Consider the following 56542-nt stretch of genomic DNA (forward strand, 5'->3'; position numbering starts at 1 on the left):
CTGACCGCCACGGGCGACTCGAACTCCGAGGTACGCGACACCATGGCGGCGATGCACGCCCGCATGATCTCGACCGCCGAGTCACTCGATGCCGACGAGGCCGCTGCGGTCGTGGGCTTCCTGCAGCGCATGACGGCCGCGATCGAGATCGACGACCACCACGTCGACGGCGACCCGACGGACGCAGCGGGCACGGCGGGCACGGCGGGCACGGCGAGCGCAGGTCACCCCGCTTCCTAGCCGCTGGGCGAACACCTGGTGAACTGACTAGATCGACTAGTCACCACCGTGGCAGGCTGACCGCACGGCACCGGTTCACGGCGGTGTCGTGACAGTCCGAGCACCACCGTTCCGCCAGGCATCGCAGGGGTGCCGGAGACGAGCAGAACATGACCACGATCGACGTCGCTCGCAGCGACCGCCCCACCTCCGCCGGCAGCGCCTTCTCCGAGGTGCGCGACACCGCCCGGCAGCGCACGCTGGCCGTCATCGCGACGGCCGCCACCGGCGCGAGCGTCAGCCTCGTCGCCGCCCTGCTGCTCGCCCTCGGCGTCGTCCGATGACCGGCTCGTCGGGCTTCTCCACCCAGCAGATGCAGGGCCTCACCCACGAGCAACTCGTGTCGTTCGTCCGCGGTTCGGTGACGACGGCCGTCTCGGCCCTCGACCTGCACTCCGTCAGACCGACTCGACCCGCGCCGACGGGAGCCGTCTGCGCATGACGGCCACCGCCTCCTCGTTGCTGTCGACGAGCAGGTAACGCCGGCCGAGGGCGTCCGCCACGGCACCGGTGGTTCCGCTGCCGGCGAAGAAGTCGAGCACCCAGTCGCCCTCTCGACTCGAGGCCTGCACGATGCGGCGCAGCACGCCCTCGGGCTTCTGCGTCGGGTAGCCGGTCTTCTCGCGACCCGTCGGCGACACGATCGTGTGCCACCACACGTCGGTCGGCAGCTTGCCCCGGGCGACCTTCTCGGGCGTGACGAGACCCGGTGCCATGTACGGCTCGCGGTCGACGCTCGTCGAGTCGAAGTGGTACCGCTTGGGGTCCTTCACGTAGACGAGGATCGTGTCGTGCTTGGTCGGCCACCGGTTGCGGCTCTTCGCGCCGTAGTCGTAGGCCCAGATGATCTCGTTCAAGAAGCAGTCCCGACCGAACAGGGCGTCGAGCAGCACCTTCGCGTAGTGCGCCTCGCGGTAGTCGAGGTGCAGGTAGAGCGTGCCGTCGGGGGCGAGCAGCCGCCAGGCTTCGGCCAGGCGCGGCTCGAGGAACGACCAGTAGTCCTCGAAGCGGTCGTCGTAGCCCATCAGGTCGCCGCGGATGCGTTCGTACTGCACGCCCTTGAAGCCCGTCACCGAGGTGATCGAGTCCTCGGCGCTGCGCACCGACGTCGTCGACCGGCGCCGCTGCTGGCGCCCCGTGTTGAACGGCGGGTCGAGGTAGACGATCGTGAATCCGCCGTCGGGCAGCTGGACCGTGACGTCGAGGTTGTCGCCCTGGACCACGAGGCTCGGGGAGGCGGTGGTCCAGTCGAGGGGCATCCGACCATTCTGCTGCCTGCCGGGCACCGACACGCGCCCGACTCCCGGCCGGGGGCGCGTAGCGTGTCGGGATGACCACCGAGGTAGAGAACCGCCCCACGCAGAACCAGTACGCCCTCGTCGAGGACGGCGAGACGATCGGCTTCGCGGCCTACGACGTCGTCGGCCACGAGATCCGCTTCACCCACACCGAGATCGAGCCCAGCCGACGTTCCGCCGGCCTCGGGGCCCGGCTCGTCCAGGGCGCCCTCGACGACGTGCGGGCGAACACCGACCTGCGCGTCGTGCCCCTCTGCCCGTTCGTGGTCGACTTCGTCGACGACCACGTCGACTACCGCGAGCTGCTCGACCGCTGACCGCGGCGCGGTCGCCGAGGCGGACGCCGGGCAGGAGGCGCGGGTCGCCTCGTCGGCGTCCGTCGCGTGCTCAGGGCACGCGCGCCAGCCACTCGGGCGTCGCGAACTTCGAGGTGACGAGGTGCTCGGCCTTCTCGAGTTCGGCCTCGGTGACGTGGCCTTCGGTCGCCCCGTAGAGACCGGTGAAGGTCTGCTTGAGGCGCTCGATGATCTCGGCGCGGGGCAGGCCCGTCTGGCTGCGCAGCGGGTCGACGCGCTTGGCGGCGCTGGTCGTGCCCTTGTCGCTCATCTTCTCGCGTCCGATGCGCAGGACCTGCACCATCTTGTCGCCGTCCATGTCGTACGACATCGTGGCGTGGTGCAGCAGGGCGCCGTTGCCCAGGCGCTTCTGCGCGGCCCCGCCGATCTTGCCCTTGGCGCTCGTGATGTCGTTCAGCGGCTGGTAGAAGGCGTCGATGCCGAGCGACTTGAGCGCCGTGATCACCCATTCGTCGAGGTACGCGTACGAGTCGGCGAAGCTCATGCCCTGCACGAGCTCGCCCGGGGCGTAGAGCGAGTAGGTGACGATCGACTGCGCGTCCATGAACATGGCGCCGCCGCCGCTGATGCGGCGCACCACCTCGAACCCGTGGGTCGATGCGGCGTCGAGGTCGACCTCGTTCTTCAGCGACTGGAAGCTGCCGATCACGACGGCGGGCTGGTCCCACTCCCAGAAGCGCAGGGTAGGGCCGCGGCGACCCGCGCCCACCTCTTCGGTGAGCACCTGGTCGAGGGCGAGGTGGACGTTGGGCGACACCGGGGCGTCGTGGATGATCTGCCAGTCGTAGTCGCGCCAGTCCGTCGCCTTCGAGAGGCTGCGCCGGATCGCCACGGCGATCGCCTCGGGCGAGAAGCCCAGCAGCACCGCGTCGTCCGGCAGCCCCTGCTTGATCGTCGCCGCGATCGTCGCGGCGTCCGACTCGACCGGCAGGCCGTTCACCGCCCGGTCGACGGCGTCGAGCGCCGTGTCGGGCTCGAGGAAGAAGTCACCGGCGAGACGGAACCCGGCGATGCGCCCCTCTCTGACGTCGAGGTCGACGACCACGAGCTTTCCGCCTGGGACCTTGTACTCACCGTGCATGGACGCAGCCTATGCCTGGTGCCCCACGCGGTCGTCGAGCCAGCGCACCAGGTCGGCCACGACCTCGTCGCGGTTGGTCTCGCGGAACACCTCGTGCCGGGCACCCTGGTAGACCACGAGCTCGACGTCGCTGAGCCGGCTGCGGTTGACGTACGCGTCGGCGAGCTTGCGGGCGCTGGCCTCGCCGCCGAGCGGGTCGTCGTCGCCGACGAGGACGAGGACGGGCAGGTCGCTCGCGAGCCGGGTCGACGGGCGACCCATCAGGCGCAGCGTGTCGGCCGTGCCGAACAGCTGCCGGGCCGTCGCCTGCACCGACAGGGGGTCGGCGGCCATGGCGTCGACCACGGCCTGATCACGGCTGAGCCACTCGTAGCCCGTGTCGCCGAGGTGGGCGTGCCGGGCGTTCAGGTCGCCCGCGTTCATGCTGCCGGGCATGCGGTACGCCGTGCCGCTCAGCACGACGGCGTCGAACCGGTCGGACCCCTCGTCGACGAGCTTCTGCGCCATCAACGAGCCCCAGGAGTGCCCGAGCAGCACGAGGGGCGAACCGGGGTTCTCGGAGCGCGCGATGCCCGTCAACCGGACCACCGCCTCCATCGCCCCGCGCAGCCCCGACGGGCCGAGGCGGCCGAGCTTCGAGCGGTCGCCGCCCCACTGCCCGAGGCCGGTCTCGCCGTGGCCGAGGTGGTCGTTCGCGTAGACCGTGTAGCCGGCTCGCACGAGGTCCTGAGCGAGGTCGTCGTAGCGCAGGGCGTACTCGCCGAGGCCGTGCGCGATCTGCACCACGGCCTTGGGCGCCGCGGCCTTCCAGACGTAGTAGTGCACGGTCACGCCGTGGGCGTCGGTGAACTCGTAGTCGCCTCGGGCGGCGGAGAAGATGGGCACGGCCTCAGTCTCCCATCACGGGCCCGCCCCCGGGGCAGGGACTCGTGGTCAGCGGCGGGCGTCGACGTCGGTGCGCACGACGCCGAACGCCTGGTCGAGGTCGACGTCGACCTCGGTGCCGTCGTCGAGGCGCACGTCGACCTCGTAGGCCACGCCGGCGTCGTCGCCGCGGTCGGCGTCGGTCACCGTGCCCCCACCGGCGGCGGCGAGGGCGGCGGCCGCGGCCTGGTCGTAGTCGGCGCCGGTCAGGTCGTCGTCGCGGGTCGAGTCGTCGCGGCCCGAACCCGCGACGGGCGTCGGGGTGGCGTCCGACCCGAGCGAGTCGTCGTCGTCGTCGTCACGGTCGTCGCCCGCGAGGGGCGTCGGGGTGGCACCGGACCCGCGCGAGTCGTCGTCGACTCGACTCGAGGTGACGGCGTAGTCGCCGTCGAGCAACACCTTCGCCTCGCGCCCGTCGGGCAGGACGACCTCGACCTCGTAACCGACGAGCCCGTCGTCCAGGGTGTCCACCTCGGTCACGGTCCCGCCACCGGTCTCGGCGAGCGCCGCCGCCCGGGCCCGGTCACGGGTCTGCCCGGACACGCCGTCGTCGAGGCCCGAGGCGAGGGCCACGCCGCCGCCGCCCAGCACGAGGACGCCGGCGATGCCGCCGGCGATCAGCAGGGACTTCTTCTTGGTGAGGCTGTTCTTCAGCATGGTTCGCTCCGTTCGTGGGGCCGCCGAGCGGCCGGGTCTGTCGCTCTCTCGAGCTGATGACCCCACTCTCGCGAGGGGGCACTGAAGCAGTGCTGAAGTCCGCTGAAGAACCGTTCAGGAGGCGCGGGTCGCGTCACCGGGGCAGGGCGGGCAGCGCTCGGGTCAGGCCGGCCCGGCGGGGAGGTCGACCACGAACCGGGCACCACCGAGCGGCGACGTGGTGATCGACACCGAGCCCCCGTGCACCCGGACGATCTCGCGGACGATCGCGAGCCCCAACCCGCTGCCGCCCGAGTCGCGGGCGCGGGCCTCGTCCAGGCGCACGAACCGCTCGAACACCCGCTCTCGGTCGGCCTCGGCGACTCCGGTCCCGTCGTCGTCGACGGTGAGGACGGCTCGGCCGTCGCGCTCGTCGAGGGCGACGGCGACGCGGGTGTCGGCGTGCCGGGCCGCGTTCGCCACGAGGTTGTGCACGACCTGGCCGAGCAGTCCCTCGTCGCCGTCGACGCGGGCCGGGCCGACGGCCGTGGCGTCGACGGAGAGCGGCCCCCGACCGTCGGAGGGGGCGACGCCGCGCAGGCGGGCGGACTCGGCAACGACGAGATCGTCGAGGTCGACCGGGCGACGCGTCACCCCGAGGGCCCCCTCGTCCGCCCTGGCGAGGACCAACAGGCCCTGCACGAGTGCCGTCAGCCGCGCCTCCTCGCCGAGGACGGTGCCGGCCAGGGCCGCACCGTCGATGCTGCCGGGGTGCAGCAGCGCGACCTCGGCGTGCTGTCTGATCGTGGCGAGCGGCGTCTTGAGCTCGTGCGAGGCGTCGCCGACGAAGCGCCGCTGGGCCGTCGCCGACGAGTCGAGTCGGTCGAGCATGCCGTTCAGCGTTCGGGCGAGACGGGCGATCTCGTCGCTGCCGCCGGGGTCCGGCAGCCGGTGCGACAGGCTCTGCGCCGTGACCGTGTCGACCTCGCGTCGCATCGACTCGACCGGGCGCAGCGCACGGCCCACCACGAGCCAGGTCGTGACGCCGAGCACGAGCAGCGCCACGGGGATCGCGACGCCGAGCGTCACGAGGCTCGCCGAGGAGGCGGCGCTCGCCTCGTCGAGGGACCGCGCCGCCACGACGCCGTACTCGGTCGTCACGGTCGGGGCGGGTTCGGGGGTGGCCTCGGGCGTCGGGGTCGAGTCGTCGGCGTCGTCCACGGAGTCGTCGGCGTCGTCGCCGGACCGCGCAGACGGGGAGGACGCGGTCGGAGTCGGTGTCAGCGTCGGTTCCGCGCTCAACGTCGGCGTCGGCGTGGTCTCGACCCCCACGTCGTCCCGTTCGACGACGAACTCGTCGCCGTCGAGGGTCACGCGGTCACCCGACCCGGCCTCCGTGAGCGACGAGGCGGATTCGACGAGGTCGTCCTCTCCCCCGGCGGCGAGCACTCGCCCCGAGGAGTCGGTCACGACGACGAGGGCCCCCTCCGCCTCGCCCGCGACCGCGACGTCGGGCGTCGAACCGATCGCCAGGGCCGACACGGCGCGGTCAACGTCGGCCGCGGCGGACTGGCGCGGGCCGTCGGCGAGCACGGCCTGTTGCACGAGCGCGAAGACGAGCGTGAACACGCCGAGGGTCAGGGCGACGGCGAGCACGGCGGCCGCGGTGATGCGGGACCGCAGCGACGCCCGTCGGGGGCGACCCGGCCCGTTGCCGCCGGACGGCCCGATCGCGGCGGACGGCCCGGGCGTCGGGACGCGAGGGGCGCGCTCAGCCACCCCGCGCCTCCAGACGGTAGCCCGCCCCGCGCAGCGTGACGATGGCCTCGCGGCCGAACGGCCGGTCGACCTTGTTGCGCAGGTGGCGCACGTACACCTCGACGATGTTGGGGTCGCCCTCGAAGTCGTCGTTCCAGACGCCGTCGAGCACCTCGCGCTTGGTCACGACGCTGCCGGCGTGGCGCATGAGGAACTCGAGCACCGCGAACTCGCGGCTGGTGAGCTCGACCTCGACGTCGCCGCGGCGGACGCTGCGGGAGGCGGGGTCGAGGCGCAGGTCGCCGGCCTCGAGCACGACCGGTCGTTCGCGGGCACCACGGCGGACCAGGGCGCGCAGCCGGGCGAGCAGCACGGCGAAGGAGAACGGCTTGGTGAGGTAGTCGTCCGCGCCGGTGTCGAGGGCCTCGACCTGGTCCCACTCGCCGTCCTTGGCGGTGAGCATGATGACGGGGGTCCAGTCGCCGCCCTCGCGCATGGCCCGGCAGACGGCGTAGCCGCTCATGCCGGGCAGCATGATGTCGAGGACGACCACGTCGTACGTGCCCTCGCGGGTGCGCCAGAGGCCGTCGGTGCCGGTCGGGGCGACGTCGACCGCGATGCCCTCGGCCTCGAGACCGAGTCGCAGGCCCTCGGCCAGGGTCGCCTGGTCCTCGACGACGAGCACGCGCACGGGGCCTCCCTCGGTCGCGCCGGGTGCGCGTCGTGCCCATCATGGCGGCCCGGCGCTGAAGCGCGGCTGAAGCGGGCCACGCCGCCGGCCGGCTGGGCGCGATGCCACGACTGGCCGCTCACGTTCGGAGCTGAGCGGCGAGTCGTGACATCTCGACGGGCCGAGGAGGCGCGGGTCAGTGCGCCGAGTAGCCGCCGTCGACGAGGTGGTAGCTGCCCGTGACGAACGACGCCTCGTCGCTCAGCAGGAACAGGACGAGCGCCGAGACCTCGGCGTCGGTGCCCAGGCGGCCGGTGGCGTGCTGCGACTCGAGGTACGAGAGCGCGTCGCCGTCGAGAGACGCGCGCACGAGGGGAGTGTCGATGAAGCCGGGGCCGACCGCGTTCGTGCGGACGCCACGCTTCGAGTACTCGAGCGCCGCGACCTTGGTCAGGCCGACCAGGGCGTGCTTGCTGGCGACGTAGGCCGCGTTCTGGGCGATGCCGACCGAACCGAGCACCGAGCTCATGTTGACGATCGAGCCGCCTCCGGCCTCCACCATGGCGGGCAGCTGGTAACGCAGGCCGTAGAAGACGCCGTCGAGGTCGACCGAGCGGACGCGGTCCCAGGCGGCGATGTCGTACTCGCCGATGTCGGCGGCCGGGGCACCGATGCCGGCGTTGTTCACCGCGAGGTGCAGGGCACCGTAGGTGGTCTTCGCGAACTCGACGGCCGCCTCGGACTGCTCGGGCTTCGCGGTGTTCTGCTCGAAGGCGACGGCCGTGCCGCCGGCGGCGACGATCTGGTCGACGACGCCCTGGGCCGCCTCGAGCTTGATGTCGGTGACGACCACCGATGCGCCCTCGGCCGCCAGGGAGCGCGAGATCGCGGCGCCGATGCCGCTGCCTCCACCGGTGACGAGTGCCGTCTTGTCGCTGAACCGTGCCATGGTCTGTGCCTCTCTCCGTTCGTGGGCCGGCCGTCGGGGCCGGTCGGGCTCGTCGACGAGCCCGTCTGCGAACATACGCTCGCATGGAACTGTGGGCAACAGGTGTCGCCTTGCTCTCGGCGAAATCCCTGCAGTCCGTGCAGCTTCGCTCGTTCGGGGGCAGGGTGGCGGGATGACCTCCCCCGCGTCCGACGACGCCTCCTCACCCTCCACCGCCGTCCTCTTCGACATCGACGGCACCCTGGTCGACTCGAACTTCGCCCACGTCGACGCCTGGTCGCGCGCCTTCACCGAGGTCGGCCACCCCGTCGACAGCTGGCGCATCCACCGGTCGATCGGCAAGGACTCGTCCCTGCTGGTCGAGGGCCTGGTCGGGAAGGACGCCGCCGCGCGCCTCCTCGACGACGCGAAGGACGCCCATTCGCGCCACTACGCCGAGCACCTCGGCGACGAAGGCGACCTGCACGTCTTCGAGCGGGCGACCGACCTGCTCGCCGAGCTGGCGCGTCGGGGGCACGGCGTCGTGCTCGCCACGAGCGCGCCCGAGGACGAGCTGAAGGCGCTGCGCGGACTGCTCGACGTCGAGGACGCCCTCTGGGCCGTCACGTCGAGCGAGGACGTCGAGACCGCCAAACCCGACCCCGGCATCGTCGAGGTCGCCCTCGCGAAGGCGGACGTGCCGGCCGAGCGCGCGGTGATGGTCGGCGACGCCGTCTGGGACGTCGAGGCGGCGCACCGGGCGGGCGTGACCTGCGTCGGGGTGCTGAGCGGCGGCTTCTCCCGGGCCGAGCTGGTCGAGGCCGGGGCCGAGGAGGTCTACGACGACGTGTCCGACCTGCTCGCCCGGCTCGACGACAGCGTGATCGGTCGGCTCGGGCGCGACTGAGGCCCGCACGACGGGGCGCGGTCGGCTGGGGCGGAGCGTCTTCGGCGACCGCCACCGCGCCTCCTGGTCCGTCAGCGGAGTGGCCCGACCTCGGGTCACGGCGCCGGTCGGCGTCGAGCCCAGGGTGGCACCGCCCGGGCCGGCGCACCAGCCCCCGGTCGGCTGCAGGAGGCGCGGGTCGCGTCGCCGGGCTCGGGTCGCCCGGGCCGGGTCGCCGGGTGCCGCCTCGCCCCGTGGGTCAGGTCGCCGGGGTGCCGCCCCGCGACGACGCCCACACCTGCACGGCCAGACCGACCGCGATGAACCCGAGCATCAACGCGCCCATCACGACGGCCGTGCCGCCGAGTGCCCCGGCGAGCGGGGTCGCGGCGCCGCCGAGCCCGAACTGCAGGCCGCCCGCGAGCGCGGCGGCCGTGCCGGGCGCGCGGTGTCCGAGCGCCTGCGTCAGCGTGATCGACCCGGGGATGACCCAGCCCCAGCCCGCCGTGACGAGGGCCAGTGCCGGCCAGATCAGCGCCGGCCCGACACCGGTCAGCGCACCCGCGAGCACGAGGGCCGACCCCACGGTGCAGGTGACGAGCCCCACGGTGAAGAGGTGGTCCTCGGCGAAGCGTCCGACGAGGCGGCGGAACACCAGGGTCGACGCGATCATGCACGACGCGTTCGACGCGAAGACGAGCGTGTAGAGGCCCGCTCCGAAGCCGTACTGCTCCTGGAAGACGAACGACGACGTGGCGATGTACGAGAAGAAGCCGATCGTCGCGGCGCAGCCCGTCACGAGGTACCAGCGGAAGCGGGGCAGGGCGAGCAGCGCGCCCATCCGTCGCAGGGACGCGAGCAGCGAGCCCGCACCCGGCTCGGGGTCGACGAGCGTCTCGGGCAGGCGCCGTGCGGCCACCCAGGTCAACGCGGCCCCGAGCACCGCCAGCACGACGAACGTCGCCCGCCAGCTCGACACCGAGAGCACCACGCCGCCCACGAGCGGCGCCACGACCGGGCCGACGGCGTTGATCGCGGCGAGCGTCGCGAAGAGCCTGCTGCGCACGAGGCCCGTGGTCGAGTCCCCCACCATGGCCCGGGCGGCCACCGAGCCCGCCGCGCCGCCGAGGCCCTGCGCGACGCGCGCGACGACGAGGGTGGCCGCGTCGGGAGCCACGGCGCAGGCGATCGAGGCGAGGGCGAACAGGACGGTCCCGCCCAGCAGGATGCGCCTCCTGCCCCGACCGTCGCTGATCGGCCCGATGACGATCTGGCCGACCGCGAACGCGACGAGGAACGCCGTCAGGCTGAGCTGCACCTCGGCCGTCGTCGCCCCGAGGTCGCGCGCGATGGCCGGCAGCGCGGGGATGTACATGTCGGTCGCGAACGGCGAGATGCCCACGATCAGTGCCACCGTCAACACGGCCCCCCGCCCGGACAGCCAGGAGGGGCGACTCGGCTCGGTCGGGACGTCGTCGTCGCTCATCGGTCCGAGCCTAGGCGCATGTCGTCCGGGCCAGACGTTTACTTAGCCGAACTAAACGAGTATCGTGGCCCGGCGATGACCGACTCCGCGCCTCCTGCCCCCTCCGCTCCCCGGGCCGTGCCGCACGCGCACCTCGCGACCGACGTCCGCGGGGCCGTGCTGCGACTCGCCCGCCGCCTGCGGCAGCAGAAGGCCGACGCCGACGTGACCGACGCCCAGATGGCCGCCCTCGGCTACGTCGTGCAGAACCAGCCGCTGACGATCGGGGCCCTCACGGCGCACGAGGGCGTCACTCCCCCGTCGATGAACCGGACCGTCGGCAAGCTCGTCGACGCCGGGTTGCTGCGTCGCACGGTCGACGACGACGACAAGCGCCGCGTGCTGCTCGAGACGACCGAGGCCGGCACCGCCTTCGTGTTCGAGACGCGTCGACGCCGTGACGAGTGGCTCGTGCCCCGCCTCTCGGCCCTGACCGCCGACGAGCGTCGCACCCTGGCCGACGCGACCGAGATCCTGCGGAAGCTGACCCGCTCGTGACGGCCATGTTCCGCAGCCTGTCGCTGTTCAACTACCGCCTCTGGTTCGCCGGCGCGCTCGTGTCCAACGTCGGCACCTGGATGCAGCGGACGGCGCAGGACTGGCTCGTCCTCACCGACCTGACCGACAACGACGCCACGGCGCTCGGCATCACCATGGCGCTGCAGTTCGCGCCGCCGATCCTGATGGTGCCGATCACGGGGCTGATCGCCGACCGGTTCGACCGGCGGCGACTGCTGATGGTGACGCAGCTGAGCATGGGGCTGCTCGGGCTCGGCCTGGGCGTGCTCGTCCTGACCGACAGCGTGCAGCTCTGGATGGTGTACCTCTTCGCCCTGCTGCTCGGCGTCGCGGCCGCGATCGACGCCCCGGTGCGGCAGAGCTTCGTGTCCGAGCTCGTGCCCCCCGGGCACCTGACGAACGCCGTCAGCCTGAACTCGGCCTCGTTCAACGGTGCACGCCTGATCGGCCCCGCGGTCGCCGGCGTGCTCATCGCGACGATCGGCACGGGCTGGGTGTTCCTGATCAACGCCGGCTCGTTCGCCGCCGTGCTGCTGTCGCTGCGGTTCATCCGCGTCGCGCAGCTCGAGCTGAAACCGGCTGTGTCGCGGGCCAAGGGCCAGATCCGCGAGGGGTTCCGGTACGTGCGCGAGCGACCCGACCTGGTCGTCGTGTTCGTCATGGTGTTCGTCATCGGCACCTTCGGCCTGAACTTCGCCATCTTCACCTCGACCATGGCCAGCGTCGAGTTCGGCGTCGACGCCAGCGGGTTCGGCCTGCTGTCGTCCGCGATCGCGGTGGGATCGCTGGTCGGCGCCCTGCTGTCGGCCCGTCGCGAGAAGCCCCGCTGGCGCGTGCTCGTCACGGCGGCCCTGGCCTTCGGGGTCACCTGCCTGGTCGCCGCCGTCATGCCGACCTACTGGAGCTTCGCCGCCGTCCTCGTCACCGTGGGGCTCGCGTCGATCACCCTGATGACGACGGCGAACGCCACCGTGCAGCTGACCACGGCACCCCGCATGCGCGGCCGCGTCATGGCGCTCTACATGGCCGTCTTCACCGGCGGTACGCCGCTGGGCGCACCGATGGTCGGTTGGGTCGCGAACGTGGCCGGACCGCGCTGGGCCATCGGCGTCGCGGCGGCGTCGGGCTTCGTCGCAGCCGGGGTCGCGGTCGTCTGGCTCGTCCGTGGGCAGCACCTGCGGGTGCATCGCGTCCGCGGGGGTGAGCCCGACCCCGTGACCGGGGCACTGCCCGTGGTCGGCGCCGGGCGGTTCCACTACCGGCTGCAGCACGACGGCGACGCGGCCGCCGGGCGGGCACGTGACGAGGCCGCGGCCGAGCTCGCCGTCGACGAGGGCACGGCGACGCGACCGTCCTGACCCGATGGGCGCGAGCACGATCGACCGTCCACCACGACCACGCCCGCCTTCGGCACGTCAGGAGGCGCGGTGCCGGTCCGCCACGCCCGTCACCGGCACCGACGCCGGCGTCGACGCGGACGCCGTCCCTGGCGCCGGCTGCGGGGTCAGAGGCGCGAGTAGACGATCAGCGACGCGAGCAGCACGACGAACGGGGCGATCAGCAGCACGTTGAGCCACTTGTGTTCGACCATCACGGCCACCCACTCGCGGAGGAACGCGCTGGGCACGTAGTACGCGGCGGTGGGCGACCCGACGACGTCGGCGCTGCTCCCGGTGTCGCGCGCCAGCAGGGCGGCGCGCAGCACGTGGTAGTTGTTCGTCACGACGAGGGTCGACCCGGTCCGACCGGCGTCGGCGAGCACCCGACCCGACAGCACGAGGTTCTCGCGGGTCGAGCGCGACTCGGTCTCGGGCAGCACGTCGGCGGGGTCGGCCCCCTGGGCGATCAGGTACTCCGCCATCGCCTCGCCTTCGGGCCGGGGCTCGTCCGAACCCTGCCCGCCGGACGGGACGAGCACCGGCCGCCGCACGCCCTCGGGGGTCGAACGGTAGATCGCCAGTGCCCGGTCGAGGCGGCTGCGCAGCAGCGGCGGCACCTCGCCACGGATCAGCCCCGAGCCGAGCACGATCAGGGCGTCGGTCTGCTCGCGCACCCGGGGACGTGCGTAGACGAGCGACCACAGGGTGAACGCCCCGAACGTGAGCGCGGCGTACACGGCGACGAAGACGATCACGAAGCCGAGCCCGAGGGAGACGTCCTGCGCCACGGGCAGGCTCGAGCGGCGACCCGCCTCGACCAGCACGACGGCGAGGAAGGGGACGCCGATCAACGCGAGACCGGCGAGCAGCGAGAGCAGGTTGCCCAGGCTGCGCCCCTCGGACCGCAGCATGGTGACGCCGTTCGCGATCGCGAAGACGGCGAGCGCGAGCACGAGCACGGGGACGAGCACCGCCGCCAGGACGAACACGAAGACGAGCGGCGGGAACGCCGCGACGACCGCGACCGAGAGGGCGACGGCCCCGAAGCCCACGGCCATCAGCAGGAACACCCCGTTGCGGAACCGTCGGGCGTCCTGTCGGCGCGACACGACGAAGAGCAGGAGGAAGACGGCGGCGATGCCGGCCGAGATCGCGGTCATGCTCCGAGGCTACCGACTGGAGACCCCAGGACGTCGCTCGGACCCCCGCTCGCGCGAGATGGTCCGGGCGAGATCCGGGGGTCTCGGCAGCGAGCCGTGGTCAGCGATCGAAGAGGTTGCCCAGGCCGGGGATCTGGAACCCCTCGCCGAGGTTGCCGAGCTGGTCGCCCAACCCGCCCACCTGGTCGCCGAGGCCGCCGACCTGCTCGCCCAGGCCGCCGAGGTACTCCTCGCCGCCCGCGGTCAGGCCGTCGAGCCCCTCGAAGCCGAACCCGTTCGTCAGCTGGTCGAAGTCGATGCCCGACGTCACGGCGTCGGACAGCAGGGGCAGGGCGACGCTGCTGACGGCGGCGGCGCCGGCCACGGCGACCGCGAGGCCCGCGACCCCGGCCACGCCGGCGCCGACCGCGGCACCCGCCGCGACCTTGCCGCCCGTGCTGCCGAGCACGCGCTTCATCAGTCCGGGGTGCGCGGTCTCGCCGCGGGTCGCCGCCCGGGCGAGGTCGGCGGGTGAGCTCGAGGCGGGGCGTTCGCCCTGGGGCACCTCGGCGCTCAGGCGAGCGAGCACCTGTTGGCGCTGCTCGGGGGTGAGCCGCTCGAACGCGTCGCGGTGCACCTGTTCGAGCTGCTGCGGCGGGGCGGTCTGCAGCAGGTAGTCGTACTTGGCGAGGGCCGCACGGTCGGCGGCGGAGCCCTGCGGGGCGTGCCCACCGGTCGCCGGACGCCCGACGCCCTGCTGCGGTGCGCCGTACCCGCCACGCTGCGGCTGCTGCCCGCCCTGCTGCGGCTGCCCGTTCTGGCGGTCGTCGCCGGTGACCTTGTCGGAGACCTTGCGCACCATGTCGCGCCAGTCGGTGGAACCGCCGGACGCACCACCGCGCCCGGTCGAGGAAGAAGAGGAAGAGTTACCGAGCGCACGTGCGGCGGCACCCAGGAGACGGTCGAAGTTGGCCATGACCCCGATCCTCTCGACCCCACATCCGAGAAGCCCCCTCAGAAGCCGAGCATCGCCCGGGAACGGCGCGTCCGCCGCTGCGGGTTACGGTTGAGCCCTCGTCCGGGTTACATTCGCAGGGGACGTCCGCGCGGGCCCGACTCGCGGCGTGCGCCCCACGGACGAGGAGGTGTCGCATGGGCAAGGCAGCAGTCACGGGCTGGGTCGCTCTCGCGATGCTGGTCTCGGGCGCCGCGCTCGTCATGGCCGCCACCTTCCGCCTCGCGAGCGTGGGCCTCTTCGCCGGCGGCTTCCTGCCGATCGGCGACCTCGACTTCGTCACCATCGCGATCTGGCTGCTGGGCGCCGCCCTCGCCGTCGGCGGCGTCGCCCTCGCCCTCGTCGGGCTGACCGACCGGGTGCTCGGCGCCCTGCCGCGCGACGAGCCCGACCGCGGCATCGAGCACGAGGCCGTCCGCGAGACGGCACCGGCCACCGCCCGTCCGGCGGCCGAGGAGGCGCGGGTCCTGCCCGCAGGACGACCGACGGCCGCCGCCGTGCTCGCGTCCGCCCCCGTGGTCGCCGCCGCACCGCCCACGCCGGTCGCCACCGCCCCGAGCTCGCCCGGCGAGACCGAGTCGACTCCCCTTGCCGCGCCTGCTCCCCAGGCCGCGCCCGAACCGACTCCCGCCGGGCCGACCCTCGCCGAACGCCTGCGTCCCGTCCTCTCGTCCGCCGCCACCCGGGTCGCGACCGCTGCGCGCGCCACCGGCGACGCCCTGTCCCGTGCCGGTCGGGCCACGGCCCGGGGCACCCGACGCGCCTCGCAGGCCGTGGTCGCCTGGGTCCGACGCACCACCCCCGTCGTCGTCGCCTGGTTCCGCACGACCGGCAGCACCGTCGCGACGCGGACCCGACCGGCCGCCCGCTCGACCTGGGACGGCGTGCGTCACGGCAGCCGGGCCACCGCGGCCGGTGCCGTCGTGGCCGCCCGGGCCACCGGAGCGACCGCACGCCGCGCCTCCTCCGCCGCCGCCACCCTCGCCCGCGACAACGCGCGCTCGCTCGCGGCCACCCGCGCCGCGTCCCGGGCCGCGGCCCGCCAGGCCGAGCTCGACCGCGAGTCGGCCCGACAGGCCGCTCGTCTCGACTTCCTGGCCTCGCGCCGCACCCCGGCGACGCCGCCCACGGCGGTCGACACCGCGGTCGACGCCGCGGCCGAGCGCGAGTCCGCCCCGCTCTCGCACACGGCCTGACGCCCACACCCGACGACACCGCCGAGCGGACGCGGGACCGAGGCCTGCGGCGGTGTGGCGTCCCCTCGGCGGTGCCGCCGGGCGGTCTCCCCTAGGCTCGCCGCATGCGCGTACCCCTCGGATTCGTCGGCCTGGTCGCCGTGGCCCTCGCCGTGACGGGTTGCACGGCCGTCGGGGCCGGGGCCGGTGAGCGACCCGAGCGCGCCTCCTCGTCCGCGGTCGTGGCGTCGGGGGCCGCGACGGCCGACGGCGTCGCGCTGCCGCCCGAGGGTGCCCGCTTCGACTACCAACTGGGAGGCGCGTCGCCCGTCCCCGACGGAGCCACCGTCGTCGCCCGCGACAGCACCGATGACCCCTCCGAGGGCGCCTACGGCATCTGCTACGTGAACGGGTTCCAGACGCAGCCCGGCGTCGAGTGGCCGGACGAGCTGCTCGTGCGCACGGCCGACGGCGAACCGCTCGTCGACCCGGGTTGGCCGGACGAGCACCTGTTCGACCTGTCCACCGAGGCGAACCGGCAGGCCGTGGCCGAGCGTCAGGCCTCGACGATCGACGGCTGCGCCTCCTCGGGCTACCAGGCGGTCGAGTTCGACAACCTCGACTCGTGGACGCGCTCGGACGGCGCCTTCGGCGAGGACGACGCGGTCGCCTTCGCGACCCTGCTCGTCGCCCGGGCCCACGCGGCCGGGCTGGCGACCGCGCAGAAGAACACCGCCGACCTCGGCGCCAGGGGCCGCGACGAGGTCGGCTACGACTTCGCCGTCACCGAGGAGTGCGACCGCTACGACGAGTGCGACGCCTTCACGGACGTGTACGGCGGCCTCGTGTTCGACGTCGAGTACACCGACGACCTCCGCGGCTCGGTCGCCGAGGTCTGTGCCCGGGTCGGAGAGCTCGACCCGGCTCCCTCGACCATCGTGCGCGACCACGACCTGGTGCCGGCCGACGACCCGGCCCACGTCTACACGGCCTGCTGACCCGCGCGTCCTGACCCTCGGCCTAGGCCTCGCGGGTGATCTCGACGGTGACGAAGAGCTCGCTGTTCGACGAGCCCGCGTAGACGCCGCGCAGCGGCGGCACGTCGCGGTAGTCGCGGCCCTGGCCGACGACCACGTGCCGTTCGCCGATGTCGATCAGGTTGGTGGGGTCGAAGCCGTGCCACGTGCCGCAGAAGAACTCGACCCAGGCGTGCGACTCGCCCGTGACGGTCTCGCGAAGCTCGGCCGAGGGCTTCGGGTGCAGGTAGCCGCTGACGTAGCGCGCCGGGATGCCCGCCGCCCTCAGGGCGCCGACCGTCACGTGGGCGATGTCCTGGCAGACGCCGGCCCGGGCGGCCCACGACTCGGCAGCCGTGGTCTTCACGTTGGTGACGCCCGGCAGGTACCGCACCGCGCCTCCGACCGTCTCGCAGATCGCCATCGCGGCGGCGCACGGGTCGGCGTGCGACGCTCGCGCCTCGGTGCCGACCTCGGCCAGGTCGGCAGGAGGCGCGGTGAGGGGCGTCTGCTCGAGGTGCTCGACGAACGACGTGCTGGCCCCCACGACCGCCGCCAGGTCGGCCCACGAGATCGTCTCGGACGGATGCGCCTGCGGCCGCACCTCGACGAGCGAGGTCGCGGTCAGCGAGAGCTCCCGGTGCGGCAGCAGCACCTCGAACGACGACACCCGCGTGCCCCAGTAGTCGACGTACTCGTGCGACGCGGCGACGGGTTCGATGCGCAGGTGCGACGAGAGCACGAACTGTCCCTCGGTGTGCGCCGGCAGCATGCGCGCCTCGTTGTAGCTCGCCACCGCCTCGCCCTGGTACGAGAAGCCCGTCAGGTGCCGGATGCGCAGCCGGCTCACGACCGCTCCCCCACCCAGGTCGGTGCCGCGCTCGTCGGGAAGTACCGCTGCCGGATCGCCTCGGACGCGGCGCTCGTCGCGGCCTGCACGGTGTCCATCTGGCCGGGCAGGTCGTCGAGGATCTCACCGATCGGCCGGTACTCGAGCTCGCTGCGCATCTGACCCAGGATGCGCACCCCGCTGTCGGACGCCGCCACCCGGTGGTTCGTCGGCTCGACGTCGCGCAGGCAGGCCTCGGCCCGGCTGATCGCGAACAGCACGCTACGCGGGAAAAGCCGGTCGAGCAGCAGGAACTCGGCGGCGTTGCGGGCACTCGGCACGCCCCGGTAGGTGCGCAGGTACGCCTCGTACGCACCGCACGACCGCAGGATCGTCGTCCACGACGGCCCGGACGCCTCGGTCAGGGTGCGGGTCGCGAGCAGGCGCGCGGTCATGTCGGCCCGCTCGATGGACCGGCCGAGGGTGAAGAACTGCCACACCTCGTCGCGGCTCGTGGCGCTCTCGATGATCCCGACGGCGAGCGCGCTGCGCTCCCGCACCCAGGCGAAGAACTCGTGCACCTTGTCGTCGGCGACCTTGCGCGGCATGCGGGCGCGCGTCGTGTTGAGGCACTCCCACAGCTCGGTCGAGACGATCTCGCGGGCCCGGCGCGCGTTCTCGCGGGCGGCGCCGAGCGAGTAGGCGATGGAGGCCGGGTTGTGCCGGTCGACCGCGAGCATCGACAGCACGTCGCCCCGGGCCAGGTCGCCATCGGGGGCGTCGCTGCCCATCACGGCGAGCAGGCTGCGGCAGGCGACGTCCTCCTCGATCCAGGGGTCCTCGAGCAGCAGCTGCAGGTGCACGTCGAGAATGCGCGCCGTGCCGTCCGACCGCTCGATGTAGCGGCCGATCCAGAACAGGCTCTCGGCGATGCGGCTCAGCATGATGGCCTTTCGGTCGGGGTGGCTCCGTGGTCGGGAACGCGGGACGCAGGAGGCGCGGGTCGGCCTCGTGACCCGGCCCGCACCTCCTTCGTCTGTTGCTGTTGCGCCTGCTGGTCGTTGCGGGGGTCGTCCTGGGGCGCGTGGTCGGGGCTGTGGTCGGCCGCGGCGGCCGCGGCCTCGGCGAGCTGCTCAGGCGTGACGACCGGGATCGACTGGGTCGGGGTCGTCTGCTCGGCGATGAGAGCGCTGACGTCGTGGCCGGCCCAGGCGTTGACGTCGCCGCCGACGATCCAGGTGTCCTTCGAGCCGCCGCCCTGGCTGCTGTTGACGACCAGCTGCCCCTCGGGCAGGGCGACCCGGGTGAGGCCGCCGGGCAGCACCCACACGTCGTCGCCGTCGTGCACGGCGAACGGCCGGAGGTCGGCATGGCGGGGGCGGAGGCCGTCGTCGACCAGGGTCGGGATCGTGCTGAGCTGCACGACGGGCTGCGCGATCCAGCCGCGAGGGTCGCGTTGCAGCTGCGTGCGCAACTCGTCGAGCTCGCGTCGGCTCGCGGCCGGACCGACGACGAGGCCCTTGCCGCCCGAGCCGTCGACCGGCTTGACGACGAGTTCGTCGAGGCGGTCGAGCACCTCGTCGAGGGCACCGGGGTCCTCGAGCCGCCAGGTGTGCACGTTCGGCAGCAGCGCCTCCTCGCCCAGGTAGTAGCGGATCAGCTCGGGCAGGTAGGTGTAGACGAGCTTGTCGTCGGCGACGCCGTTGCCCACCGCGTTCGCGATCGTGACCGTGCCGAGACGAGCGGCCATCAGCAGGCCGGGCGACCCGAGCACCGAGTCGGCGCGGAACTGCAGCGGGTCGAGGAACTCGTCGTCGACGCGGCGGTAGATCACGTCGACGCGTTCGGGTCCGCCGGTGGTCCGCATGAAGACGCGGCCGCCCGAGCAGTAGAGGTCGCGCCCCTCGACCAGTTCGACGCCCATGAGGCGCGCCAGCAGCGTGTGCTCGTAGTAGGCGGAGTTGAACACCCCGGGTGTCAGCACGACGACGGTCGGCTCGTCGACGCCCGACGGAGCGCTCTTCTTCAGCGCGGCGAGCAGCCGGTTGGGGTAGTCGCCCACCGGACGCACCCGCATCGAGACGAACAGCTCGGGCAGCGTCTGCGCCATGACGCGGCGGTTCGAGATGACGTAGCTGACGCCGCTCGGCACCCGGACGTTGTCCTCGAGCACGCGCCAGGCACCCGCCTCGTCGCGGATCAGGTCGATGCCGCTCACCTGGATGCGCACGCCGTTCGCCGGGTCGATGCCACTCGCCTGCCGGTGGAAGTGGCTCGAGCTCGTGATCAGGCTGGCCGGGATGACCCCGTCGGCGATGGCGGTCTGCGGGCCGTAGACGTCGGCGAGGAACGCCTCGAGGGCCTTGACCCGCTGCTTGATGCCGCGCTCCACGGTCGTCCACTCGGCGTGCTCGACGACCCGCGGCACGGCGTCGAGCGGGAACGGCCGCTCTTCGCCGGCGAAGTCGAAGGTGACGCCCTGCGCCAGGTACGAGTCGGCCAGCGCCGCGGTGCGGCCCCGCAGGTCGTCCTGCGTCATGCCCTCGAGCGTCGCGTGGATCTCGTGGTACGCCCGACGGGGCGTGCCGTCGGGCTCGAACATCTCGTCCCACGCGGCCGCCGGCGGACGGGCGCCGGCCGGCCGGGCCGCGGCACCCGTGGTGGTCGCGTATCCCTCGAAGAGCTCACCCATGACTCGACGCTAGCCAGGGGGTGTTGCCGGGGTGTTTCGGCCGTGCGGCGGGGGTGTGTCGGGGCCCGTCGTGCAGCTGCGCGACACCTGTCGCCCAGGTCTCGACCCGGCTCGGCTCGCCCGCAGGGGAGGACAAAAGCGAACAGGAGGGCCTTCCCGCCAATCCGATTTGTAACAGAGAACTCCCAGGAGGAATAGCGTCACCCACGAACGACAAGAACGTCCCACTGGGAGGACCCCCACATGCGCTTCAAGTACCTCGTCATCGCCCTCATCGCGTTCCTCGCGTACACCTACGGCGCCAAGGCCGGAAAGGGTCGTTACAAGGAGATCAGCAACTTCTTCGACTCGTTCTGGAACGACCCCAAGGTGAAGAAGGCGCGTGTCCAGGCCAAGAAGGACGTCGCCAAGGCCCGCAAGGCCGCGGTGAAGAAGGCCCGCAAGGCCTCGCACTAGTCCTCTCAGCCGCAGGGGCCCGAGAGGACGACCTTCTCACGGGCCTCTTCGCATGCGGCCGTCCCACAGACCCCCGCTGGCACGCACCCGACCCCGACCGTCTCAGCAGCACCAGCGCAACCCGCGCACCAAACGAAAAGGAACACATCATGGGCTTCCTCGCCTTCATCCTCCTCGGCCTCATCGCCGGCGCCATCGCCAAGCTCATCCTCCCCGGCCGTCAGGGCGGCGGCTGGATCGCCACCCTGATCCTCGGTGTCATCGGCGCCCTCATCGGCGGCTGGATCGGCGGAGCCGTCTTCAACGTCGGCTACGACGGCTTCTTCAGCATCCAGAGCTGGATCATCGCGATCCTCGGTGCGCTCGTCGTCCTCGTCATCTGGGGCTTCATCACCGGCCGCAAGGGCAGCCGCGCGTAAGCAGCTCCCCCGCACCACGACAGAGCGGGCCGTCCCTCACGGGGCGGCCCGCTCCGTCGTTCCCGGGGGCCGGGGGTCGTGTCGTTCCGGGTGTGCGAATCCCGACTCGCGCCTCCGCACCCGGCGTACCGAACCCGACCCGCGCCTCCCCGTCCCGCGTGCCGAACCCGACAACCGCCGCGCGCCACGCCGCTCATCTCCGCCCCACGGCCCTGATCCCCTGCCGACTGTCGCGAATTGCACGCCGCCGCCCGCCGGCTTCCCGACCTGCGCCTCCGCGTCCGGCGTGCCGAACCCGACCTGCGCCTCCGCGTCCGGCGTGCCGAACCCGACCTGCGGGTCCGCGTCCGGCGTGCCGAACCCGACAACCGCCGCGTCCGGCGTGCCGAACCCGACCTGCGCCTCCGCGTCCGGCGTGCCGAACCCGACAACCGCCGCGCGCCACGCCGCTCATCTCCGGCCCACGGCCCTGATCCCCTGCCGACGGTCGCGAATTGCACGCATCGGCCGGGCCGCAGCGGCAGGAGGGGCGGGGCAGGGGCGCGGGACGGGTGCGAGACTCGGGGCATGTGGACGCAGAACCGGCCCGACCCCGACGTCGAGGTCCCGGAGGCGGTGGTCGCGACCGCGGGCGGCGACACGATCACCGCGGTCTGGCGAAACGAGGCCGGCGGAACGACCTACCGCCTCGGCGACGGCCCGACCCGGCGCTTCGCGAAGTGGGCCCCACACGGCAGCGGCCTCGACCTGCATGCCGAGGAGATGCGGCTGCGCTGGGTCGTCGACTTCACCCCCGCCCCCCGAGTGCTCGAGATCGGCGGCGACGACGACGGCGAGTACCTGGTGACGGCGGGCGTGCCGGGGCGCAGCGCCGTCGACCCGCTCGGGGCCGCCGATCCGGTGACCGCCGCGCGCGAGGCGGGACGAGGGCTGAGGCGACTGCACGACGCGTTGCCGGTCGACGAGTGCCCTTTCAGCTGGTCGGTCGACGACCGGATCGCGACCAGCGGGAAGGCGCGCACCGCGCCTCCTGAACTCGGCGACCCACCGGCGATCGACCGCCTCGTCGTCTGCCACGGTGACCCGTGCGTGCCCAACACGCTGATCGGCGACGACGGACTCTGGTCGGGGCACGTCGACTTCGACGCCCTCGGCGTCGCCGACCGCTGGGCCGACCTCGCGGTCGCGACGATGAGCCTCGGGTGGAACTACGGGCCCGGCTTCGACCAGACCTTCCTCGACGCGTACGGCGTCGCCGACGACCCCGTCCGCACGGCGTACTACCGGGCGCTCTGGGCCGCGACGTGACCCCCGGCCCGGCCGCACCGCGGCCCACGACGCCAGGAAGTGGGCACCGCGCCACGAGAAAACCTGGCGGTGTGACCAGAACGTGGCGTCATACATCGCCCGGGTCGTCCAAGATGGTGCGGTGACCGACATCGAGACCACACGACGACACGACGGCAGCCGTGACGACATCAGCGGCGCCGTCGACGGCAGCCTGCGGCAGGACGTCAGCTACCTCGGCAGCCTGCTCGGCCGGGTGCTGCGCGAATCCGGCGGCGACGAACTCTTCCAGGCCGTCGAGGACGTCAGGGCGGCCGTCATCGCCGCCTACGAGGGAGCCGACGGTGCGAGCCTCGACGACGCCCAACGCCTCGTCGACGCCCTCGACCAGGGGCTCGCCGAGCAGGTCGCCCGCGCCTTCACCTGCTACTTCCACCTCAGCAACCTCGCGGAGGAGCACCACCGCGTCCGGGTGCTGCGGCGCCGCGGCAGCGAGGCGAGCGCCGCGGGCGACTCGGTCTCGGCCACGCTGCGTCAGCTGACCGACGAGGTCGGCGCCGACGAGGCCTCGAAGCGGCTCGACGCCCTGCGCTTCCACCCCGTGCTCACCGCGCACCCGACCGAGGCCCGCCGCCGTGCGGTCGCGTCGAGCATCCGTCGCATCAGCGACCTGATGATCGACCGCGACCGACTCGAGAACGACGTCGCCGTGGCCGAGGCCGAACGCCGCCTGCTCGAAGAGGTCGACACGCTCTGGCGCACCTCGCCGATCCGCACCACGCGCCCGACCCCGCTCGACGAGGTCCGCACGGCCATGAGCATCTTCGACCAGACGCTCTTCGAGATCGTGCCGCAGGTCTACCGTCTGCTCGACGACCGGCTGCTCGGCGACGCCGCCGGCCGCGAGCCCGCCGTCGCCCCCGCCTTCATGCGCCTCGGCACCTGGATCGGCGGCGACCGCGACGGCAACCCGCACGTCACGGCCGAGGTCACCCGGGCCGCCGCCGACATCGCCGCCGAACACGTCCTGCTCGGCCTGCACCGCGCGACCACCCGCATCGGCGGCACCCTGACCCTCGACGAGGCCGAGACCCCGGCCTCCGCCGAACTGGTGGCCCTCGCGGAGGCGCAGCGCGCGATGGACGCGGACGTCGCGTCCCGCATCGGCGTGCGCTCACCCCACGAACTCCACCGCCGCGTGCTGATGTTCGTCGCGGCCCGCATCGACGCGACCCGCCGCGAGGGAGCACCGCTCACCTACGGCCACCCCGACGAGCTGCTCGCCGACCTGCGGGTCGTGCAGCAGTCGCTGCGCGCGGCCGGCGCGCACCGCAGCGCCAACGGCGACCTGCAGGGACTCGTCTGGCAGGTCGAGACGTTCGGCTTCCACCTCGCCGAGCTCGAGGTGCGCCAGCACTCGCAGGTGCACCGCACGGCCCTCGCCGAGCTCCGCGCGGCCGACCCGGTGGCGGGCGGGGAGCAGTCGACCGGCGGCGACGCCGGGACCGACGCCGCGCCTCCTGCACGGAGCGAGATGACCGACGAGGTCCTCGCGGTGTTCCGCACGATCGCCGACCTGCAGAAGCGCTACGGCGTGCGGGCCGCGTCGCGCTACATCGTGTCGTTCACGCAGTCGTCGGCCGACCTGGCCAACGTCTACGAGCTCGCCGAGCGCGCGATGGGCGACGAACCCGCGCCCGTGCTCGACGTGATCCCGCTGTTCGAGACGTTCGCCGACCTCGAGGCCAGCACGCGCATCCTCGACGAGGCCCTGCAGACCGAGGCGGTGCAGAAGCGCCTCGCGGCGACCGGCCGCCGCCTCGAGGTCATGTTGGGCTACTCGGACTCGTCGAAGGACGTCGGGCCCGTCTCGGCCACCTTCGCCCTCTACGCCGCCCAGGCCCGCATCGCCGACTGGGCCGCCGAGAACGACATCGAGCTGACGCTGTTCCACGGTCGCGGCGGCGCCCTCGGCCGTGGTGGCGGACCGGCGAACGAAGCCGTGCTGGCACAGCCTCCGGCCTCGGTCGACGGCCGCTTCAAGATCACCGAGCAGGGCGAGGTCATCTTCGCGCAGTACGGCAACAAGACGATCGCCGCCCGACACGTCGAGCAGATGGCTGCGGCCACGCTGCTGGCGTCGAGCCCGTCGAACGAGCAGGCCAACGCGACCGCCGCCACCCGGTTCGCCGAGGTCGCCTCGACGATGGACGTCGCCTCGCGTGAGGCGTTCTTCGGCCTGGTCAAGGCCGACGGCTTCGCCTCGTGGTTCGCCGCCGTCACACCGATGGAAGAGGTGGGCCTGCTCGCGCTCGGCTCACGTCCCGCCCGTCGGGGGCTCTCGGTCGAGTCCCTCGAAGACCTCCGGGCGATCCCGTGGGTCTTCGCCTGGACCCAGGCCCGCATCAACCTCGCCGGCTGGTACGGCCTCGGCTCGGCCCTCGAGGCCGTGGGCGACCTCGACCTGCTGCGTGAGGCCTACACGACCTGGCCGCTCTTCTCGGCGATGATCAAGAACGTCGAGATGTCGCTCGCCAAGACCGACGAGCACATCGCCCGCGAGTACCTGGCGCTGGCCGACCGCGACGACCTCGCCGGACGCGTGCTCGACGAGATGGCCCGCACGCGCACGTGGGTGCTCGCGGTCAGCGGCCACGGCGAGGTCCTCGACGGTCGCCCGGTGCTGAGCCGCGCCGTGCGGCTGCGCTCGCCCTACGTCGACGCGCTCTCGCTGCTGCAGCTGCGCGCCCTGCGGGCGATCCGCGTCGCGGGCGGTGGTGACCCGGCGGACGCCGACCACCGCCTCCTGCTGCTCAGCGTCAACGGCATCGCCGCCGGGTTGCAGAACACCGGCTGAGTCGCCGACGCAGGAGGCGCGGGCAGGGTCGTCGACCCGGCCAGCGCCTCCTGCGTCCTCTGCCCGTCAGCCGGGCGAGCGCGTCAGCTCGCCAGCGCGTCAGCCGACCAGCTGCTCGCTGAGCGCCCAGAGGCGATCGGACTGCTCGGGGTCGAGGGCGTAGTCCTTGACGCCGCGACCGCGGGCGTCCTCACAGAACGGCTCGGCCTCGGCGACGTCCTCGAAGTAGCGGGCGCCGACGCCCTCGACGAGCGGGTGGACGGCCACGAAGACCGACGTCGCGGCGCCCTGCTGGGTGGACTTGAAGGCCGGGTTGGGGGTGCCGTCCTCGTCGATCCAGCCGCGGTCGAGCATCTCCTGCTTGGGCAGGTGGCGCTGCAGCGGCGTCAGGATGCCACCCGGGTGCACGGCGTTCGCCAGCACGCCGTCGTCGGCCCAGCGCTGCGTGACGCCCACCGCGAAGAGCGAGTTCGCCGTCTTGGACTGGCCGTAGGCCGACCACGGGTCGTACTCGCGACGCTCGAACATCACGTCGTCGAACACGACGGGCGAGAAGTGGTGGCCGGTCGAGCTGAGCGACACGAGGCGCGACGGGGTGCCCGACGCCTGTGCTCCCTCGACGAGGGCGCCGCGGAGCGCGTTCGCCAGGGCGAAGTGGCCGAGGTGGTTGTTGCTGAACTGCAGCTCCCAGCCCTCGGGGGTGCGGGTCTCGGGCGTGGCCATGATGCCGGCGTTGTCGATCAGCACGTCGAGCGGGCCCTGCCACGCGTCGGCGAAGGCCTGCAGGGTGTCGCGCTTCTCGAGGTCGAGGATCGCGGCACGGACGGTGCCGCTGCCGTCGCGGGTGCTCTCGCGGATGTCGGCGACGGCCTGCTCGCCCTGCTCGGGACGGCGGACGGCGAGGGTCACGTCGGCCCCGGCAGCGACGAGGGAGCGGGCGGTCTCGATGCCGATGCCGGACGCGGCCCCGGTCACGACGATGCGTCGGCCGGTCAGGTCGAGGCCGTCGACGACCTCGTTCGCGGTGGTGGCGGCACTGAAGGGGGTGGTGATGCGAGTCATGGGGTCGACGCTACGCCCGCTTCGACGCGCCCCTCTCGGCGGACGGGATGCGCTTGCCCGACACGACCGGCACCGCGCCTCCCGGGTGTGCAATTCCCGACCGGCACCGCGCCTCCCGGGTGTACCGAACCCGACACGCGCCGTCCGACATGCCGCTCAGGTTGCCACTCGACCGGGTTCGACGGGCGCAGCTGTCGCGAATTGCACACCCGGGCAGGACATCGGCGACAAAGCCGTCGGGGGCGCGGGTCAGGCGGTGCGGCGCGCTCGGCGCATCCGGACGAGCGCGGCGGCGTAGAGGGCCGCCGCGACCCAGTGACCGACGAGGCCGACCCAGAGCACCACGAGGCCGATCGTCCGGCCTGCGGCTCCGGCGTCGGCGAGCGGGGCCGACGCCGTGCCTCCGGACCCGCTGAACTGGTCCACGAACGCCGCCGCGACCAGCACGAGCAACAGTCCGACGAAGATCAGGGCCGTGCGGATCTTGCCGACCCAGGTCACCGGGAACGACGCCCCCCGCAGCACGGACAACGCGTAGGCGCTCAGCAGCAGGTCCGGCACCAGCAGCAGCGGCAGCACGGGCCAGGGCACGAGCCCTCCGGCGACGAACGCGATGACGACGACGATCACCGTGATGCGGTCGGCCACCGGGTCGAGCCACTTGCCGAGCTCGGACGTCGTGTTCGTGCGACGGGCGATGAACCCGTCGAGGAAGTCCGTCACGAAGACGACCGCGATGACGACCATCGCCGACCAGTAGTGCTGCCCCACGATCAACACGAGGAACACCGGCAGCAGCAGCAGCCGGGCCGCCGAGATGGCGTTGGGCACGGTGCGCCACTCGTCCTGACGGAACAGCTTGTCGACGAGCGTCACGAGGCCCCCTCTGCGCGATCGCGCGGACTGTCGGTGCGGTCGCACCGATCACACCCGAGGAGGCGCGGGTCGCGCCCCCGAGATCGCTCCGAGTCTACGGGTGCCCCGGTCAGGCGGCGCCGTAGAGCGCGTCGGGCAGCTCGCGCGTGAAGATCTCGGCGGTCTTCGGCCCGACACCCTTGAGGTCGGTGAGGCGACGGGTCAGTTCGGCCCGGTCCGCCGACGACCGCACGAGGTGGCTCACCGAGCCCCAGTCGGAGTCGACGCGTCCCATGACCTCGTGCAGCTCGTCGCTCATCACGTGGTCGATGCGGGCGTAGCCGGCCTCGTCGAGCAACCGGCGCAACCCCTCGTGGTCGTGCTCGGCGAAGCGGGCGGGGCTGGTCAGCCCGTGGTCGATCAGCACCTGGTAGGTGTCGGCGGCGACGCCCTGCTGCACGGGCCGGCCGAACAGCACGCTCGCGAGCAGCCAGCGGTACAGCTGCTGTGGCGAGCCCTCGCTCACGTCGATCCCGAGGTCGGACGGGTGCTTCACGTCGCTCATGCCGTCCTGTCTACGCCCGGTGCGCGGCGCGGGTGACGCGCCCCGCGCCTCCTCGGCTCGCCGCGGGCGCCGGACGGCGCGCGGACCGCGCGGACGGGCCTCACGACGACGAATCCCGTTCCGTGCGATGAACCACGAAGGAACGTGGTTCGTCGCACGGAACGGGGTTCACGGTGCAGGCGACCGACTAGCGGTCGGCGTGCTGCAGCGTCGGGTAGTCGGTGTAGCCCTCGGCACCGTCGGCGTAGAACGTGGCGGGGTTCGGCCCGTTGACCTCGTGGTCGCCCTGCCAACGCTCGACCAGGTCGGGGTTGGCGATGGCGAAGCGGCCCACGGCGACGGCGTCGGCCTGGCCGTCCGCGACCTCGGCGATGGCCTCGTCGCGCGTGGTGATCTGGCCGAAGCCGCTGTTGGCGATGAAGGCGCCGCCGAAGCGGGTCCGCAGGTCCTGCACGAGCTCGCCGCGCAGGTCGGCCTGCAGCACGCTGAGGTAGGCGAGGCCGAGCGGGGCGAGGCCTTCGACGAGCGCGCGGTAGACGGCGGTCACGTCGGCGACGTCGGTCTCGACGACGTCCTGGATGTTGTGCATGGGCGACAGGCGGATGCCGACGCGGCCGGCACCGATCGCCTCGGCCACGGCCGTCGCGGTCTCGATCGCGAGGCGGGCACGGTTCTCGGGGGTTCCGCCGTACTCGTCGGTGCGGACGTTCGAGACGGGCGAGAGGAACTCGTGCAGCAGGTAGCCGTTGGCGCTGTGGATCTCGACGCCGTCGAGCCCGGCCTCGAGCACGGCGCGCTTCGACGCGGCGACGATGTCGGCCGTGACCTGGTGCACCTCGTCGGTGGTGAGGGCGTGCGGCACGGGGAAGTCGACCTTGCCGGCCGAGGTGTGCACCTGGCCGTCGATGGCGATCGCGCTGGGGCCGACGATGCGGTCGGTGCGGGTGATGTCGGTGTGCGAGACGCGGCCGCCGTGCATGACCTGCATGACGATCTGGCCACCCTCGGCGTGGACGGCGTCGGCGACGCGCTTCCAGCCGGCGACCTGCTCGTCGGTGACGATGCCGGGCTGGCCGTCGTAGGCCTTCGACTCCTGCGAGGGGTAGGTGCCCTCCGTCGTGATCAGACCGAAGGAGGCGCGCTGACGGTAGTGCTCCACCACGACGTCGCCGGGAACGCCGGCGTCGCCGGAGCGAAGACGGGTGAGGGGCGCCATGACGACGCGGTTGCGCAGCTCGAGCTGGCCGAAGGTGGCGGGAGAGAAGAGGTCCAAGGGTGGTCCTTCCGAACGATGGGTCGCCCTCGGGCGGGGGCGCTCGTGAGGCAACCCGACGGTTGCACGCTGCATTCCCCGACGGGCGCATCGACACCCCGGGAAGTCACCGAGACCCCTGTGCGCGGACCGGGGTGTCGGCCACTTCCTGGGGTCTCAGGCGGCCGAGGCCCGCCGCGACGAGGGCCGCGAGCGCGGCCAGGACGAACGCCGTGCCGTAGCCGGCGGTTCCGACGAGCGCACCCAGGACGACGGCCCCCGCGGCCTGGCCCAGCACCAGCAGCACGAAGAGCAGCGCCGTCCCGCTCGCGGCCCGCTCGGCGTCGATCTCGGCGGTCCAGGCGATCAGCGCACCCGTCGCCGCCGTGTAGGCCCAGCCGAACGCCGCGCAGGCCGCGAACGCCACCGGCACGACTCCGGGGAGGGCCGCCGTCCCGGCCGTGCCCGCCGCCAGCACGGCCAGCGTGAGAGTCCAGACCGTCCCGGGGGCCAGGCGTGCCAGCGGTCGGGCGGTGACGATGACGGCCGTGCCTCCGGCGCCGAGGCAGACCCAGGCCCCGACCGACAGCTCGGCCGCCACCCCGGCGTCGACGAGCAGGGTGCGTCCGTAGTTCCAGACCGCGGCCGAGGCGGCACCGGCGAGCAGCGCCGCGAGCAGCACCCACCGGTGGGCGACGAACCACGACCGCGGCGGCAGGAGGCCGCGGGGACCGGTCGGGCCGAGGCCCGTCGCGCCGCTCGGGCGGGCGGCGTCGGCGCGTGCGTGAGCGGCGGTGCCGTCCGCGACGAGGGATCGAGCGGAGGAGGCGCGGCGGTCGAGCACGAGGACGGCCCCCGCCGCCGCGACGGCTCCCCCGGCGGCCACCAGCCAGGCGAGCCGCCAGTCGGGCAGCAGCACGAACGCCAGGAGCCCCGCCGCCACCAGCCCCGGCCCGGTGCCCGCGTTGACGACTGTCTGGGCGCCCGCCTGCCGCCCGTCGTCGAGACCGCGCTGCAGAACGCGCACCAACGCGGGCGAGGCGAGCCCGGCGCCCGCCGAGCCCAGCACGGCCGCGAGCGCGAACGGGACCACGTCGGGGGCGAGGGCCATGCCTGCAGCCCCGACCCCGGCCGTGGCACCCGCCGCGACGACGAGGGCCCGCGGGTGGCGACCGGCCGCGGCGAACCCCGCCACCGCGCCGACGACGTAGGCCAGCGACCCGCCCGAGGAGACCGTCCCCGCGACGCCCGCGTCGAACCCGAGGTCCGCCTGCATCTCGGGCAGGTACAACCCGTAGGCGAGGCGGACCAAGCCATAGGTCACCGCGATCAGGGCCGTGCCGGCGGCGACGAGCCCGACGCCCGCCGACCCCGACGTGGTCGCCGTCGGTCGTGACGTCGTGGTCGAAATCGAAAACGTACGTTTCATTTCGACAGCCTAAGCTGTCCGCATGCCCCTGCGCCCGGCCAGCGAGAAGAAGATCCTCGACGCCGCCGACGAGCTGTTCTTCACGAACGGCATCGCGGCGACGCCCGTCGACGCCGTCCTCGCCCGCGCGGGCGTCTCGGCGGCGACGATGTACCGCGGCTATCGCAGCAAGGAGGCGCTGGTCGCCGCAGCGCTGACCCGTCGCCACCACGACTGGCTCGCCACCTGGGACGCCGCCGTCGCCCGGCACGACGAGGCCGGCCCGCGCCTCCTCGCGGTCTTCGACGCGCTGGACGAGTTCCGGTCACGCCCGACGGGGGCCCGCTGGTGCGCCTTCCTCGCCTCGGCGGCGGAGTACGTCGATCCGCCCGCCGACGTCGCCGAGGCCGTGCGGCTCGACACCGAGACGCTGCGCACCCGACTCACCGACCTCGCCCGCCCGCTCGTCGGGGGGCAGGCCGAGGCGCTGGCCGAACACCTGTTGCTGGTCGTGACGGGCGACCTCGCCATGCGTCTGCGCGAGCCCGCGCGTGACACCACGACCGCCCGTGCAGTCGCCACCGCCCTGCTGGCCGCCGCGGGCCGTCAGGGACGCTGACACCCCAGGAACGCGCCGAGACCCTTCCGCGCGTCGGAGGGTCTCGGCGGTTTCACGGGGTCTCGGGCGAACCGTTCCGGTCGAAGCCGGTGCGGACGGCGGCGATGTCGTCGTCGCCGTGGCCCTGCTCGGCAGCCGAGGCGTACACACCGGACAGCGCCTCGAGCAGGCCGGTGTCGAAGCGCGTGCCCTGGGCCGCCTCGCGCATCAGGCCGAGGTCCTTGCGGATGCCGTCGAGCGCGAACTGGGCCGGGTACTCGCCGGCGATCATCGTCGCGCCCTTGAGGTGCGCGTACGGGGTGTCGGACTGGCCGCCGTCGATCGCGTCGAGGAAGAGCTGCGGATCGAGGCCGAGAGCCTCCGTCAGCGCGAGCGACTGGGCCGTGGCGGCGGTGATCGTGGCGATCCAGGCGTTGGCGGCGAGCTTCAACGCCGTCCCCTGCCCGACCGTGTCGCCCGCGACGATCGTCTTCGAGCCCATGGCGTCGAGCACCGGACGCACGGCCTCGAGCAGGGCGCCGTCGCCGGCGGCCAGCATGACGAGCTTCCCCGTCGCGGCCGGCTTCTTCGTGCCGAGCATCATCGCCTCGACGAGCCGGAGCCCGTGCCCGTCGGCCGTCCGGACGACGCGGGCCGTGTCGGCCTCGCCGATGGTGCTGGCCTGCACCCAGACGGCGTCGGGACGGCTCGCGTCGGACGCGTCGTCGAGGACCTCGAGCACGGCGTCGCCGTCGAAGAGCACGGTGACGATCACGTCGACGCCCTCGACCGCCTGACGCGCCGTGTCGGCGACCACGGCGCCGTCGGCGGCCAGCGGCTCGGCCTTCGACCTCGTGCGGTTCCAGACCGTGACGTCGAACCCCTCGCGCAGCAGTGTTCCCGCCACGCCCTGACCCATGATGCCCGTCCCGAGCACTGCGACCTTCATGGCTCCGACGCTACGCCCGGCGCGGGCGAGCAGCGCGGCTCAGTCGAGCGGATCGGGCCCCACGGGGTCGGGCCGCATCGCGCGGCGCACCCGCGCGACGACCGACGGGGCGGGCGGATCGTTGTACGAACCCGCCTCGACCTGGCCGCTGAGCCGTCGGATCGCCGCCATCACCTCGTCGGTCGCGTGCCGACGAGCCCGACCCGACTTCGCCTCGCCGTGGCGCGAGAGGTCGATGGGCTCGCCGAACTCGACGGTGACCTTCCGGAGGCGCGGGAGGCGCGCGCCCGCCGGTTGCAGTTCCTGGGTCCCCGTCAGGGCGACCGGCACGACCGGCGCCCCGCTCGTCAGAGCGAGCCAGGCGACGCCCGTCCGGCCGCGGTACAGCCGCCCGTCGAGGGAGCGCGTCCCCTCGGGGTAGATCGCGAACGCGTCGCCGTCCGTCAGCTTGCCGAGGCCCAGGTCGAGGGCGTGCTGCGCGGCGGACCCGGCCCCTCGCTCGACACCGATCGCGCCGATGCCCGTGAAGAAGGCGCGCGACGCACGACCTTTGAGACCAGGGCCGGTGAAGTAGGCGTTCTTCGCGAGGAACGAGACCTGACGGGGTGCCATGAGGGTGATCACGACGCTGTCCATGAACGAGAGATGGTTGCTGGCGAGGATGACGGCACCACGCCGCGGGACGTTGCGACGCCCGATCACCCGGGGACGCCAGACCACGCGCACGAGGGGTGACAGGACCGAACGGCTGAGGGTTGTGAGCACGCTCCACTGTGCCCGACGCCACATTCCCGGAGGGGCATGGCTCGCCCCCGCGCCTCACCCGGGGCCCGTCGGCACCCACCCGCACCACCCGATTCGGGGAACAACGGGTGTCCCCCTCAGGGAGGATTGCCGCAGACGGACCCGCGGCCTATCGTCGGAGGTCGATCGAAACAGGACGCTCGTCCGGTTCACGACCCCTCGAGCGAGTCCTCGTCGGGGGATCGACCCGAGACCCGGAACGAGCGCCGCGACGCACCGCCGAACCCCGTGGGCGGTGGTCCGGCCGTGCGAGCGGACGGTCCTGCGCGTCTCCGACTCCGACAGCCGGGGACGACCCGGAACGACCCGGGGCGCCCGGCACCATCCCCGACGACAGCCACGACGACCCGACGACCCGAGAGGACCGCCATGGACGACGAGACCGTGACCACCCGCCCCTCGCGCCTGCCGTTCGTCTTCGGCGCCACCGCGCTGATCTCCACCTACTTCGCCGTCACCAGCATCGTCGGTGCCGGCACCTCGGTCGGCGTCGGTCTCACCGCGACGGTCGTGGCGACCGGCCTCTACGTGCTGTCGACGATCGTCTGGCTCGCGCTCGTCGTCGTGGCCGTCTCGTCGGTCCGCCGGACGCGACGAGGCGCTGACCTCGACCGGACGAGCATGCGCTTCGTCGGACTGGCACCCCCGGCGGGCGGCGCACTGCTGCTCGCCGCGGCCTACGTCGCCCGCATGAACGGACAGCCCTTCCTCGGCGGGTTCGAGGCCATGGTGATCACGACGGTCGCACTGGTCGTCCTGTCGCAGGCGTTCCCGTTGCTCGGCTTCGGCCCGTCGGCCCCGGGTCACCGCCAGTCGTCGGGCGGCGGCGGCGCGTCGTCGTAGGGGTCGAACGGAGCGTCGGACGGCAGGTCGTACAGGTCGTCGGCCGGCACCTCGGGCACCTCGTCGACCGCGGGCGGTGCGGCACGACGGGCACCACGGCCGGCGGCCGGGGCCGTCGAGGTCGTGCGGGGCGAGCGGACCGTGGCGCCGCCCGTCGCGGACACGGACGCCGTCGCGGTGGACCCGGCGGCTGCCGCCTCGGCCGGGGCGGTGCCGCCCACGACCGCGAGGACCTGCTGACCGTAGGTGTCGAGCTTCTTCTGACCGACGCCGCTGATGCCCGCGAGCTGGTCGAGCGAGGTGGGCCGTTCGGACGCGATGCCCCGCAGGGTGACGTCGCCGAACACGACGTAAGCAGGGACGCCCTGCGCCCGGGCGACCCCGGCGCGCCACTCGCGCAGGGTCTCGAACAGGGCGGCGTCAACGCCGGTCAACTCGGCGGCACCCCGTGACGAGCCGCGGCTCGACGACCCCGAACCACCCCGCGCGCGGGCCGAGCGCACCGGGCGCTCGGGCTCGCGCCGCAGCCGGACGGTGCGGGTGCCCGAGAGCACCTCGCCCGCGGCGTCGGTGAGCAGCAGCGTGCCGTACCCGTCGGGCGAGACCGCCAACAGCCCCTGGGCGAGCAGCTGTCGGACGACGCCCCGCCACTCGACGTCGCTCAGCTCGGTGCCGATGCCGAAGGTGGACAACTGCTCGTGGCGGTTCTGGAGGACCTTGGGGGTCGACTTGCCGACGAGGATGTCGACGATCTGGCCCGCGCCGAACTGCTGGTTGCGCTCACGCTTCAGCCGGACGACCGTCGAGAGCAGCTTCTGGGCGGGCACCGTGCCGTCGAGCGACTCGGGCGGCGAGAGGCAGGTGTCGCAGTTGCCGCAGGCGGTGCTCGCCTGGCCGAAGTAGCCGAGCAGCTGCACGCGTCGACACTCGACCGTCTCGCACAGGGCGAGCATGGCGTCGAGGTGGGCGCCGAGCTTGCGGCGGTGCTCGGCGTCGCCCTCGGACTGGTCGATCATGCGTCGCTGCTGCACGACGTCTTGCAGGCCGTAGGCCAGCCACGCCGTCGAGGGCAGGCCGTCGCGACCGGCACGGCCGGTCTCTTGGTAGTAGCCCTCGACCGACTTGGGCAGGTCGAGGTGCGCGACGAAGCGGACGTCGGGCTTGTCGATGCCCATGCCGAAGGCGATGGTGGCGACCATCACGATGCCCTCGTCGCGCAGGAACCGCGCCTGGTTGCGTGCCCGGGTCTGCGCCTCGAGGCCCGCGTGGTACGGCAGCGCCGGGATGCCCTGCTTCACGAGGAACTCGGCCGTGCTCTCGACCGACTTGCGGGACAGGCAGTACACGATGCCCGCGTCGCCGTCGTGCTCGGTGCGGATGAACCGCAGCAGCTGCTGCTGCGGGCCGTCTTTCGCCTCGATGCGGTACTGGATGTTGGGCCGGTCGAAGTCGGCGACGAAGTGCTTCGCGTCGTCGAGCTCGAGGCGCCGCGAGATCTCGCGGTGGGTGGTCTCGGTGGCCGTCGCCGTCAGGGCGATGCGCGGCACGTCGGGCCAGCGCTCGTGCAACACGGAGAGTTCGAGGTAGTCGGGGCGGAAGTCGTGGCCCCACTGCGCCACGCAGTGAGCCTCGTCGATGGCGAAGAGCGAGACGTGGCCCCGGTCGAGCAACGACTTGGTGGACTCGAGCTTGAGCCGCTCGGGCGCGAGGTAGAGCATGTCGAGCTCGCCCTCGACGAACGCCTGCTCGACCGCACGACGACGGTCGGGGTCTTGCGTCGAGTTGAGGAACGCCGCGCGGACGCCGACGGCCTCGAGGGCGTCGACCTGGTCTTGCATCAGGGCGATGAGCGGCGAGACGACGATGCCCGTGCCCTCGCGGACGAGGGCGGGCACCTGGTAGCAGAGCGACTTGCCGCCGCCCGTGGGCATGAGCACGAGGGCGTCGCCGCCCTGGACCACCTGGTCGATGATCTGCGCCTGCTGGCCACGGAACTCGTCGTAGCCGAACACCCGATGCAGCACGTCGAGGGCTGCGGTGGGGGCGTCGGGGGCCAGGGCGGGCGAGGCGGTGGTGGTCACGCGACGAGTCTACGAGCGGCCACCGACGCGGTCAGCCGACCCGCGCCTCCTGGGGACGGTCGTCGGCGGGAGGCGCGCTGGGGACGAGAGGAGCGCTGCGGACCGTCACGAGACCGGTTCGTCGAGCCGCCCTGAGCACGAGCCACACGTAGAGCGGCGTCGAGACCACCGTCACGGCGAGGGCGAGGGGGCTGCCGTCGCTCGACTCGACACCCGCGAACGGTGCCGACAGCAGGAACAACACGGTGTTGTTGAGCACGTGCGCGACGATCGCCGCCTCGAGTCCGCCGGTGCGCCAGGTCAGGTAGGCCGCGGCCACGCCGAACACGGCGACGTCGAGCATGCCCCAGGGGTTGTAGTCGTGCGCGAACGCGAAGGCGACCGTCGGCAGCACGACGGCCACGACCGGGAACGCCACCCACGACCCCAGGGTCTGCATCGCCAGGCCGCGGAAGGCGTACTCCTCGGCGGTCGCCTGGAACGGCGTCACGACGAGGATCACCGCGACGGCCCAGACGAGCGTCTCGCCCGGCGTCGTGACCGGCCCCGTCCCGAGCGACTCGCCCACGACGAGCGGTGCCACGACGTAGCTCAGCCCGACGGTGACCGCCATGAAGGCGAGCCCGGGCACGACGCACCGCGCGAGCCACCGCCACCGCAGCCGCCCGGCGACGCTCCAGAGCCCGCCGACTGCCCCCGGCCCGACGATCAGGGCGCCCAGCATGATGGCCGGCAGCATGACCGCGATCGAGGCGAGCGTCGTGAAGAGCACGAGCGGGTCGGCCGCGGCCAGAGCGTCACCCTCGATGCCGCGCTGCAGTCGTTCGCCGGCCGCCGTCCCGCCGACGGCCGTGGTCACCCCGAGGACGCCCACGTAGACCACGACCGAGGCGAGCAGATAGGTGACGACCGCCACGACGGCCGCGAGCAGCGGTTTCCACCACCGGTACGAGGGCAGCGACCGGAACAGGCGGTGGTAGGCGAACGTCGTCACGCGACGAGCGTACGGGAGGCGCGGTGCCCGTCCCCGGGAACCCCACGAGGAGGCGCGGTGCCGGCCGGTCGCGCCGCCGCGCCATCACCACCGCGCGAGGGTCGCACCACGAACTGAACGTCGCACCGCCGGTTTCGGCGGTGCGACGTTCAGTCGGTGGTGCGATGCCGGGTGGCGTCAGCCCTCGGTGGGCGTCACCGTCGCGTGGGTGCGGCGTCGGCGGGCGACGACCAACGCCGAGCCACCGGCCAGCATCAGGGCGAGCGCGGCGAGGGCCGCGAGACCCAGGCCGTCCTGACCGGTGAAGGCCAGCGAGCCGTCGGCGTTGCGGACCGTGCCGGCGGGCGTGGTGCCCGAGCCCGAGCCGGGGGTGGTGCCGGGCACCGTGCCACCGGGGGTCGTGACCGGGGGCGTGGTGCCCGGGTCGGTCGGCGGGACGACCACGGGAGCGGCCGCTGCGGCGAAGACGAGCGGGACGGAAGCCGTCGTGCCGGTCCCGTCGACCGTGAGCACGACCGATCGGGTGACGGGCCCGGCCGCAGGAGCGGTGATGCCCTCGGGGACCACGAAGCTCAGCGTGGCGCGACCCTGTTCGTCCGAGTTGTCGAGGATCGTCTCGTCGATCGGCGCCGAGGCGAGCTCGACACCGTCGAGGGTCGCGGTCACGGTGCCCGACGCGTCCGCGGCGGCCTGCTGCAGGACGAGCGACGACAGGGTCATCGACACCGTGTCACCGGCGACGAATCCGCCGACTGGCGCGGCGGTCAGCCCCGAGACACCGACCGAACGCGATGCGAAGTCGGGGTCGGAGGGGTCGCCGGCCTGGGCGTCGAAGTACTCGAGCTGGCTCTGCAGGTCGACCTTGCCGCTGTCGGCGTGGGCGCGACCGTTCGCGAACGCGGCGAAGCCGTCGCCGCCCGAGGCGAGGAAGGAGTTGACGGTCACCTTGTAGATCGTCGCGTCGTCCATCGGCGCGCCGTCGAGCGAGACGGCGGCGATGCGCGACCCCGCCACCGCCGCGGGGTCGTAGGTGTAGGTCAGACCCTCGGACGTGCCGAGCTTCAGGGTGCTGGTGCGTGCGGCGGTCGGCCACTGCTGCTCGAGCACCTGGCGGATCTCGGCACCGGTCATGTCGACCACGACCAGCGTGTTGGCGAAGGGCTGCACGGCCGCGGCGGCCTTGTAGGTCACGTCACCGTTCGGCGCCACGAAGGGCAGGTCGTCCCGCAGGCCGCCGGGGTTCATGAAGGCGAGCTGGGCACCGCTCGCGGTGGTCGACGACAGCTGGATGTCGGCGACGAAGTTGCCGAGGGTCGACTCACCCGCACGGTTCGACACGGGCAGCCCGTTGGCGTCGGGGTTGGCGTTGTAGGCCCGGTTGAAGGAGTCGCTGATCGAGCCGATCACCTCGGCCCCCCGGTCGGCAGCCTCCGCGACGGCGGCCGCGACGATGTCGGCGACGGCGGGGTCGGGCGTGAAGGCGCCGTAGAGCGGCACCAGGCGGTGCGAGGCGATGGTCACCCGGTCGCGGAAGGCGGTGGCAGCGGGGTCGACCGTCATGGTCACCCGGGCAAGGTTCGTCCCGTAGCTGCCCGTCTGCACGACGGCGCGCTGCGGGCCGCCGTCGGAGGGCGACACGAGGTAGTCGTACCCCTGGTGCGTGTGCCCGGAGAAGATCGCGGACACGTCGCCCGAGACGCCGCGGGCGATCTCGCCGAACGCGTTGTCACCGGTGACGGAGTCCAGGCTGCCGGTCTCGGCGCCTTCGTGCAGCAGCAGGACGATCGCGTCGGCGGCGTCGGTCTCGACGATGTCGTCCGCGACCGCGTTGACCGAGTCGACGACGGGCGCGAAGGTGAGCCCCTCGATGCCGGCCGGGCTGACGAGCGTCGGCATGGTCTCGGTCAGGGCGCCGATGAAGGCGACGCGGACGCCCCCGATCTCCTCGACGACGTAGGGGTTGTAGGCGGGCGTCCCGTCGCTCTTCAGGATGTTCGCATTGACGTAGGGGAAGTCGCTGTTCGTCTGGACGCGACCGTTGAAGTCTGCCTGGCCCTTGTCGAACTCGTGGTTGCCCGGCGTGCTGACGTCGAGGCCCATGGCGTTGAGGGCGTCGAGGGTCGGCTCGTCGTCCTGGATGAACGAGGTGAACGTCGAGGCGCCGATGTTGTCACCCGCCGAGACGAAGAGCGTGTTCGGGTTCTGCCGCTCGACCGACTTGACCGCACCGGCGAGGACCGCCGCGCCGGCGATGGACGCGCGAGCACCCGGGGCGTCGGCCTCGAGCCGGCCGTGGAAGTCGTTGATGCCGACGAGGTCGATCGTGACCGGCACGGCCTGGGCGGGTGCGGCGGCGACGAGGCCGAGCAGCAGGGTTCCGGCGGCGACGGACGCGAGGGCGGCACCGCGGACGCGCCGCCGGCCTCCCGTCGGGACGGACTCGGATGACGGGGGGCTGATGCGCATGGGCGTCGGTGCTCCTGGAGAAGACGGTTCGGGTGGGACGGCACCCCCCGACAGGGGGCACAGCACACGACCATAAGTTCTCGCTGGGTGACCGACAAGAGTCGGCCGAAGATCGTCACATGTTGTTCATCCGACGAGCGACGATCGACCGACGAGCAGGCCGCCGGGCGCCCGCCGCGTCGGCACGACCGCAGCGCCTCAGTCGGCGATCAGCCGCTTCCCCATGCCGAACGCGTCGTCGACCGAGTACCCCAGGTGCTCGTAGAACGCCCGCACCCGCTCGTTGCCGGTGCGCACCTGGAAGTTCGCCTTCGGGCACCCCATCGCCTCGAGCAACCGCTCCACCTCGGCCATTAGTTGTCGCCCGAAGCCCTCCCCCTGGCGATCGGGCTCGACCGCGACGTAGTAGACCCAACCCCGATGACCGTCGTAACCGGCCATGGCGGTCGCGACCAGCGCCTCCTCGTGGTCGACGCCGACCAGGAACAGCTCGCGCTGCACCGTCAGCTTGCGTTCGATGTCGCGTCGCGGGTCGTTCCACGGGCGGGTCAGCCCGCAGCGCTCCCAGAGCGCCACGACGGTCTCGGTGTCGGCTTCGTCGAAGGGTCGGATCTGCATGCACCGACCCTGCCAGACCCGACGAGCCGAGGAGGCGCGGTGCCGGTCACCACCGCCCCGCACCCCCTCAGGGCCCTCGCGTTAGGGTGGGTCGTCGTCCGAGCCGCGGGCGCAGGGAGGGGCCCACCCGTGACCGATGCTCGCCGACGTCTCGCCGTCCTGGGGTCGCCGATCGAGCATTCGCTGTCGCCGGTGCTGCACCGCACGGCGTACGCGCACCTCGGGTTGCCCTTCGACTACGACCGCGTCGAGGTGGCTTCGGGCGGTCTCGCCGACTTCGTCGGGGGCCTCGACGCGAGCTGGCGCGGGCTGAGCCTGACGATGCCACTCAAGCGCGAGGTGCTGCCCCTGCTCGACACGGTCTCGCCCCTCGCCCGGCGCCTCGGCGTCGCGAACACCGTGGTCCTCGACGACGACGGCCGACGCCACGGGCACAACACCGACGTCGACGGCATCGTCCGCAGCGTCGAGGGGTTCCACGACGCACGGCCCGCCGCGGCCACCATCCTCGGCGGGGGCGCGACCGCCCTGTCCGCCATGGCCGCCGCCTGGGACCTCGGCGCCCGGTCGTTCTCGATCCACCTGCGCAACCCGATGCGGGCCGGCGAGCTGACGTCGCTGGCCGCCGAGCTGGGTGCCGACGTGATGGTCGCCCCGCTCACCGAACTGCCCTCGCTCGGCCCGCTGGACTTCGTCATCAGCACGCTGCCCGGCGGGGCCGCGGACGACCTCCACCTGCGTCCGACCAGCAGCTCGTCGGTCCTCTTCGACGTCGCGTACGAGCCCTGGCCGACCCGCCTCGCGTCTCGCTGGTCGGCCGACGGCGGCATCGTCTTCAACGGTCTCGACATGCTCGTCGAGCAGGCGCTCGGCCAGGTGCGGCTCTTCTCCGGGCGGGCACAGGACGAGCCGGTGGCCGACGAGAGCGTCCTGCGAGACGCGATGCGCGCCTCCGTGGGCTTGCCGATCCGCGGCCGGTCGACGACCGACAGCGTGGCGGGCTGACGGTGGCTACTCCTCTGCCGGTCTCGATCGGCCGGGTCGCGCTCGGGACCGGGCGGCCCGCGGTCTGCGTCCCGCTCGTGGCCCGCACCGCCGACGCACTGGTCGACGCCGCCTCGGCGCTCGACGCGCGGACGGCCGACCTGGTCGAACTGCGCATCGACTTCGTCGACGCCGCCTTCGCCGCGGCACCGGACCCCGACGGGCCCGTGCGCGCCGGTGCCCCGGCGACGGGCCCGGCCGACCTCGACCTGGTGGCCGACGTCGTCCGACGGGTCCGCGGCGCGCTCGACGCGGATCTGCCGCTGATCTTCACCCTGCGCACCGAACCCGAGGGGGGCGAGCGTGACGTCGCCCCGGCGACCTACGACTCCGTGCTGCGCTCGGCGATGGCCACCGGACTGCTGGACGCCGTCGACGTCGAGATGTACACCGACCCCGACCTGCTCGGCGGACTCGTCGACACCGCGCACGACGCCGGTCTGGTCGTCGTGATGTCGTCGCACGACTTCAGCGGCACGCCCACGCAGGGCGAGATCGTGTCGCGACTGCTCGAGCAACAGGAGAACGGCGCCGACGTGGCGAAGTTCGCCGCCATGCCGTCCGGCACGGACGACGTCCTGACGCTGATGCGGGCCACGGCCGAGTTCCGGGCGGGGGCCGGCATCGTGCCCGCGATCACCATGTCGATGGGGCCGCTCGGCGTCGTGTCCCGACTCGCGGGCGAGACGTTCGGCTCGTGCGTCACGTTCGGGTCGGTGGGGGCGTCCAGCGCACCGGGCCAGGTGCCGGCGGTCGGGCTGCGGGCGGCGCTCGAGCTGGTGCACGCGGCACAACAGGGCTGACGGCGTCGTACGGGGCCTCGCACGGGGCCTCGAGCGTCAGGGCTCCGGCGACCCGACCCTCGCAGCGTCCACCACCGGGAAACGAGCGACGGACGTCGCTCAACAGGACCACCGCGGCGGTCGGGTCCACCGGAGTGCGAACAGGTTAGCGGTCGGTGACGCGGCCCCGGAACCCCCTGACGAACGGTCGGTGGCCTTACCCTCAGGCATGGACGAAGCAGAGATCGACGACCACGCCCACCGATTCGTCACGGCCTTCGCGCTGCCGAGCAAGGTCGGACGCCTGAACAGCCTGCGCTCGACCGACGAGAAGCGGACGAAGTTCCGGGCGGGTCTCGGCCTGATGCCGTTCCGATCGGACCGCACCACCCGGCTCAGCCACGCGGACTCGTCACCGGCCGCCGTGCTGACGCGGTTGCGCGACCTCGGCGCGGGCGAACGCTGCGTGGTGTTCGAAGAGAGCAGGGAGTGGGCCGGCACCCTCGACGACGCCGTCGCGGCCGTGGTCGGGCAGGGCTACGGCGCCGTCATCTCGTGCCTGCCCGGCCGCCTCGGCTACGCCGAGTCCGAGTCGGGCGAGCGGCTCGTCCTGTCCCTCGACGAGTGATGCGGAGGCGGACCCGGCTCACACCGGGACCGCCTCCTGTGACCTACAGCAACCGGACGGTCGCGGTCACGAGCGCGACCAAGGCGGTCAGCAAACCGACCACCCCGGCACACGACTCGTACGCGTCGCTCCGGCTGCCACGACGACGGTGTCTTGCCATCGCGGGCCTCCTTGTCCCCAGGGCAGGAGGCTTGCGGTCTGCGCTCCCCCAGCCAGGTGGCCCGGGGATCGCATATACTTGAACGCGTAGCGATCCGAGTGTCAACGCCGCTCAGACCACTGGCCTCACACGAGGCGAGATCAGCCCCTGTTACCGCAGGGGCTTTTCTCTTGCTCATCGAGTCCGGCGCAGGCTTGCCTGGGTTCCCGCGCCGAGACGTCCATTCTGCCTGACCGACATGTCAATGTCGCCCCGAGACGCAACCGGTCAGGCCGGCCCCGGGTACTGCCGCTCACCGCCGGTGTCGAACCGCTCGCCCGAGGCGCGCGAGGGCAGCAGCGACATGACCAGCAAGGTCAGCCAGCCGAGCACCGGCAGCAGGTAGAAGAGCACGTACCAGGCGGTGAAGCCCCCGTCGTGCAGGCGCCGCGACTGCAGCGCGACGGTCGGCAGGAAGCTCACGACCGACCACAGCACGACGACGACGCCCTGGGGATCGATGTAGGTCCAATCGCCGTTGTCGCCCCCGGCCCAGGTCGACGTCCCGCCGCTGCCTGTGGCCCAGGCCTGCAACGCCCCCTGGAACACGAGCGCGATGACGAACCACCACCAGTACTCGCTGCGGCTCGCGCGCCCGTGGAACGTGGCGTACTTCCGCCAGAACCGGACGACCGCGACCTTGGGCGAGGCACGGTGGTACGGCTGGTCGAGGGGCACGGGGCCGGCGGCTCCGGTCATGGGATCTCCTGCGGTGTCGGGTGACGGGCTGCCCCATCCTCTCAGCGCCGTCGACGCGTCGTGGCCGCTCGACGCGGCCCGTCGGTACTGTGGGGCCCGCCGACCCTCGCGTCGGCGCCGTCGCCCACCCCGGGCGGCGCCAGACGAAGGAGACCCCATGAGCATCGGCGGCGGAATCGCCTTGATCGTGATCGGCGCGGTCCTCGCGTTCGCTCTCGACTTCCAGGTCGCGGGCATCGACATCAAGCTGATCGGCTACATCCTCATCGCGGCCGGCGTGGTCGTGACCATCATCGGCATCGCCTTCGCGTCGCGTCGTCGCTCGACGGTGTCCACGACCCGCAGCGCGGTCGACCCGGCCACGGGCGAGCGCGTCGAGCGTCGCTCGACCGACAGCGACCCGCTGGTCTGACCCGAGGGTCCGACGCGACCCGAGAACGCAGGAGGCGCGGTGCCGGCTGGCACCGCGCCTCCCGTGTGTCGGGGCCGGGGCGGCTAGAGCTGCACGCCGTCCTGCAGGGACGCCGCTCGGTGGCGACGGCGCAGCACGAGGGCGGCACCGGTGCCGGCGAGCATCAGCGCGAGCAGCAGGGCGGGCAGGGCGTCGGCGCCGGTGAACGCCAGGGGTCCGCTTCCGTTGCCGGCCGTACCCGCGCCTCCTGCGCTCGTGCCGTCACCGGGGACCGCCGCGGGCGGGGTCGTCGGCGCCGGGGTCACGGCGCCCACGACGACCGCGACCGTCGCGGCCAACGTCGTGCCGCTCTGCGTGCCGGTCAGCGTGATCGTGTAGTCGCCGGGAGCGGTGGGGGCCGTGACCGTGTAGGTCGCGACGCCGTCGATCACGTCGGCGATGCCGAGATCGGTCACCGTGCCGTCGACGTCGAGCGTGCCCGTGACCTGGCGGTCACCCGCGAGGCCGGCGGTGCTGACCGGGAAGTCGGCGCCGGGGGCGACCTCGGTCGGAGCCGAGATCGTCGCGCCGGTGCTGAGGCCGTCGAGGTCGCGGTCGAGCTGCAACGCGTTCACGATGGTGAAGAAGTTGTCGGTCTGGTCGATCAGGCCGACGACGTTCGCGGCGCCCGGGCCGTAGCCCGCGACGCGCAGCTGCGTGCCGGTGTGCTGCTGCGAGCCACCGGCCGCGGCCGTGCCGTAGGCGATCTTCATCGTGGTGCCGTCGACCGTCGTCAGCGCGGTGCTGAGCGTGGCGGGCGGCGTCGAGTCGACGATCTGGCTGGTGTGGGCGTGGTCCGCCGTGACGATGACCATCGTGTTCCCGTCGGCCTTCGCGAAGGCGAGGGCGGACTGGACGGCCTCGTCGAGGTCGAGCACCTCACCGATCTGACCGCAGGCGTCGGCGCTGTGGTCGCGCTTGTCGATCGAGGCACCCTCGACCTGCAGGAAGAAGCCCTGGTCACCCGTGTCGAGCAGGTCGATCGACTTCTCGGTCAGCGACTGCAACGAGAGGTCGGTGCCCAGGCGGGCCGGGTTCGGCTGGCAGGTCTGCGGGGCCAGGTCGGCTCCGCCGACGGTCGCCGTGGTGGCGGCGTACCGGGTCGGGAAGTTGCCGTCGGTGAAGGTGCCGAGCACGGGCTGCGCCTGGTCGGCGGTCGTCAGCGCATCGAGGCCTGCCGCGTCACGCACGACCTGGTAGCCGCGGTCCTGCGCCTGGGCGAACAGGGTGTCGCCCTGCCACTGACCGGCGCGGGCCGACTGACCGAACGAGGTCGCGCCTCCTCCGAGGGTGAGGTCGGCGCGGGTGCCGATGATCTGCTCGCTGATCGAACCGAGGCCGCCCTGGTCGAGGGCGTCGGCACCGCACTGGGTGACGGAGTCGGGGCCGTAGCAGCTGCGGGCGGCGACGTGCGCGGCCTGGACGGCCGGGGTGGCGTCCTGCAGCTCGGCGGTCGAGACGTTGCCGGTCTTCTTGCCGTTGGCCTTGGCGATCTCGAGCAGGGTGTCCTGCGGAACGCCGTCGACGTCGACCGAGATGGCGTTGTCGTAGGTCTTGGTGCCGGTGGCCCAGGCGGAGCCGGTCGCGGCGGAGTCGGGCACGTAGTCGGGCTTGCCCTTGTTCGCGCCGTCCTTGTAGACCGAGTACGTCGTGTACTGGCCGGTCAGGGGCAGGGCGTCGATGCCGGGCAGCGTTCCGCCGGCGCCGTAGGCGTAGTTGCGCGCCGAGGTGATCTCGCTGTCGCCCATGCCGTCGCCGATCAGCAGGATGACGTTCTTGGCGGGCCCGGCCTTCACCGAGTCGAGCAGCAGCTGCGTGCTGTCGTCGATGCTGCGCGCGGCGCCGCCGTTCTGGGCGACGTTCGCGGGGGTGGCCGCGAAGGCGGCGACGGGGCTGAGGGCGAGGGCGGCGACGGCGGCCGTCGCGACGACCCCCGTCGTCAGGGCCGCACGCCGGCGGTTCGGGGTGTTCTTCGACACGGTTCTGCTCCTGTGATCGTGATCGTGATCCGGTCGCCCCGCGACGGAGTCGTCGCGGGGCGGGGATCAGCAGACTCCTGCCGGGTGGCCGCCACGTGAACGAGGCCGTGCGCGCGGGTGAACACCCTCGGATGAGGGCCACCGCCGGCCGGCGAGGGCCGGCGAGGGCCGACGAGCCGACGAGGTCAGCCGACCGTCGAGCGCAGCACCGACGATCCGTCGGGCCGGCGGCGCACCTCGACCCGGTCGGCGATGCGCTGCTTGAGCTCGTCGACGTGGCTGACGATGCCGATCACCCGCCCCGAGGCACTCAGGCGACCGAGCTCGCTCATGACGGCGTCGAGGGTGTCGGGGTCGAGCGAGCCGAACCCTTCGTCGACGAACAGGGTGCCGAGCTCGAGTCCGCCGGCCTCGGCCTGCACGACGTCGGCGAGGCCGAGGGCGAGGCTGAGCGAGGCGTAGAAGGTCTCGCCGCCCGAGAAGCTGCCGGGGTCGCGGGTGGTGTCGGTGGTCGCGTCGCGGATGACGAGCGAGAGCCCGGTCTTGCGCGAGCGCGACCCGACCTCGCGTTCGTCCGACGACGCGAGCTCGTACCGCCCGCTGGACATGACCGACAAGCGCACGTTCGCCGCCGCCACGACCTCGTCGAACCGGCGCAGCAGCACGTAGGTGCCGAGCGTCACGCCCTTGACGTTCTCGCCGGTCGAGGCGCTGGCGAGGTTCGCCATGCGCACCACCGCCCGGGCGTGCTCGACGGCGTCGTCGGCCGCGGCCGCCACGGCCTCGAGGGCGGCCAGGGCCTGCCTCGTCCGCTCGGCCCGGTCGCCGGCGCGTGTCGCCCGGTCGGTGGCCTCGTCGAGCTCGGTCTCGACCAGGCCGAGGGCCTCGACGGCCGATTCGACGTCCGCCGTCTCGTCGCCGGTCAGCACGGCGACCTCGGGCTCGGCCAGCCCGGCCGCGACGATCGCCCGTTCGCGATCGTGGGCCGACACCCGCGTCTCGAGGGCCGCCAGGTCGCCTGCTTCGAGGGCGGCGGCGGCGACCTGGTCGACGTCGTCGAATCCGCTGCGCTCGAGGGCGGCGGCGAGCTCGGCGCGACGGACGGCCGCCGCGCCGGCGGCCACGTCGGCGGCGTCGAGGAGGGTCAGGAGGCGCGTGTCGCGTTCGACGCCGTCACCGACCCATGCGGTGAGTTCGGCGATCGTCGGGGCGTGACCGTCGAGCAGTCGCGCCATCTCGGCCTCGTCGTCGAGCAGGGCGCGCCGGTCGGCGGCGACGCGCTCCCGGCCGGTGGCGGCCCGCTCGCGGAGGTCGTCGAGCTCGTCCCGCAGCCGGTCGACCTCGCGGTCGTGGGCCACGAGGGCCGCGTCGGCCGCCGCGAGGGCGGTGCGAGCCCGGGTGGCCTCGGACACGCGCAGGGCCAGCCGGGCCAGCTCGGACTCGACGTCGTCGCGGGTCAGGTCGCCCAGGGCGCGGCGGGCCTCGGCGACCCGCCCCTCGGCGGTCGCGTGCCGGGCGGCGGACTCGCGCTGACGCGCCTCGGCCGCGCGTGCCGTCAGCGACGCGGCCTCGACCTGCTCGTCGGTGGGGTGCTCGGCGCCGGGAGACGCGGGGGCCGGATGCTCTCGCGAGCCGCACACGGGGCACGGGTCGCCGACGACCAGGCTCGCGGCCAGGTGGCCCGCCATGCCCTCGATCTGCCGACGGCGGAGGCCGGCCTCGTCGTCGAGGGCCCTCAAGGCCGCCGCCGAGTCGTCGGCCAGTCGTCCGGACGCCACGTCCACGGCCCGACCGAGGGCGTCGAGGTCGTCGAGGTCGCGCAGGCGGACCCGTGCCTCGGCCGTCGCCTGCTCGGCGGCGGCGAGGTCGGTCGACGTGTCGGCCAGGGCCTCCCGCTCGACGACGAGCGAGGACCGGACGGCGGGGGCCGCGACGAGGCGGTCGTCCAGCTCTCGGCGCCGCTCGTCGGCGTCGACGAGGGACTGCTCGGCCGCCTCGAGGGCTGCACGACGCCCGGGCAACCCTCTCTCGGTGCGGGCCGCCTCGGCCAGGAGCGCGAGTTCGGAGAGCCGGGCGTCGCGACGCGCGGCGACGTCGGCTCGGACCGGGGCCCCGTCGACGGCGGCGGACCCGGTGCCTTCGCCGTCCGTGACGCGCCGGGTGGCCTCGGCCAGACGGGACGCGGCGTCACGCTCGGCCTCCGCAGCCCGCGTGACCGCGGCGAGGGCGTCGGTCACGGTCGCGGCTCGGGTCGCTGCGGCGACGCGCAGCCGGATCGTGGCGATCTCGGCATCGCCCTCGTCGAGACGCGTCTGCCGGACCATCAGGTCGGTCCGCCGGTCGAGCGCAGCCTTCAGCGCTCGCACGCGATCGAGCGACCGTCGCGCCGCGTCTCGGACCTCGAGCACTCGCGACCGCCGGGCCGCCGCGTCGGAGGCCTCGGTCTCGAGGGCCCCGAGCACAGCCGCCGCGCCGTCGGCGGCCAGGGCCTCGTCGAGGGCGTCGGCGTCGAGTCCGCTCGCCTCGAGCAGTCTCGCGCGGGCCAGCTCGATGTCTCGGTCGGCGGCGGCCACGGCGGCGTTGGCGACCTTGCGCCGTTCGACGAGCTCGGCCGTGGTCCGCTCGTAGATCTCGGTGCCGAAGAGCGACTGCAGGACCTCTTTGCGTTTCTCGCCGGTCGAGCGGAGGAAGGCGGCGAACTCGCCCTGGGGCAGGACGACGGTCTGCACGAACTGCTGGCGCGTGAGCCCGAGGATGCGCGTCACCTCGGCGCCGGCCTCTTGGGTGCTGATCGAGACGATCTCGCCGTCGACGGCGTCGGGCGACGAGAGGCGCCAGAGCTTCGCGGTCGCGTTCGCGGGCGTCGTGCCCGTGCCCCGCGCCTTCGGACGACGGTACGCGGGCGTCCGGCGGATGCGGTGGACGCCCGCACCGTTCTCGAAGACGAGCTCGACGAAGGGCTCGACGTCGGGGGCGGCGTGGTGGCTGCGCAGGCGGTCGGGCGTCGAGGCCGAGCCGGCGAGCCCGCCGTAGAGGGCGAAGACGATCGCGTCGATGATGGTCGACTTGCCCGACCCGGTGGGGCCTTCGAGCAGGAAGGTGCCCGAGGCGCCGAGCGCGGCGAAGTCGATGCTGTGCTCACCCGCGAAGGGACCGATGGCCCGGAGCGTCAGCCGGTGGAGGTTCATTCGCTCGTCTCGCTCGCCCGCGCGGCCTCGTAGGCGCCGCGCACCACGGCCAGCTCGGTCTCGCTCGCGGCCCCGCCGGAGGCGAAGGCGACGAAGTCGGCCGCGACCTCGATCGGGTCGGACTCGGCCGTGACGGCGGCGAGCGCCGGGGCATCGACTGCTCCGACGGGCGTGTGGTGGATCGCGAGGGCGTGCGGGAAGTGCTCGGCCACGCGCGTGTAGAGCCGCTCGGGGTGCACGGGATCGGTGACGAAGACCCGCAGCCAGGCGTCGCGCAGGTCGTCGTGCCGGCCGTCGAGCAGGGCGTCGAGGGTGTCGGTCACCTCGGCGAGTCGACGCGGCACGGGGGCCGGGACGAGGTCGATCGAGACCGAGCCGTCGGCGGCCAGCTCGACGATCGTGGACGACTTGACCTGGTTCCGCTCGCCGAACGAGAAGGCCAGGGGCGAACCCGAGTAGCGCAGGCGACCGGACGAGCCGACGCGTTGGGCGCCGTGCAGGTGACCGAGGGCGACGTAGTCGACACCGTCGAACGCGGTGGCGGGCACCGAGTCGACGCCGCCCACCCGGATGTCGCGCTCGCTCTCGCTGCGCTCGGGTGACGTCCCGTCCTCGACGTCGACACCGCCGCCGCCCGGGATCTCGGCCTCGCGGTCGGCTGCGGGCCCGGCCACGACGAACGCGTGCGCCACCACGACCGACCGGGTGCCGGGCCGCCCGGCGAGGTCGTCGCGCACCCGCTGCATCGCGGCACCCACGACGGCCGCGTGCGACCGGGCCAGCGGCTCGTCGGCGCCCCCGGGCGCGAGCGACCGCCGGACGCTGTCGGGGTCGAGGTAGGGCAACCCGTAGAAGGCGACCGGCCCGTCCGGGTCGTCGACGACCACGGGCTCGTCGAGCAGGTCGACCGACGCCCGCAGGTGCAGCCCGGGTCGCATCAGCTCGGCCGCGAACCCCAGTCGCACCGCCGAGTCGTGGTTGCCCGGCGTGACGATCACGGTGGCGTGCTCGGTCAGCCCCGCGAGGGCCCGGCCGAGGAGGCGCACGCTGGGCACCGCGGGGACGGCCCGGTCGTACACGTCGCCCGCGACCACCACGACGTCGATCGAGCGGTCGGCCACGATCCGCACCAGGTGGTCGACGAAGGCCTGCTGGTGCTCGTGCAGGTCGACCCCGTGCAGCGTGCGCCCCAGGTGCCAGTCGCTGGTGTGCAGGATGCGCACGGCGCCCCTCTCGTGGATGTCGCGGTCGGTGCGGCAACGGGTGCCGGAGTCGGTGCCCCCGACTGTATCGGGGGCCCCCGACAGAGCCGGGTGCGCCTCCTCGGGACCGGCACCGCGCCTCCTCGGGTCCGGCACCGCGCCTCCGGCCGGTCGCCGCCCCGCCCACGGGAGTGAGATGGTCAGATGCCCGCACACCACGGCGGGCCCGACGAGAGCGAGACCGTGAGCAACGACCCCCTGCAGCCCGACCAGGTCACCGCCCTGCGCCGCGAGGTCGAGGCACGCCTCGACGCGATGGTGGCCGACCTGACGACCTACGCGAGCCTCGAGACGCCGTCCGACGACGTCGACCTGCTCGAGGCGGGGCTCCGCTGGATCGAGACCTGGCTCGGCGAGACCGTCGGCCCGCCGGCCGACCGCCGGGTGCACGTCGTCGAGGGGTACGGCGACACGGTGACGCTCGACTACCCGTCGCCGTCGGGGTCGACCGAGTGGGTGTCGGCCCTGTGCCACTACGACACGGTGTGGTCCGAGGGCACGCTGGCCGGGTGGCCCGTCACGGTCGAGGGCGACCGCATGACCGGTCCCGGGGTCTTCGACATGAAGTCCGGGCTGATCCAGCTCGGCAACGCCCTCGCGATCGGCGACCGCCTGGGGCTGCCGCGTCCGAACGTGCGCCTGCTGTTGAACGGCGACGAGGAGGTCGGCAGCATCGCCTCGCGTGAGGCGATCGAGCGCGAGGTCGGACGAGGAGGCGCGGTGTTCGTCTTCGAGTCCGCCGCCGACGGCGCCGTCAAGACCGCCCGCAAGGGCGTCGGCATCTTCGAGGTCGAGGCCTTCGGGGTCGAGGTCCACGCCGGCCTGCACCCGCGCTCGGGTGCGAGCGCCGTCGACGAGATCGCCCGCGTCGTCCTGACGCTGCACGCGGCCGCCGACGTCGAGGCGGGCACCTCGCTCAACGTGGGAGTGCTGCAGGGCGGCACCCGCACCAACGTCAAGGCCGGCTACGCCCGGGCGATGGTCGACGTCCGCGTCACCTCGTCGACCGAGGCCGAGCGCATCGAGCGGGTCTTCGCGGGGCTCGCGGCGCACGACCCGGCCGCGACGCTGAAGGTCACCGGCGGCTGGAACCGTCCACCGATGGAGCGCTCGGCCGCGACCGGTGCCCTCTACGAACGCGCCGCCCGGGTCGCCGCCTCGCTCGGCTTCGAGTTGCGCGAGGTGTCGGTCGGCGGCGCCAGCGACGGCAACTTCGCCGCCGCGCTCGGCCTGGCCGTGCTCGACGGGGTCGGCGGCGTCGGCGGTGGAGCCCACGCCCGCCACGAGTGGATCAGCGTGCACGGCATGGTCGAGCGCACCGAGTTCGTCACCGCCCTGCTCGCCGACCTCGCCTGACCGCCGCCCTCCCCGGCGACCGACGCCGCGCCTCCGCCCGGACCCCAGGAAGTCGCCGAGACCCCGGTGCGCGCGCAGGGGTCTCGGCGACTTCCTGGGGTCTCGGGCCTCAGGCCTCGAGCGTGAAGTCGTAGACGCCGGCGTCGAAGCGGGCGTAGCCGGGGTAGTCGATCAGCTCGTAGAGCTCGGCACGGGTCTGCATCGACGGCACCTGCGACTCGAGCGACCCGTCGGCCGCGAGTGCGTCCAGGGCGCGGGACGCCGCGCCCATCGCGGCGCGCATCAGCGACACCGGGTGGATGACCATGCTGACGCCCACGTCGTGCAGCTGCTGTCGGGTGAAGAGGGCGCTCTTGCCGAACTCGGTCATGTTGGCGAGCACCGGCACGTCGAGTGCCGAGCAGATCGCCTCGAACTCGCCGAGGTCGGCCATCGCCTCGGCGAAGATCGCGTCGGCGCCGGCGTCCACGAGCGCACGGGCCCGGTCGATCGCCGCCTCGAGGCCGTCGAGGGCCCGGACGTCGGTGCGGGCCATGATCACGAGCGCGGGGTCGCGTCGCGCGTCGACCGCGGCCCGGATGCGACCGGTCGCCGTCGCCGAGTCGACGACCTGCTTGCCGTCGAGGTGGCCGCAGCGCTTGGGGTTGACCTGGTCCTCGATGTGCAGACCGGCCACGCCAGCGGCCTCGAGCGCCTGGACGGTGCGGGCGACGTTCATCGGCTCGCCGAACCCGGTGTCGGCGTCGACGAGCACGGGCAGGTCGGTCATCGACGCGATCTGCCCCGCCCGCGTGGCGACCTCGGTGAGCGTGGTGAGGCCGATGTCGGGCAGCCCGAGTTCGTTGGCCATCACGGCACCCGACACGTAGACGCCGTCGAAGCCCTTCTGCTCGATCAGGCGGGCGGTCAGCGGCGTGAACGCCCCCGGGAACGTCAGGGTGCGCTCGTCGGCCAGGCCCGCCCGGAACGCCGCACGCTTGTCGGCCGGCGACACCGTCGAGTACAGCATCAGAACAGCCCGCCCGGCTGGGCGACGGCACCGGCGAGCGCGTCGGGAGCGACGATGCCCAGCTGCCGCACCTCGGCCGCCGTCAAGGAAGGGAGGCGCGTGGCCAGGTCGACGAACCGCTCGACCTCGGCGTCGGGCAGCACGCCCTCGGTCAGCGTGCGGAACTTCCGCACGTAGTCCTCGCGTCCGAAGGGCCGCGCCCCCAGCGGGTGGGCGTCGGCGACGGCGATCTCGTCGACGAGGGTCGTGCCGTCGACGAACTCGACCTCGATGCGGCCGCCGAACGCCTTCTCGGCGGGGTCGGTCGAGTGGTAGCGGGCCGTCCAGGCGGGGTCCTCGGCCGTGGTGATGCGTTGCCACAGCTCGACTGTGTCCGGACGCTGTGCCCGGGCGGGGGCGTAGCTGCGCTCGTGGTGCCACTCGCCGTCCTGCAGGGCGACGGCCACGATGTAGGGGATGGAGTGGTCGAGCGTCTCTCGGCTGGCGGTGGGGTCGTACTTCTGAGGGTCGCCCGCCCCCGAGCCGATGACGACGTGCGTGTGGTGGCTGGTGTGCAGCACGATGCGGCGCACTTGCGCCGGGTCCCGCAGGGCGGGGTGCGAGCGACCGAGCCGACGGGCGAGGTCGATCCACGCCTGGGCCTGGTACTCGGCCGAGTGCTCCTTCGTGTAGGTGTCGAGGATGCCCCGCTTCGACGCCCCCGTCGCCGGCAGGGGCACGTCGTACGACGCCCCGGGCCCGTCGAGCAGCCAGGCGATCACGCCGTCCTCGCCCTCGTAGATCGGGGCGGGGCTGCCCTGGCCGCGCATCGCGCGGTCGACGGCCTCGATCGCGGCCTTGCCCGCGTACGCCGGTGCGTAGGCCTTCCACGACGAGATCGCCCCCTTACGCGACTGTCGCGTGGCCGTCGTCGTGTGCAGCGCCTGACCGATGGCCTGGTGCACCACCTCGGTCGACAGCCCGAGCATCGTGCCGAGGCCGGCGGCGACCGACGGGCCGAGGTGGGCGACGTGGTCGATCTTGTGGGCGTGCAGGCTGATCGCCCGGACGAGGTCGACCTGCACCTCGTAGCCGGTGACGATGCCGCGCAGCAGGGCCGCGCCGTCGAGTCCGCGGTGCTGTGCGACGGCGACAAGCGCCGGGATGTTGTCGCCGGGGTGCGAGTACTCCGCCGCGAGGAACGTGTCGTGGAAGTCGAGCTCGCGCACGGCGACCCCGTTCGACCAGGCGGCCCACTCGGGCGAGACGGGGTGCTCGGGCGCGACGCCCGTGACCTGCGAGCCCGCGCCTCCGGTGGTCGGCGGGTGCGCGAGCGCCTGGTCGCGGGCGACGGCGACCGGCGCGCGCAGCAGCGACGCGGCCGAGACGGCGGCGTTGTCGATCAAGCGGTTGATCACCATCTCGGTGACGTCGTCGTCAATCGGGGCATCGTCGGTGGCGAGCGCGGCGAGGCGCCAGGCGAGCTCGTCCTCGCGGGCCAACGGCTCGTCGCTGCGGTGCACCCGCACCGTGTGCACGACGAGGTCGGCGGCCGGGGCGGTCGGCCCGTCCGGCCCGCCCGTGACCCCGGACGAGGAGGCGCGGGTCGTGTCTGCCCCGCCGCTCGCGTCGGTCGTCGCCCCCGCGTCGTGTGCGTGCTCGGACGCCTGCTCGTGCTGCGTGCCCATCGGCCACCCTCTCTGGTGGGGCGGGCGTCGTCGCGACCCGCCGTGCGCCGTCGTCGGTGACGGCCGTGTCGTTGCCGACCAGTCTCGCACCCCGGACCCCTGCCCCGTTCGGGGGCGGACGCACCGGTCGGTCGCATGGCAGGCTCGGGGCATGACCACCGAGAGCCCGCTGGGGGGCGGCTCCGACGAGCGACGCCCCTCCGCCGACCAGCCGACCACGTCCTACCCCGCGACGGGGACGTCCACCCCGCCACCGCGCTCGGGTCGCCCCGGCGGCCTCGCCCTGGCCGCCCTGATCGTCGGCATCGTGGCCTTCCTGCTCGGCCTGGTGCCGGTGGTCGGCACGATCGTCGGCCTCGCCGCCGTGGCGCTCGGCGTCATCGCATTGGTCCGGCACCAGTCGAAGGTCCTGGCGTGGATCGGCCTCGGGCTGGGAGCCGTCGCCACCGTCGTGTCGATCGTCGTCGCCATCGGCCTCGGCGCGGCGATCGACAGCGTGCAGCAGGACGACCCCGCCGTGACCGCGACGTCCGAGCCCGCCCCTGCCCCCACGTCGTCGACGCCCGCGCCCACCGCGTCGGCCACGCCGACGTCGGCGGCCGCCGACGTGCCGGCCGACTACGCCCAGGCCCTTGAGGACGCCGAGCCCTTCGCGATCAGCCTCGGCAGCAGCAAGGCCTACACGTTCTCGAAGCTCGTGGCCGGTGGCGCGTCCGAGGCCGCGGCGCAGTACGCCGTCGACACGGTCGGCGCCGACTGGCAGGCCAACGCCGTCCGCAAGGCCAAGGCCTACGCGCGGGACGGCATGACCGGCGACGTGCTGCGCAACCAGCTCGTGAGCGAGTACGGCGAGTGGTTCACGGCCGAGGAAGCCGACTACGCCCTGGCGCACCTCGGCGACTGACGCCCCGTGACGTGATCGTGACCCGGGCCGGCCCGACGTCATCCTGTGGGACGACTGCGCGGGCCGGACCCGTCACTAGCGTCGAGATCGGCGAACGGGTGGGACGACCCGACGACCAGGAAGGCACAACCATGAGGAGCACGACCATCAGGGGCACGACCGCGAAGCGGACGGCGACGATGACGGGGGCGACGGCCTGCCTGGTGCTGGCCCTCACGGCGGGCTGTTCGAGCGGTCCCGGCGAGGTGACACCCGATCCCTCGAGCCCCGGCTCGTCGGAGCCGTCCTCGCCCGCGCCGTCGGGCACCGCGACACCCACCCCGATCGCGACCCCCGGGCCGATCGCCCTGCCCACCGATTGCACCGACGTCGTCGACCAGGCGACCTACGCCGCGACCTTCGGCGACAGCCCGCTCAACCCCGTCGAGTTCGGCGGCTCGGGCACCACGTCGGGCCTGGTCACGCCGACCGAACCGCCCACGGGGGCCAGCGCCGTCGAGGTCGTCGGGGCCGCGAACGAACTGAGCTGCCTGTGGCGCGACCCGCGCGCCGACGTCTCGGGCATCTCGGTCGCCATGGGGCACCTCGACCCCGCGGTCTCGGGCCCGGCCTTCGACGGGCTCGCCTCGGCCGGCTTCACGTGCACGACCGTCCACGAGGGCCGCAGCTGCCAACTCGTCACGCCCGACCCGCAGTACCCGGTCGACCGCACGCAGACCTATTGGGCCCGGGACGACGTCGTCGTCACGGTCGACCAGACGAACGTGCCGACGGACGACCTGATCGGCTCGATCGCGACGCGCCTCTGGGGCTGAATCCGCGCCTCCTGCACCTGTCGCACCGTGAACTGAACGTCGCACCGCCGAATTCGGCGGTGCGACGTTCAGTCGGTGGTGCGACGCACGCGCCGCGCAGCGGCGCGGCGCGGCGCGCGCTAGAGCACGCTCTTGGGCACGCGGTGCAGCGTGACCGCGCCGACGGCGTCGAACGGGTGCAGCGGGTCGGGGGCGACCGAGCCGGTCGGGCCGCCGAGCCGCGAGTGCCCCACGGCGCTGAGCACGGCGTAGGCGTCGCCGCGCGACCAGCCGTGGTCGTCCACGAGGAACGAGAACGCGTCCTCGTAGCCGCGACGGATGCTCTCCTGCACCGGGTCGCCGAGGCCGACGAAGATCCAGTCGTCGGCGGTCTCGATGCGCGGAGCCCGCAAGCCGAGGCCCGGCACCAGGTCGATCGAGACGACCGCCGTCCCCTCGGCCTCGATCGCCACGAACGACGATTCACCCTCGGCCATGATCGCGTGCACGTCGCCGATCGACAGGTACGCGCCCTCGACCATGACCGGCAGGTAGACCGTCGAGCCGACCGTGTTCTCGGTGACGTCCATGTTGCCGCCCTGGGCGTACGCGGGCATTATCGTCGAGTTCTCGCCCTCGGCGGGCGCCGTGCCCATGCAGCCGATCATCGGCCGGGCCTCGAACACGTGCCGGTCGGTGACGTGCACCCCGTCGGAGTCGATCGGCACGCGGCGGGTGAACATCTCGTCGCCCATCACGTGCTGCAGGGCTCCGGACCCGGGCAGGCTGACCGACCAGCCGTGCTCGATGAGTCGGATCTCGTGCACCGTGACGGCGAGCGCGTCGCCCGGTTTCGCGCCCTCGACGTACACCGGCCCGGTGACGGGGTTGATCGGCACGGACAGCTTCGCCAGGTCGTGGTGCCGGTGCAGCTCGGCGTAGACGGCGTCGCTCGTCTCGA

General features: G+C 73.2%; 52 protein-coding genes (2 of these 52 cut by a window edge). 21 read left to right on the plus strand and 31 right to left on the minus strand.

Annotated features, from left to right (window positions below; all coding sequences use genetic code 11):
* Both SJY14_RS15355 and SJY14_RS15360 read left to right on the plus strand, forming a co-directional pair.
* Nucleotides 1–240, plus strand: the 3' end of a protein-coding gene (locus SJY14_RS15355; protein ID WP_396599351.1) for a MarR family winged helix-turn-helix transcriptional regulator. Its footprint begins 348 nt before the window's first position; 240 of the gene's 588 nt are visible here — the last part of the coding sequence; its start codon lies off the left edge, out of view; its stop codon occupies nt 238–240.
* 149 nt (nt 241–389) lie between these two features.
* Nucleotides 390–563, plus strand: a complete 174-nt coding sequence (locus SJY14_RS15360; RefSeq protein ID WP_396599352.1) for a hypothetical protein — start codon at nt 390–392, stop codon at nt 561–563.
* 114 nt (nt 564–677) lie between these two features.
* Here SJY14_RS15360 and SJY14_RS15365 read toward each other — a convergent pair whose 3' ends face one another.
* Complete coding sequence (locus SJY14_RS15365) at nt 678–1538, minus strand: site-specific DNA-methyltransferase (protein ID WP_071255701.1); 861 nt, start codon at nt 1536–1538, stop codon at nt 678–680.
* 71 nt (nt 1539–1609) lie between these two features.
* Between SJY14_RS15365 and SJY14_RS15370 the strand changes: the two genes are divergently transcribed.
* A complete protein-coding gene (locus tag SJY14_RS15370; RefSeq protein WP_054145096.1) occupies nt 1610–1894 on the plus strand; it encodes a GNAT family N-acetyltransferase in 285 nt (94 codons plus the stop codon).
* Nucleotides 1895–1964: 70 nt separating this feature from the next.
* On the opposite strand, the gene SJY14_RS15375 is transcribed toward SJY14_RS15370, so the two are convergent.
* The 6 genes from SJY14_RS15375 to SJY14_RS15400 form a co-directional block, all read right to left on the minus strand.
* The gene (locus SJY14_RS15375; RefSeq protein WP_055977985.1) at nt 1965–3014 is read right to left on the minus strand and encodes a biotin/lipoate A/B protein ligase family protein; all 1050 of its coding nucleotides are present in this window, start codon (nt 3012–3014) and stop codon (nt 1965–1967) included.
* Nucleotides 3015–3023: 9 nt separating this feature from the next.
* Nucleotides 3024–3899 carry an alpha/beta fold hydrolase gene (locus SJY14_RS15380; RefSeq protein ID WP_177174792.1) on the minus strand — a complete coding sequence of 292 codons (876 nt, stop codon included), beginning with the start codon at nt 3897–3899 and terminating at the stop codon, nt 3024–3026.
* A gap of 48 nt (nt 3900–3947) precedes the next feature.
* On the minus strand, nt 3948–4595 hold the full coding sequence (locus SJY14_RS15385; protein WP_396599353.1) for a PepSY domain-containing protein: 648 nt from the start codon (nt 4593–4595) through the stop codon (nt 3948–3950).
* Nucleotides 4596–4757: 162 nt separating this feature from the next.
* On the minus strand, nt 4758–6353 hold the full coding sequence (locus SJY14_RS15390; RefSeq protein ID WP_396599354.1) for an ATP-binding protein: 1596 nt from the start codon (nt 6351–6353) through the stop codon (nt 4758–4760).
* Nucleotides 6346–7023 (minus strand): response regulator transcription factor, encoded by a 678-nt coding sequence (locus SJY14_RS15395; RefSeq protein ID WP_071255697.1) that lies wholly within the window; start codon nt 7021–7023, stop codon nt 6346–6348. The genes SJY14_RS15390 and SJY14_RS15395 overlap by 8 nt, the downstream gene beginning before the upstream one ends.
* Nucleotides 7024–7198: 175 nt before the next feature.
* Entirely contained in the window at nt 7199–7951 is a 753-nt protein-coding gene (locus SJY14_RS15400) for an SDR family NAD(P)-dependent oxidoreductase (protein ID WP_055978000.1), read from the minus strand.
* 172 nt (nt 7952–8123) lie between these two features.
* Here SJY14_RS15400 and SJY14_RS15405 point away from each other — a divergent pair, with 172 nt between their 5' ends.
* Nucleotides 8124–8837, plus strand: a complete 714-nt coding sequence (locus SJY14_RS15405) for an HAD family hydrolase (RefSeq protein ID WP_396599355.1) — start codon at nt 8124–8126, stop codon at nt 8835–8837.
* Between the two features lie 238 nt (nt 8838–9075).
* Here SJY14_RS15405 and SJY14_RS15410 read toward each other — a convergent pair whose 3' ends face one another.
* Nucleotides 9076–10302 carry a multidrug effflux MFS transporter gene (locus tag SJY14_RS15410; RefSeq protein WP_396599356.1) on the minus strand — a complete coding sequence of 409 codons (1227 nt, stop codon included), beginning with the start codon at nt 10300–10302 and terminating at the stop codon, nt 9076–9078.
* Between the two features lie 75 nt (nt 10303–10377).
* Between SJY14_RS15410 and SJY14_RS15415 the strand changes: the two genes are divergently transcribed.
* Together SJY14_RS15415 and SJY14_RS15420 are read left to right on the plus strand one after the other, a co-directional pair.
* Nucleotides 10378–10839 carry a MarR family winged helix-turn-helix transcriptional regulator gene (locus SJY14_RS15415; protein ID WP_396599357.1) on the plus strand — a complete coding sequence of 154 codons (462 nt, stop codon included), beginning with the start codon at nt 10378–10380 and terminating at the stop codon, nt 10837–10839.
* A complete protein-coding gene (locus SJY14_RS15420; RefSeq protein ID WP_396599358.1) occupies nt 10836–12218 on the plus strand; it encodes an MFS transporter in 1383 nt (460 codons plus the stop codon). Before SJY14_RS15415 ends, SJY14_RS15420 begins: the two co-directional genes overlap by 4 nt.
* 146 nt (nt 12219–12364) lie before the next feature.
* Here SJY14_RS15420 and SJY14_RS15425 read toward each other — a convergent pair whose 3' ends face one another.
* A complete protein-coding gene (locus SJY14_RS15425; protein ID WP_396599359.1) occupies nt 12365–13399 on the minus strand; it encodes a YdcF family protein in 1035 nt (344 codons plus the stop codon).
* Between the two features lie 100 nt (nt 13400–13499).
* Entirely contained in the window at nt 13500–14354 is an 855-nt protein-coding gene (locus tag SJY14_RS15430; RefSeq protein WP_396599360.1) for a cation-transporting ATPase, read from the minus strand.
* 176 nt (nt 14355–14530) lie between these two features.
* On the opposite strand from SJY14_RS15430, the gene SJY14_RS15435 reads away from it, so the two are divergent.
* Both SJY14_RS15435 and SJY14_RS15440 read left to right on the plus strand, forming a co-directional pair.
* A complete protein-coding gene (locus tag SJY14_RS15435; RefSeq protein WP_396599361.1) occupies nt 14531–15589 on the plus strand; it encodes a hypothetical protein in 1059 nt (352 codons plus the stop codon).
* A gap of 104 nt (nt 15590–15693) precedes the next feature.
* Nucleotides 15694–16566: an endo alpha-1,4 polygalactosaminidase gene (locus tag SJY14_RS15440; RefSeq protein WP_396599362.1), complete on the plus strand. Its 873-nt coding sequence runs from the start codon at nt 15694–15696 to the stop codon at nt 16564–16566.
* A 22-nt stretch (nt 16567–16588) separates the two neighbouring features.
* Here SJY14_RS15440 and SJY14_RS15445 read toward each other — a convergent pair whose 3' ends face one another.
* From SJY14_RS15445 to SJY14_RS15455, 3 genes are read right to left on the minus strand one after another with little or no spacing between them, the layout of a single operon-like run.
* Complete coding sequence (locus tag SJY14_RS15445; protein WP_396599363.1) at nt 16589–17434, minus strand: transglutaminase domain-containing protein; 846 nt, start codon at nt 17432–17434, stop codon at nt 16589–16591.
* Nucleotides 17431–18357 carry an alpha-E domain-containing protein gene (locus SJY14_RS15450; protein ID WP_396599364.1) on the minus strand — a complete coding sequence of 309 codons (927 nt, stop codon included), beginning with the start codon at nt 18355–18357 and terminating at the stop codon, nt 17431–17433. The genes SJY14_RS15445 and SJY14_RS15450 overlap by 4 nt, the downstream gene beginning before the upstream one ends.
* Complete coding sequence (locus tag SJY14_RS15455) at nt 18351–20105, minus strand: circularly permuted type 2 ATP-grasp protein (RefSeq protein ID WP_396599365.1); 1755 nt, start codon at nt 20103–20105, stop codon at nt 18351–18353. Before SJY14_RS15455 ends, SJY14_RS15450 begins: the two co-directional genes overlap by 7 nt.
* Nucleotides 20106–20348: 243 nt before the next feature.
* On the opposite strand from SJY14_RS15455, the gene SJY14_RS15460 reads away from it, so the two are divergent.
* The 4 genes from SJY14_RS15460 (at nt 20349) to SJY14_RS15475 (ending at nt 25124) form a co-directional block, all read left to right on the plus strand.
* Entirely contained in the window at nt 20349–20561 is a 213-nt protein-coding gene (locus tag SJY14_RS15460; RefSeq protein WP_071255686.1) for a hypothetical protein, read from the plus strand.
* A 149-nt stretch (nt 20562–20710) separates the two neighbouring features.
* Nucleotides 20711–20980, plus strand: coding sequence for a GlsB/YeaQ/YmgE family stress response membrane protein (locus SJY14_RS15465; RefSeq protein ID WP_043595797.1), 270 nt, complete (start codon nt 20711–20713; stop codon nt 20978–20980).
* Nucleotides 20981–21547: 567 nt separating this feature from the next.
* Entirely contained in the window at nt 21548–22288 is a 741-nt protein-coding gene (locus SJY14_RS15470; RefSeq protein WP_396599366.1) for a phosphotransferase, read from the plus strand.
* Nucleotides 22289–22409: 121 nt separating this feature from the next.
* Nucleotides 22410–25124 carry a phosphoenolpyruvate carboxylase gene (locus SJY14_RS15475; protein ID WP_396599367.1) on the plus strand — a complete coding sequence of 905 codons (2715 nt, stop codon included), beginning with the start codon at nt 22410–22412 and terminating at the stop codon, nt 25122–25124.
* Between the two features lie 99 nt (nt 25125–25223).
* Here SJY14_RS15475 and SJY14_RS15480 read toward each other — a convergent pair whose 3' ends face one another.
* The 5 genes from SJY14_RS15480 to SJY14_RS15500 all read right to left on the minus strand — a co-directional run bounded on the left by SJY14_RS15480 (nt 25224) and on the right by SJY14_RS15500 (nt 30287).
* Nucleotides 25224–26186 carry an SDR family NAD(P)-dependent oxidoreductase gene (locus SJY14_RS15480; protein ID WP_396599368.1) on the minus strand — a complete coding sequence of 321 codons (963 nt, stop codon included), beginning with the start codon at nt 26184–26186 and terminating at the stop codon, nt 25224–25226.
* 249 nt (nt 26187–26435) lie between these two features.
* The gene (locus SJY14_RS15485; RefSeq protein WP_396599369.1) at nt 26436–27062 is read right to left on the minus strand and encodes a CDP-alcohol phosphatidyltransferase family protein; all 627 of its coding nucleotides are present in this window, start codon (nt 27060–27062) and stop codon (nt 26436–26438) included.
* Between the two features lie 109 nt (nt 27063–27171).
* Entirely contained in the window at nt 27172–27606 is a 435-nt protein-coding gene (locus SJY14_RS15490; protein WP_396599370.1) for a hypothetical protein, read from the minus strand.
* A 187-nt stretch (nt 27607–27793) separates the two neighbouring features.
* Entirely contained in the window at nt 27794–28879 is a 1086-nt protein-coding gene (locus tag SJY14_RS15495) for an alkene reductase (protein WP_396599371.1), read from the minus strand.
* A gap of 106 nt (nt 28880–28985) precedes the next feature.
* Nucleotides 28986–30287, minus strand: coding sequence for an MFS transporter (locus tag SJY14_RS15500; protein ID WP_396599372.1), 1302 nt, complete (start codon nt 30285–30287; stop codon nt 28986–28988).
* Between the two features lie 22 nt (nt 30288–30309).
* On the opposite strand from SJY14_RS15500, the gene SJY14_RS15505 reads away from it, so the two are divergent.
* The gene (locus tag SJY14_RS15505; RefSeq protein WP_071255674.1) at nt 30310–30885 is read left to right on the plus strand and encodes a TetR/AcrR family transcriptional regulator; all 576 of its coding nucleotides are present in this window, start codon (nt 30310–30312) and stop codon (nt 30883–30885) included.
* A gap of 52 nt (nt 30886–30937) precedes the next feature.
* Here SJY14_RS15505 and SJY14_RS15510 read toward each other — a convergent pair whose 3' ends face one another.
* Together SJY14_RS15510 and SJY14_RS15515 are read right to left on the minus strand one after the other, a co-directional pair.
* Nucleotides 30938–31813, minus strand: a complete 876-nt coding sequence (locus SJY14_RS15510) for an NAD(P)-dependent oxidoreductase (RefSeq protein ID WP_396599373.1) — start codon at nt 31811–31813, stop codon at nt 30938–30940.
* A gap of 39 nt (nt 31814–31852) precedes the next feature.
* Nucleotides 31853–32602 (minus strand): lysophospholipid acyltransferase family protein, encoded by a 750-nt coding sequence (locus tag SJY14_RS15515; protein WP_396599374.1) that lies wholly within the window; start codon nt 32600–32602, stop codon nt 31853–31855.
* 384 nt (nt 32603–32986) lie between these two features.
* On the opposite strand from SJY14_RS15515, the gene SJY14_RS15520 reads away from it, so the two are divergent.
* Nucleotides 32987–33460: a hypothetical protein gene (locus SJY14_RS15520; RefSeq protein WP_071255668.1), complete on the plus strand. Its 474-nt coding sequence runs from the start codon at nt 32987–32989 to the stop codon at nt 33458–33460.
* On the opposite strand, the gene recQ is transcribed toward SJY14_RS15520, so the two are convergent.
* The 4 genes from recQ to SJY14_RS15540 all read right to left on the minus strand — a co-directional run bounded on the left by recQ (nt 33421) and on the right by SJY14_RS15540 (nt 39619).
* Nucleotides 33421–35541, minus strand: coding sequence for a DNA helicase RecQ (recQ, locus tag SJY14_RS15525; protein WP_396599375.1), 2121 nt, complete (start codon nt 35539–35541; stop codon nt 33421–33423). The two genes, SJY14_RS15520 and recQ, sit on opposite strands and share 40 nt — an antisense overlap.
* A 31-nt stretch (nt 35542–35572) precedes the next feature.
* A complete protein-coding gene (locus SJY14_RS15530; RefSeq protein ID WP_396599376.1) occupies nt 35573–36535 on the minus strand; it encodes a lysostaphin resistance A-like protein in 963 nt (320 codons plus the stop codon).
* Between the two features lie 177 nt (nt 36536–36712).
* Nucleotides 36713–39001, minus strand: coding sequence for a bifunctional metallophosphatase/5'-nucleotidase (locus SJY14_RS15535; RefSeq protein WP_396599377.1), 2289 nt, complete (start codon nt 38999–39001; stop codon nt 36713–36715).
* 198 nt (nt 39002–39199) lie between these two features.
* Nucleotides 39200–39619, minus strand: a complete 420-nt coding sequence (locus SJY14_RS15540) for a GNAT family acetyltransferase (protein ID WP_396599378.1) — start codon at nt 39617–39619, stop codon at nt 39200–39202.
* Nucleotides 39620–39748: 129 nt separating this feature from the next.
* Between SJY14_RS15540 and SJY14_RS15545 the strand changes: the two genes are divergently transcribed.
* From SJY14_RS15545 to SJY14_RS15555, 3 genes are all read left to right on the plus strand, one after another.
* On the plus strand, nt 39749–40624 hold the full coding sequence (locus SJY14_RS15545; protein WP_071255663.1) for a shikimate dehydrogenase: 876 nt from the start codon (nt 39749–39751) through the stop codon (nt 40622–40624).
* 2 nt (nt 40625–40626) lie between these two features.
* A complete protein-coding gene (gene aroD / locus SJY14_RS15550) occupies nt 40627–41466 on the plus strand; it encodes a type I 3-dehydroquinate dehydratase (protein ID WP_177174791.1) in 840 nt (279 codons plus the stop codon).
* A gap of 208 nt (nt 41467–41674) precedes the next feature.
* The gene (locus tag SJY14_RS15555; protein WP_071255662.1) at nt 41675–42073 is read left to right on the plus strand and encodes a hypothetical protein; all 399 of its coding nucleotides are present in this window, start codon (nt 41675–41677) and stop codon (nt 42071–42073) included.
* Between the two features lie 427 nt (nt 42074–42500).
* On the opposite strand, the gene SJY14_RS15560 is transcribed toward SJY14_RS15555, so the two are convergent.
* Nucleotides 42501–42971 carry a DUF805 domain-containing protein gene (locus SJY14_RS15560; protein ID WP_071255660.1) on the minus strand — a complete coding sequence of 157 codons (471 nt, stop codon included), beginning with the start codon at nt 42969–42971 and terminating at the stop codon, nt 42501–42503.
* Nucleotides 42972–43128: 157 nt separating this feature from the next.
* Here SJY14_RS15560 and SJY14_RS15565 point away from each other — a divergent pair, with 157 nt between their 5' ends.
* Nucleotides 43129–43383: a DUF6458 family protein gene (locus SJY14_RS15565; RefSeq protein WP_043593189.1), complete on the plus strand. Its 255-nt coding sequence runs from the start codon at nt 43129–43131 to the stop codon at nt 43381–43383.
* An 83-nt stretch (nt 43384–43466) separates the two neighbouring features.
* On the opposite strand, the gene phoA is transcribed toward SJY14_RS15565, so the two are convergent.
* From phoA to SJY14_RS15580, 3 genes are all read right to left on the minus strand, one after another.
* Nucleotides 43467–45401: an alkaline phosphatase gene (gene phoA / locus SJY14_RS15570; protein ID WP_396599379.1), complete on the minus strand. Its 1935-nt coding sequence runs from the start codon at nt 45399–45401 to the stop codon at nt 43467–43469.
* A 185-nt stretch (nt 45402–45586) separates the two neighbouring features.
* A complete protein-coding gene (locus SJY14_RS15575; RefSeq protein ID WP_396599380.1) occupies nt 45587–48589 on the minus strand; it encodes an AAA family ATPase in 3003 nt (1000 codons plus the stop codon).
* Nucleotides 48586–49812: an exonuclease SbcCD subunit D C-terminal domain-containing protein gene (locus tag SJY14_RS15580; protein WP_071255657.1), complete on the minus strand. Its 1227-nt coding sequence runs from the start codon at nt 49810–49812 to the stop codon at nt 48586–48588. The genes SJY14_RS15575 and SJY14_RS15580 overlap by 4 nt, the downstream gene beginning before the upstream one ends.
* Before the next feature lie 183 nt (nt 49813–49995).
* Here SJY14_RS15580 and SJY14_RS15585 point away from each other — a divergent pair, with 183 nt between their 5' ends.
* Nucleotides 49996–51207 carry a M20/M25/M40 family metallo-hydrolase gene (locus tag SJY14_RS15585; protein ID WP_083396274.1) on the plus strand — a complete coding sequence of 404 codons (1212 nt, stop codon included), beginning with the start codon at nt 49996–49998 and terminating at the stop codon, nt 51205–51207.
* A 109-nt stretch (nt 51208–51316) separates the two neighbouring features.
* On the opposite strand, the gene prpB is transcribed toward SJY14_RS15585, so the two are convergent.
* Both prpB and SJY14_RS15595 read right to left on the minus strand, forming a co-directional pair.
* Nucleotides 51317–52216, minus strand: coding sequence for a methylisocitrate lyase (prpB, locus tag SJY14_RS15590; RefSeq protein WP_071255655.1), 900 nt, complete (start codon nt 52214–52216; stop codon nt 51317–51319).
* The gene (locus tag SJY14_RS15595; protein ID WP_083396273.1) at nt 52216–53883 is read right to left on the minus strand and encodes an MmgE/PrpD family protein; all 1668 of its coding nucleotides are present in this window, start codon (nt 53881–53883) and stop codon (nt 52216–52218) included. The genes prpB and SJY14_RS15595 overlap by 1 nt, the downstream gene beginning before the upstream one ends.
* A 151-nt stretch (nt 53884–54034) precedes the next feature.
* Here SJY14_RS15595 and SJY14_RS15600 point away from each other — a divergent pair, with 151 nt between their 5' ends.
* Together SJY14_RS15600 and SJY14_RS15605 are read left to right on the plus strand one after the other, a co-directional pair.
* A complete protein-coding gene (locus tag SJY14_RS15600; protein WP_083396272.1) occupies nt 54035–54787 on the plus strand; it encodes an Ltp family lipoprotein in 753 nt (250 codons plus the stop codon).
* A 131-nt stretch (nt 54788–54918) separates the two neighbouring features.
* Nucleotides 54919–55602, plus strand: coding sequence for a hypothetical protein (locus SJY14_RS15605; protein WP_071255654.1), 684 nt, complete (start codon nt 54919–54921; stop codon nt 55600–55602).
* 119 nt (nt 55603–55721) lie between these two features.
* Here SJY14_RS15605 and SJY14_RS15610 read toward each other — a convergent pair whose 3' ends face one another.
* A protein-coding gene (locus SJY14_RS15610; RefSeq protein ID WP_083396271.1) for an acetamidase/formamidase family protein crosses the window boundary here: on the minus strand, nt 55722–56542 show its 3' portion. Its footprint extends 184 nt past the window's final position; 821 of the gene's 1005 nt are visible here — the last part of the coding sequence; its start codon lies off the right edge, out of view — the gene reads right to left on this strand; its stop codon occupies nt 55722–55724.

The sequence above is a fragment of the Frigoribacterium sp. R86507 genome, from assembly GCF_044597695.1.
Taxonomy (GTDB): Bacteria; Actinomycetota; Actinomycetes; order Actinomycetales; family Microbacteriaceae; genus Frigoribacterium.

Coding starts and splice junctions, on each gene's coding strand:
- SJY14_RS15360 (WP_396599352.1), top strand. CDS start 390: ATGACCACGATCGACGTCGCTCGCAGCGACCGCCCCACCTCCGCCGGC.
- SJY14_RS15365 (WP_071255701.1), bottom strand. CDS start 1,538: ATGCCCCTCGACTGGACCACCGCCTCCCCGAGCCTCGTGGTCCAGGGC.
- SJY14_RS15370 (WP_054145096.1), top strand. CDS start 1,610: ATGACCACCGAGGTAGAGAACCGCCCCACGCAGAACCAGTACGCCCTC.
- SJY14_RS15375 (WP_055977985.1), bottom strand. CDS start 3,014: ATGCACGGTGAGTACAAGGTCCCAGGCGGAAAGCTCGTGGTCGTCGAC.
- SJY14_RS15385 (WP_396599353.1), bottom strand. CDS start 4,595: ATGCTGAAGAACAGCCTCACCAAGAAGAAGTCCCTGCTGATCGCCGGC.
- SJY14_RS15400 (WP_055978000.1), bottom strand. CDS start 7,951: ATGGCACGGTTCAGCGACAAGACGGCACTCGTCACCGGTGGAGGCAGC.
- SJY14_RS15405 (WP_396599355.1), top strand. CDS start 8,124: ATGACCTCCCCCGCGTCCGACGACGCCTCCTCACCCTCCACCGCCGTC.
- SJY14_RS15410 (WP_396599356.1), bottom strand. CDS start 10,302: ATGAGCGACGACGACGTCCCGACCGAGCCGAGTCGCCCCTCCTGGCTG.
- SJY14_RS15415 (WP_396599357.1), top strand. CDS start 10,378: ATGACCGACTCCGCGCCTCCTGCCCCCTCCGCTCCCCGGGCCGTGCCG.
- SJY14_RS15425 (WP_396599359.1), bottom strand. CDS start 13,399: ATGACCGCGATCTCGGCCGGCATCGCCGCCGTCTTCCTCCTGCTCTTC.
- SJY14_RS15430 (WP_396599360.1), bottom strand. CDS start 14,354: ATGGCCAACTTCGACCGTCTCCTGGGTGCCGCCGCACGTGCGCTCGGT.
- SJY14_RS15435 (WP_396599361.1), top strand. CDS start 14,531: ATGGGCAAGGCAGCAGTCACGGGCTGGGTCGCTCTCGCGATGCTGGTC.
- SJY14_RS15440 (WP_396599362.1), top strand. CDS start 15,694: ATGCGCGTACCCCTCGGATTCGTCGGCCTGGTCGCCGTGGCCCTCGCC.
- SJY14_RS15450 (WP_396599364.1), bottom strand. CDS start 18,357: ATGCTGAGCCGCATCGCCGAGAGCCTGTTCTGGATCGGCCGCTACATC.
- SJY14_RS15455 (WP_396599365.1), bottom strand. CDS start 20,105: ATGGGTGAGCTCTTCGAGGGATACGCGACCACCACGGGTGCCGCGGCC.
- SJY14_RS15460 (WP_071255686.1), top strand. CDS start 20,349: ATGCGCTTCAAGTACCTCGTCATCGCCCTCATCGCGTTCCTCGCGTAC.
- SJY14_RS15465 (WP_043595797.1), top strand. CDS start 20,711: ATGGGCTTCCTCGCCTTCATCCTCCTCGGCCTCATCGCCGGCGCCATC.
- SJY14_RS15470 (WP_396599366.1), top strand. CDS start 21,548: ATGTGGACGCAGAACCGGCCCGACCCCGACGTCGAGGTCCCGGAGGCG.
- SJY14_RS15480 (WP_396599368.1), bottom strand. CDS start 26,186: ATGACTCGCATCACCACCCCCTTCAGTGCCGCCACCACCGCGAACGAG.
- SJY14_RS15490 (WP_396599370.1), bottom strand. CDS start 27,606: ATGAGCGACGTGAAGCACCCGTCCGACCTCGGGATCGACGTGAGCGAG.
- SJY14_RS15500 (WP_396599372.1), bottom strand. CDS start 30,287: ATGAAACGTACGTTTTCGATTTCGACCACGACGTCACGACCGACGGCG.
- SJY14_RS15505 (WP_071255674.1), top strand. CDS start 30,310: ATGCCCCTGCGCCCGGCCAGCGAGAAGAAGATCCTCGACGCCGCCGAC.
- SJY14_RS15510 (WP_396599373.1), bottom strand. CDS start 31,813: ATGAAGGTCGCAGTGCTCGGGACGGGCATCATGGGTCAGGGCGTGGCG.
- SJY14_RS15515 (WP_396599374.1), bottom strand. CDS start 32,602: ATGTGGCGTCGGGCACAGTGGAGCGTGCTCACAACCCTCAGCCGTTCG.
- SJY14_RS15520 (WP_071255668.1), top strand. CDS start 32,987: ATGGACGACGAGACCGTGACCACCCGCCCCTCGCGCCTGCCGTTCGTC.
- SJY14_RS15535 (WP_396599377.1), bottom strand. CDS start 39,001: ATGCGCATCAGCCCCCCGTCATCCGAGTCCGTCCCGACGGGAGGCCGG.
- SJY14_RS15540 (WP_396599378.1), bottom strand. CDS start 39,619: ATGCAGATCCGACCCTTCGACGAAGCCGACACCGAGACCGTCGTGGCG.
- SJY14_RS15555 (WP_071255662.1), top strand. CDS start 41,675: ATGGACGAAGCAGAGATCGACGACCACGCCCACCGATTCGTCACGGCC.
- SJY14_RS15560 (WP_071255660.1), bottom strand. CDS start 42,971: ATGACCGGAGCCGCCGGCCCCGTGCCCCTCGACCAGCCGTACCACCGT.
- SJY14_RS15565 (WP_043593189.1), top strand. CDS start 43,129: ATGAGCATCGGCGGCGGAATCGCCTTGATCGTGATCGGCGCGGTCCTC.
- SJY14_RS15575 (WP_396599380.1), bottom strand. CDS start 48,589: ATGAACCTCCACCGGCTGACGCTCCGGGCCATCGGTCCCTTCGCGGGT.
- SJY14_RS15585 (WP_083396274.1), top strand. CDS start 49,996: ATGCCCGCACACCACGGCGGGCCCGACGAGAGCGAGACCGTGAGCAAC.
- prpB (WP_071255655.1), bottom strand. CDS start 52,216: ATGCTGTACTCGACGGTGTCGCCGGCCGACAAGCGTGCGGCGTTCCGG.
- SJY14_RS15595 (WP_083396273.1), bottom strand. CDS start 53,883: ATGGGCACGCAGCACGAGCAGGCGTCCGAGCACGCACACGACGCGGGG.
- SJY14_RS15600 (WP_083396272.1), top strand. CDS start 54,035: ATGACCACCGAGAGCCCGCTGGGGGGCGGCTCCGACGAGCGACGCCCC.
- SJY14_RS15605 (WP_071255654.1), top strand. CDS start 54,919: ATGAGGAGCACGACCATCAGGGGCACGACCGCGAAGCGGACGGCGACG.